Origin of the sequence: Pseudomonas sp. Irchel 3A7 (assembly GCF_900187565.1) — a bacterium.
Classification (GTDB): Bacteria; Pseudomonadota; Gammaproteobacteria; order Pseudomonadales; family Pseudomonadaceae; genus Aquipseudomonas.
This window is the reverse complement of the sequence record NZ_FYED01000019.1, coordinates 56092-112935: the sequence shown is the minus strand read 5'-3', so window position 1 is coordinate 112935 and position 56844 is coordinate 56092. Positions and strand designations below refer to the sequence as shown.

Below are 56844 nucleotides of genomic sequence, written 5' to 3'. Positions count from 1 at the left end.
TAATGGGGTTGTCTGTGTAATCAGTAGTTGAAAACGGAATTTTGTTGTTCATTCCGTAAACAGAGCTGGATGAGGCATAGACTAAGTGTGGTGTATTTTGTGCTCTGCATGCTTCAAGGATATTTATAAAGCCCACAATGTTCGAGTCAATATAGGCTTTTGGGTTTTCTATCGAGTAACGGACTCCCGCTTGAGCTGCAAGATGTATAACTCGATCAAAATTATTATTTGCAAATAATGAGTTGATGGCCGGCGAGTCCACCAGGTCCATTAGTTCAAATTTGAAATTATTGCTTTTTTCAAGCGTTTCGCAGTGCTGTTGTAAGTCAACGAGCCTGTCTTTTTTCAGTTGTGGGTCGTAATAGTCATTGAGGTTGTCAATACCATAGACCACGTGGTTCTGAGCAATCAGTTCTTTCGTAACATGATACCCAATGAAGCCGGCGACACCGGTTACTAGAATTTTCATCAAGCTCGCCCTACGGAATAGTAAGTCAATTCTTTGTTTTTCATTGCTTTAGGGTCGAATAAGTTACGGCCATCAAAAATAACCGGGTTTTTCAATTGAGATTTGATCATGTCAAAATCGGGAGCCCGGAAGTTTTGCCATTCAGTAACGATAATCAGCGCATCTGATTGCTTTAAAGCACTTTCCTTGGTGCCACAAAGTGTCAAGCTATCAACATCACCATAAATCCGTTGTGTTTCTTCCATCGCTTCGGGATCAAAAGCCTGGATCTTTGCGCCCGCAGCCCAGAGTGCTTCCATAATCACTCGGCTCGGTGCTTCACGCATATCATCGGTGTTGGGTTTGAAACTCAGCCCCCACAAGGCAAATGTTTTGCCATACAGATCACCTTTGAAATGCTTATGAATTTTCGAGAATAGAGTGGTTTTCTGTTCGTTGTTTCTATTTTCAACAGCTTTCAAAACCTTTGCGTCGTAGTCAATAGATGTGGCTGTCTTTATCAAAGCCTGAACATCTTTTGGAAAGCAGGAGCCACCATAGCCTACGCCTGGGTAAATGAAGTGATATCCAATTCGTGGATCCGCGCCAATACCTTTGCGGACCATTTCGACATCAGCCCCGAGCATTTCAGCCAAGTTCGCAATTTCGTTCATGAAACTGATTTTCGTTGCAAGCATGCAGTTTGCCGCATACTTTGTCAGTTCTGCGCTACGCACATCCATTACTATTATTTTTTCATGGTTGCGGTTGAAGGGGGCATAAAGCTCGCGCATTAGCTCTTCGGATTTTTCGCTTTCTGTTCCGATAATAATACGGTCAGGGCGCATGCAATCATTTACTGCCGAACCTTCTTTTAGAAATTCCGGATTGGAGATTACATCATATGAAATTTTCACGTCGCGCCGAGCGAGCACTTCCGAGATTCGGTCACTTACGCGTTGTGCAGTGCCTACGGGGACTGTGGATTTATCTACTATGATGCGGTGTTCAACCATGTTCTCGGCAATGGTTTCGGCTACAGCGAGCACATGTTTCAAATCTGCCGATCCATCCTCGTCGGGAGGCGTGCCAACCGCGATGAACTGAATGGTTCCGTGACTTACCCCGAGTGCGGCATCCGTCGAAAATTGGAGGGTACCCGCGTTGAAATTCTTCTTAACTAATTCTTCTAGTCCTGGCTCGAATATTGGGATGATTCCTTGTTTTAAACGTTCAATTTTCTTTGCGTCAACATCAATGCATATGACGTTGTGTCCGGCGTCGGCAAGAACGGCTCCCTGTACTAGTCCGACGTAACCGGTGCCAAAAACAGTAACTTTCATATTATTCACCGTAAGGGGATAAGATTGAGATTTATCAGGCCACAAGCCTTGCGTGGAATACTGTTGTACACCAGAGAATCAAATGGCAGGCGTGGTTCGCCGTACGCCGATTTGGCGTAGCGGCGATTAATGTTTTTTGAGGGATAAGTCAGGTGAAACTGAATTTATTTTTTGTCAGTTACATAGGAATATTGATAGTAGCCATACGAGTTGTAACCAGTTTTTGATGTCGCTCGTTTTTCTACATAGTTAAGAATCGCACCCTTCAAGACGACTCCATTTTGTGCGAATCGCCGGATGGTAAGTTTTATTTCGCCGACCGGATTCATCCCAAATCGTGTAACAATCATCGACGTTCCTGAGTGGCGCCCGACGATAGCGGCGTCCGTCACCGCCAAGATGGGTGGCGTGTCGAGAATGACAAGATCGAATTGTTCACTGGCTTCTTCAAGGAAGTTGGTGAAGTTCTTGTGCATCAGGAGCTCTGCGGGATTCGGTGGGGTTTGCCCGCGGCTAATCAAGAACAGGTTTGGCACTTCGGTCTCATGAAGCGCACTGTTTAAACTGCAACGCGAGGTAAGAATATCGGATAGACCTTTTTCCGCTGGTTTGCCGAAGGACTTGTGGAGATATCCCTTGCGCATATCAACATCAACAATCAACACACGTTTCCCAGACTGTGCGATCAGGGCGGCGAGGTTGGAGGAGACAAAAGTTTTGCCCACAGACGGACTGGGGCCAGAGATCATAAGACGGTTATTTTTGGCCTCCAGCATGGCGAAGTGCAGACTGGTGCGCAGGCTTCGGACCGCCTCAACCGCCAGATCCGTGGGCTGACTTATAGCAAGTATCTGAGCGAATTCTGCCTTTGTCTTTTTAGAGCTGGTCTCTGCTGATTTTTGTAACGTGCTGAAGGGAACAGACGCGTATACAGGCAATCCCAACTGCTCAATCATTTCCGCACTCTCAATCCCTCGGTTGATTGCCCGGCGAAGCATTACGAATATAATCGAAAGGAACCCGCCCAATAGAGTCGCCATGAGTACTACAAGAGCTTTTTTGGGGCGGACAGGCTCTCTCAGATCAACATCTGCATCGTCTACTATATGTACGTTGCCTACGGAGCCGGCACGAACAATATCTAGCTCTTGGGATCGGTTCAGTAATTGGGTATATATTTCCGTACTGACTTGTACATCTCGAGTGAGACTCAACAACTCTTGTTGGGTTGCGGGAAGGCTTTCGACTCTCTTGGAGAGCCCGCTTTGTTTGCTGCTCAACTCATCAATTTTTGAAAGTAACGCTCTATAAGCAGGGTGTTGGGCAGTGAACTTTCTGTCCATCTCCGCTTGTTGAAGCTTCAGTTCCGAAATACTTGTATCAAGCGCAACGATCTGGTCCAGGATGGCTTTGGTTTCCAGACTGATATCAATGGATTTGCTGCGAGTCTGATATTTATTGAGCGCGTCTTCCGCTTCCTCTAGATCTTTACGTACCTGAGGTAGCTGTTGTTTTAGAAAATCAAGACTGGCTGCAGCTTCCGCGGAAGTACGTTCGACATTCTGACGCACATACAGCCGTGCGATCTCGTTCAATGTTTTGACTGCTTTTTTCGGGTCGGTACTTTCCAAGGCTAGCCCTAAAATGCCTGAGTCTTTGCCGCGCTCGCTCACATCTAGAGCTTCCTGATAGTCTTTAATACTGTTCAGGCGCGGTTCACGCATTACAGAGAAAGTAGCACCCGGGTTAGCACGCAACTCAGAAACCAGGATTTCGATCCCATTGCTTTCTGTTTTGGTTCCAACGTGTCCACTCACCAGAAGATTACCATCCTCATCAAATAGATCGTAGTTACCTTTCTCTTTTGATGTCAGTGTAAGTTCTTCTCCAAGCAAGCCCGGGGGCACATCGAGCTTAAAAACTGTTAGCGATTCTCCCCCCCAATTATATCCATTCATACCAAACCAAGGTTTGGCGATAGAATCGGGGGTGTCTCCCGTATATTTTTTTGCAATGAATCTGCCAAAAACAGGGAAGTAGTTAGGTTCACTCAGGATGTCTAGTTTTAAGTTGTCGATTGCTTTTCCCAGAACGGATCGGGATTTGATAAGTTCAATTTCGGTTCCGGAAGGTGACTCTCCACCCAAGAGGCTGCTCATATCATTGAACCCGAGCACATCATTTTTCTTGGGTTCTACCTGGATGATGGCATTTGCCCTGAAAACAGGCGCGGCCAATATTGCATAGGCTAATCCGCCAATCATAAATACACTGGTGATTCCAGCGATAACGAATTTGTAGTCTATCAGGGTGCCTAACAAATCAAGCAAATCAATTTCTTCGCTTTCATTTTGGGTAACGGTATTTATTGGCGGCTGCTGCATGTATGGACTTCTATATGATATTGGTATGGGAAGGAGGACTTCACGGAGTTAATCGTGTGGCCCACGCTTGTACCGCCTCTTTTATCAAGGCATGTGCATGTTCAAATGCAGCCCGTCCCTGGCGATAGGGGTCTGGTATCTCACGTTCATCTTGCCATTTGCCCAGCAGAAAGACCTTTCCGCGAGCTTCGGAAGACAGTTGGAGTACACTGGATAACTGACGTTTTTCCATAACCAGCACAAGATCTGCATCCCCTAACATCGCAGGGGTTAATTGACGCGCTTTATGGACCGGAGGCGTTTTACCGTGTTGCGCCAACACAGCTAACGCAGTTGATTCAAGAGGGTGGTCGACCAGCGCGCCTAAACCGGCAGAACTGATTTTTATATCAGTTTCCTCTAAAAGCTGCGCAAACATTATTTCAGCCATGGGGCTTCGACAAATATTGCCGGTGCAGACGATCAAAATACTTTTAAACAAGGCAGCTTTCGCCTCTCATCCTGGATGGTTATCGGATCGGGTACGCTTAGATGTCGGGTGTGTTCTAAAAACCTTAGATAGATACGCAATCGTGTGAAAGCTAAGCTCTGCCGTACTTATCTTCAAAGCGGACAATGTCGTCCTCCCCAAGATATGAGCCGGACTGTACCTCAATTAACTCGAGCGGAATCACACCTGGATTTTCTAAGGCATGAATTTGGCCGATAGGGATATAGGTTGATTCGTTTTCGGCGACGAGGTAAGTTTTTTCACCGTTTGTAACCTTCGCGGTGCCACTCACAACAATCCAATGTTCTGCCCGATGATGATGCATCTGAACTGAGAGTTTTGCGCCAGGTTGTACGGTAATGCGTTTTACCTGGTAGCGAGGGCCGTTATCTATAGAGTCGTACATTCCCCATGGACGGTAAACTTCTCGATGATTAATGTGTTCATGCCGTCCTGAGTGTTTCAGTTGTTCAACCAGTTTCTTGATGTCCTGCTCGTGGGATTTGTGAGCCACCAACACTGCGTCTTTCGTTTCTACGATGACGAGATCCTGAATGCCTAACGTTGCTACCAGGCGATTACTGGCATGGATGTAGGTATTCAGTGTTCCTTCCATCAATACGTCCCCTTTACGGGTATTGCCTGCCTCATCCTTGGTTGAAACCTTCGACAAAGCGTTCCAGGAGCCCACATCACTCCAACCTGCATCCAATGGGACCAGTACGGCCTCGGTGGTATTTTCCATTACGGCATAATCAATGGATTCATCGGCGCAGTTTGCAAAGATTTCACTATCTACACGAGTGAAATACATATCTTTGGAACCGCGGCTCAGTGCGGATTGGCAGATGGATAAAATTTCAGGACGGTACTTTGCCAGTTCCTCAAGATAACGGCTGGCCTTGAACATAAACATTCCGCTGTTCCAAAGATACCGTTGGCTTTCGATGTAATTTTTGGCGGTGGTCGCGTCCGGCTTTTCAATGAAACGTTTTACTCGATACCCTTTTTCACCAATTTTTTCGCCTATTTCGAGATAACCGTATCCCGTTTCTGGTGTTTTAGGCACCACGCCGAAAGTTACAAGCTTGCCTTCTTCAGCCAGTGGGATAGCTGCCTTCACACTTGCATGGAACTCTGTAATGTCTTCGATCAGGTGGTCCGCTGCAAGTACCAATAAGATGGGGTCGGTGTTCGTAGCGACAGCTTGTATGGCCGCAATCGCTATTGCAGGGGCTGTGTTCCGTCCAACAGGTTCAAGCAAAATGCGAAAGTCTTCTATCCCGAGTTTGAGCAGTTGTTCTGCTGCCAGGAAACGATGTGCTTCATTGCAGATGAGCTGTGGTGCTTGCAGGTCTAATCCGTCAAGTCGTTGGATAGTCGCTTGCAGCATCGAGAATGTTTCATTGGCCAAAGGAAGAAATTGTTTTGGGCGCAGTTGACGAGAGAGGGGCCATAAGCGAGATCCTGTCCCGCCGGATAAAATAATAGGAATCATATCGCTACTCTGCTGAAGTGAGTCATGGTTTGAGTCGGCGCAATCGGCGCAATCGGCGCAGTCACTTAGGTCGCGCTTGGGTATAGGTGGGGCGCGGGCATATGAATAAATTCAAAAAAAGGAATGCTACCGCCCCAGGATCTAGAGTATTAATCCTGAAAACTCTCTGGAGCTGTCGGGTGCTCCAAGCTATTAATCCGATGTTATAGGAAACCCCTACGTCTATTCGGGGCTTCAGTTTCTAACGACGGTTGTTAAAATTACTGCTCACAATGTTATCTTTGCTTTTAACTTGTGTGGCCAAAGATTTTACGTGCCCGGAGGCATTTGTCATGCTCTTTGGAAAGTATTCTTTATATAATTTCGATGCTCTTAATTTCTAACATGTTTTTTTTCGGCATGTCATTATTTTTGCTGACCAAAAATAACAACGACAATATAGATAACTGTTTCTTATCATGAATATAACATTGCTGTTTATCTTTGGAAGTGCTAGCTGATGTCTATAAGATTTATCTCGGCTGTTCGCCGGTCGACCCATTGGAAGGTGGTGTTTTTTTTAGTTTTGCATTTAATGATGATGCTGGGGGTTTTCACGGTTCCTGAATCTGACATTTATTAACATTACGCTCGACACTCGACTGTTATATTCTAGTGAAACGTAACAAAGCCGCTGCTAAATCGCTGAGTTTTATGGAGAAAAGAGAGATAACGTTGGTTTTTGAAACTAACCTTCGCTCTGCGCGACTGATTGAGCTCGACGCGATCACTGGTATCAATGATCTTTCGGTGAGATGATCTACAGAAGGAAAAAAGGAGGGGCGTCGCAGTCGTTCGATGGTTGTATTTGTCGGCGTCTGCTCACTCTTTCGTTTTTGGTACTTAGTATCAAACCCTGTATCTAAAATTAGGAGTCTGATATGAAAAAGCTATTTGCTATCTCGTTGTTGACTATCTTGAGTACCTCAGTAATAGCGGCAGAAGAACCGCTGACACTGAGCACTCCGTTGGTGGGTTCAGTCACTGTCGGTACAAGCTTGCTGGTCGGCGCTGCAGTGGTCGCCGGCGTGGTAGCTGCATCTAACAGTGGCGGAAGTTCCAATGGCGGTACTGGTGGGACTGGTGGTACCACCGGTACTACCGGGACGACTAATTGAAATTGTAGTAGCGTTTTGGACAAGGTCACACAGGGTTGCCTGGGTGGCCTTGTTTTTTTGGGTATGCTCTCAACTAGCGTAGTGTCAATATGATTCGTAATTTTTCTATTGCCATACTGGCAAGTATTACTCTGCAAGGCTGTATGTTTTCCCCCGGTCAACATATGGACACTAGTCAAATCGTTCGTGATGGGACACCTGAGAGCAGTCGTGTTGAGCTGATCCCCATCACGCCTAAGTTGATTGCCATGAACTCGGCCACTCAGGTGGGCGAAACCATTCCCTCAGAGCTTTTGAGCTACTCACCTGGAAGTTACCGGATTGGTGCCAACGACTTGCTGTTTATCACCGTTTGGGACCATCCAGAGTTGACGGCGCCTTCGGGACCACAACAGCAAATCGATGCTAACGGGCGTCTTGTTCGCCCGGACGGCAATCTTTTTTACCCCTACGTTGGCAATATTCCTGCTGCAGGCAAAACGATCGAAGAGCTGCGTGCCTATATTTCAAGTCGTTTGTCGCAGTTTGTTGAAAGCCCTCAGGTAGATGTCAGTGTGTTGCGGTTCGCCAGTCAGAAAATCGTGGTTTCCGGTGCGGTCTTAAGGGCAGGGCAGCAGCCACTCACCACAACGCAACTGAGTGTTGTGGAGGCTGTGGGGGCCGCCGGAATCGATCCTTTGAACGCTGACCTTTCGAACCTGACCCTTACCCGTGATGGTCGCGAATATAAGTTGGATCTGGATGCGCTGAATCGTCAGAACAACTCCCAGTTGCCGAATGTGTATCTCAAGGCGGGTGACCAGTTGTATCTGCCTTACAACGATCGCAAGCGGATCTATGTCATGGGTGAAGTTACCCAGCCCCGGGCCCTGAGCTTCAAAACCAAAACCATGAACCTGTCCGATGTGTTGGGGACGGTGGGTGGCTTGAATCAGGCGACCTCCAATGGCAATGCCGTTTATGTGATCCGGGGTGTTGAAAACCTCGATAAGGAACCGGCGAAGATTTTTCAATTGGAAGCCGAATCACCTTCCGCCATGGCGTTGGCCACGCGTTTTGATGTGCAAGCACAGGATGTGGTCTATGTCGGGCCTGCCAACGTTACCCGCTGGAATCGCTTTATCAGCCAGTTGGTGCCTTCTGCGTCCATCATCGGTATCGGTGCTGCGACACAGAACAACTTGAGCGAAGCCAGCAACAGATAAGGCCCATTTCAGCGTGATAATTATGCGTAAGAGCGCCCTCCTGGCGATGGCTTTCATGCTGTGTGGGTGTAACCCACTGATGAAAGCCTCTTTCGATACCCTTAAAGCGGCCACTGTGGGGCCCGACTCTCTGGAGTTGACCCAGGCTCAAGTGGACGCTGTTCCCTTTCCTCAGATCAAAGTCACCACGTCCTCCAGTGAGGGCGTGATGGCGATGATTCGCCAGCGTGGCGACCTGCAATTCTGGGTTGCATCCGGCAAGCAGGTGTTGTTGATGCGCGATGGTTTGATCGTGCGCAGTGTCGGGCTTGGTATCAATCTCGATGGTACCCGCTGGGAGGGCGAGTCGCCGTTCAAGCGTGGGCTGCACCGGCTGCCCGAGAGCTTTAGCAGCACCCGCTGGATCGATATCTATGACGGCTACCGCGTCGGGATTGCCGTGACCAGCCGGTTTACCCAGGAAGGCATCGAGGACGTCAAAGTGATGGACAAGACGTATGCCTTGCTCCGTGTCGATGAGCGCATTGATGCGCCTCAAATAGATTTCCATGCAGTCAATCGTTACTGGGTCAGGCCACAGGATGGTTTCGTCATTCAGAGCGAGCAGCATATAACGCCGCAAATTTCCCTGAAGGTCATTCAGTTGCGTTCTGAACAGGGAGTTACTCATTGAAGCCTCTGAACATAGTGTTTGCCGGCTTGTTATTAGCGGGCTCAGGTCTGAGCCATGCCGACGTCACGGTCAGTGGTGACGTTCGCACTCCTGGCCAATTCAAGATCCAGCCGGGAGCCCGTTTGCTGGATGTTATTACTGCTGCGCAACCCAATGCTGAAAGTTACTGGTTGGGTGCCGCCTGGTTGCGCCAGCCTTTGCTGGAAGAGCAACGCCGGCTGAAAGTCGGGGTATTGTTTGATCTGAAAGTACTGCAGCGTGGCGCCTTGCTGTTTGGCAAGCCTGCCCGGGCGGCGTTGGCCGACCAGCTCTTTGAAGAGATTGGGCAATTACCGGTTACGGGTCGCCAGGTTGCCGTGCTTGACCCTGTTGCCGTCGAGGTCGGGTTTGCCCTCAACGCTCGTATCGATGACGGCGACCAACTTGTCTATCCATCTCGCCCCGATGCTGTGGAAGTGTTGGGCGCGGTCGCGAAACCTTGCCGGCTGCCTTATCGCGCAATGCAAGAGGCACGTGATTATCTGCAATCCTGCCCACCCTCCACCGAAGCCGAGATGGATTACCTGTGGATTATCCAGCCCGATGGTCACACGCAACGGATAGGCATTGCCTTGTGGAATCGGGAAGAAGGGCACTGGCCCGCCGCCGGCAGCAAAATCCTGGTGCCGATCAAGAGCGATGACCTTGATCCGCCTACACCTGAACTCAATCAGCAGTTGGCCGAATTCCTCGCCACTCAACCTGTGGCTGAGGTGGCCCCTTGAAGTTACGTTTTGCAGCGGTCCTGTTGTTGCCTTGTGGTTTGGCTCATGGAGAACCGCGTTATACCCAGAATGATTTCGGTGGCGTGGGCTTATTACAAACACCCACTGCGCGCATGGCGCCTGCCGGCGAGCTGAGTGTCAATGCCAGTCGTACTGAACCCTATACTCGTTATAGCCTTTCGCTACAGCCCTTTGAATGGCTTGAGGGCTCGTTTCGATATACCGCCATCACCAACCGGCCATACGGCCCCGAGTCACTCAGTGGCGATCAAAGCTACAAGGATAAGGCTGTTGATGCCAAAGTTCGCTTGTGGCAGGAAAGTCATTGGCTTCCTCAGGTGGCTTTAGGATTCCAGGACATCGGTGGTACAGGGTTATTCTCCAGTGAATATTTCGTTGCCAACAAACGCTTTGGCAACTTTGACTTCAGTGGCGGCGTAGCGTGGGGGTACATGGGAAATCGAGGCGATTTCGAAAACCCGCTAGGGTGGGTCGATGACCGCTTTGATACACGTCCACCCGGCGAAGGGACGGGTGACTTCAATGCGAATTATTTTAGAGGAACGCCTTCCTTGTTCGGCGGTGTCGCTTACCAAACACCTTGGGCACCCCTCAGTCTGAAACTCGAATATGAAGGCAATGACTATAAAAACGAGCCGCGTGACAATGACATCAAACAAGACTCCCCCATCAACATCGGTGCCGTGTACAAGCTGACAGACTCGATTGATCTCAGCGCTGCCTGGGAGCGTGGCAATACCGCTATGTTTGGTATCACGCTGCACACCAACTTTGCCAGCCGCAAGTCGCCGGCAAAGACCTACGACCCGCCCGCGGAACCCCTCCCGGCCAAGGCGCCTGTCACCTCGGCGGATCAGGTCAATTGGGCCAATGTGTCCCAACGCCTGCAAAATAATGCCGGCTATAAAGTGGAACGCATCACCCAGCGTGGCTCTGAATTGTTGGTGTATGGCGAGCAGTCCCGTTATTTCTATTCGGCTAAAGCTGTCGGCCGCGCCAGCCGGATTCTCGACAACAGCGTCAACGACGATATCGATTGGTTCACCTTGGTGAACAAGCGATACGACATGCCGTTGGAAGAAACCAGCGTGCCCCGCGATACCTTTCGCGAGGTGGTCAAAAACGAAGAGCCGCTGCAAGACTTGCATCGTGCAACCGAGGTCAACGCCGCCGTACCGCATACCGAGACCACGCTGTACACCGGGGCGCGTGATCCTTTCTCTTATGGACTGGGTCTGGGGTACAAGCAGAACATCGGTGGCCCTGATGGCTTGCTCTACCAGGTCACTGCCGATGCGGACGCGGAGTATCGTTTCACCCGTAATACCTGGTGGAGTGGTTTGCTGAGCGTCAACTTGTTGAATAACTATGACAAGTTTACCTACGACGCTCCGAGCGGTTTACCTCGAGTGCGCACCGACTTGCGTCAGTATCTGACGACCTCTGACGTCACCATGCCAACGTTCCAGCTCAACCACGCCAAGCAGTTGGATAAAGACGTGTATGGCATGGTCTATGGGGGCTATCTGGAGTCCATGTTTGCCGGTGTCGGCGGTGAAGTGCTGTTTCGTCCTGCTGGCCAGCGCTGGTCTGTTGGCGCAGACCTGAACTTCGTTCGCCAGCGAAACTTCGACCAGGGTTTTGGTTTGCGTGACTACTCGACCGTCACGGGGCACATCACTGGCTACACCGACCTGCCTTTCGAAGCCCAGGCGGCCGTCAGTGTTGGTCGGTACTTGGCTCGCGACTGGGGCACCACGATCGATCTGTCCCGTGAGTTCAGTAACGGGGTGCGATTCGGTGGCTGGGTCACGCTGACCACGGCGACGAAAGAAGAGTATGGCGAGGGTAGTTTCGACAAGGGAATCTATATCTCCATCCCTTTCGACGAGTTGATGAGCATGTCGACGATGCGTCGCGCCAATATCGTTTGGGCACCTTTGACCCGGGACGGTGGTGCACGGCTCAATCGTAGTTATTCGCTGCACACAATGACCGATAGCCGTGACAGTGACCTGTTCTATCGCAACTTTGAGAAGATTACTGAATAAAAATCGGCGATCTGCAGGGGAGAGAAACTCTGCAGATCGCTTTTTTTTTCGTCAGTCGGAAGGGAATGCGAAGAGCGAGGCGCTGTGCAGAAGTCGCCTGCGCTCGGCCACTTCCATACAGCGCCTTGATGTTCCTACAGTCTGGTGATGCTCGACAGCGGCAGGTTGATACGCTGCTCGCGCTGCAAAAAGTTCATCAGCAACACAACCCGCTCATCACCATCCATCGCTAGAAACAGCGCTTCCAGCTCTGCAAAACTCCCTTGATTGATCCGCACCAGGTCGCCCTGTGTCAGCAGCGTTTGTGCCGACGGTTCGCGCTCGCGCAGTTGCAGATGATCAATCACGTCATCAGCAATCGCTACAGGCTGGCCGCCGAAACTGACCGTCCTCAATACACCACGCGTCGAGCGCAATGGCGCCCAGTTGTCGTGCAGGCTGAGCTGGATAAACAGGTAACCGGGAAACAGCGACTCGCAGAGGGTCTGTCGCTTGCCCCGAAGGAGACGTTCACGTCGATAGGTCGGGCGATAGCATTGATAACCCTGGCGCTGCAGATTTTCCTCGGCGCGCTCATCCTGCTTGGCTTTGCAGTGAATCAGGTACCAGGCGGGGTTGGCATATTGTTTACTCGCGATCATCCGAGTCTTCCTTACATGGCGAGTTGTTGGTTTTGAGTTACGCCAGATCAAGCGAAAAGGGGACCTTCGTCCCCTGATTAATCTGCTGGCGTACAATCAAATAGTGTTCTGCCGTCAATAAATGTCTTTTGACAGCAAGGTGAAGGGCGTCTTCACCAGGATTTTCAGATCCAGCCACAACGACCAGTTGTTGATGTACTTGAGGTCGATTTCGACGCGCTTCTGCATCTTGTCGAGGGTGTCGGTCTCGCCGCGGAAACCGCTGATTTGAGCCAGCCCGGTGATACCCGGCTTGATTCGATGGCGAGCCATGTAGGCGAGAATCTTGCCGGAGTAGTAATCGTTGTGAGCAATGGCATGTGGACGAGGCCCGACAAGGGCCATGTGGCCTTGCAGGACATTGAACAATTGCGGCAACTCATCGATTGACGTGCGGCGGATAAAACGTCCGACCGGCGTTATCCGCGAGTCGTTACGGCTGGCCTGTTTCACCTCGCGGTCATCGTGTACGCGCATCGAGCGAAACTTCCAGACCTGGATCACCTTGCCGTTCCAGCCATGCCGATCCTGCTTGAAAAACACCGGCCCCTGGGAAGTGAGTTTGACCGCCAGGCCAATCGCCAACAGCAATGGGCTGAGGACGATGATGGCCATCAGCGCCACGCTTTTGTCGAGCAGGCTTTTACTCAGTGCGGCGGTGGGTTGGCTGGTCAGCGGGCTTTCATTCAGGTGGATCGCCGGAAGGCCGTCCACGTCACTGACGGAGTGATTGAGCAGGGTCAGACTGTTCAAGTCCGGCACCCAGACAACATCGACGTGGGCATCCAGCAAGTCGCCATACATGGCTTCGATCTGTGCTGCTTCACTCAGGGGCAGCGTGATGTACAGGCGGCGGATATCGTGGGTCTGGATCAACTCCAGGAGTTCCTCTTGCGGACCTACGACCGGTGGCGCACCCGCCTCCAGCAGGGGAGTGGCCTCCGAACTGACCAGTCCCACCAACGGGAAATGCTCAAGGGAACGAAGTTTGTTGGCCAAGCCCATTGCCAGTTCGCCCGTACCCACGATGAGTGTTTTCCGTTCGCGTTGAAGCGAGCGCTGGTAGTACTTCGAGAAACCCTGCAACGGGACATACAACAGTGCCTGCCCAATGTAGCTGCCGACAGCCCAGACCAGAATGATCTGGCGGGAAAACAGTTCATTGGCCTTGCACAGGAAGGCGACAATAGCCAACGCAGCCAAGGTCATTGCCCAACCCATCAATAGCCTGATCAGCCCTTCAAGGAAGTTGTCTTTTTTGGCGTAAACACCACACCATGTATAAGCTGGCACAGATGCCAGTACTGTAAGTGCTGCACAGACTCGATAATAAAACTCTACTGTTCCCGTCTGGCTATAAACCAATAGAAGTAACAGGGCGACAACAAAGCCCTGACCCAATGCCCACTGTCCCCAGAAGGTCAATCCTTTGAGAGTGGTATTTCGATTGATACGAAGATTGTTAACCATGCGATATCCCCAAAATACGTCCATTTGCGTGTCGACAGACAAGAACCAAAATTGATCTGGCAGCGTTATTGTTCTTATAAGATGGCCATGCGCTGACGAACTGAAGAGCCAGGGCGGCGCTGTCGTCAGTAAATAGATTAAGTTATTGGTTTGAATACTGTCTGACGACTTCTAACGAGGAGATTAGTGTCGCGGGCCAATATATTGGGGCGTTATAAAAAGTCGACAATGTGACTTGGGCTGTAGAGGCGCTTATTAGAAGGAAAGGAAGGCAGGGGGGGAGGGGAACCGGTGTGCGTTATTGTTATTGTAGTGCACGGCCAGTGTGAGCATTTTGTTAGCTCAGGTCAGGCTTTTCCCGCGTACGATCTTTTGTATCAGGCAATAGCCACGATTTCTGACTGCCCGAAATAGTCGTTCGCCATTGCTGGCATTCTTGAACTTCTCCTGCAATCGGCTCAGGCACATTTCGAGGCCTCGATAGTGTTCAGGTTCTCGGCCGATGCTGCGGATAAGATCATCCTTGCTGACTACGCGATCATCATGATGAAGCATTTTCTTGAGCAGCGCGGCTTCCAGGCCAGTCAGGACAATCTCGATATCATCCTTGATCAATGCGCCGTTGCCATTGCTCAAGCGCCAGGTTTCGTCGGCGGAGCGATCCGGGGCGTCATCCTTGGCTTGCTCTGCAATCGAGGTGATGTTGATGCGCTGAGTAGTGGGTTGAACCGCTTGCCACTGGGAATTGAACGTCGAAAGAATGCGCTGTGTATCATGCTTGATAACAGGCGAAACCATTCTTTCCACGTGCGGGTAAATAAACTCCATGAGTTTGGGGGCTGAGGAGGGTGGGGTCACGCCTTCAACGAACATTTTTGCCTGGGAAGTACCAAACGAGTTGTAGCGTTTGCTCGATAACAGTGCCTCCAGCTCAAGTTGCAGTGCGGGGCTATGGGTTACTACGACAAAATATTTTCTCGGGAGGTTTGTACTGCTTTCCATGTCGCTCTCCTGAATTGCACGCCTGATTTATTGGTTAAAGGTTGTCGGCAGGGGAGTAATGGCTCCCTTGAAAGTAATCAAAGGGCAACGCTCGCGCCAGTACATGGCTGGCGGCATGCTCGACTCTGTCCGCTATAAAACAGACTTTGGTGTTATGAGCCTGGGCGGTCATGCGTTCGTAGAGGCGATTGAAAAGTTCCGGGTTGCTCGTGAGCTTCAGACTCAAGTCTAGGGCCGATATGGATATCTTGATATAGTCAAATAGATTCAAGGTTGTAAATATCTCGATACTTTCATCGTAGATATTGTAACCATCGAGCGCGATTTCGATGCCGTGATCTTTTAGTAGATACACGTTGTGGAGAATCTTCTTTTTATCGCTGAAGTTAACCGTTGGCAGGGGGAGTTCATTTAACGCGACCACCAGTGTCTGGCCAAAGCCACGCAGGGCTTCGCTGCACTGGATCAGCTCTTCAGTGAGAGCGGCGTTGGCGAGCGCTGACTGCTCCAGGCAGACAAAGCGGCGACTGAGGTATTTGTTTTGGCTGGAGATATTGCGATCTTTCAGCGAGAAGGCGATCAGACGGGTCTGCATCAGCGCTTCACTGTAGATGGCACTCATCTCATTCGTCGCCGATGCGTAAGAGGCAAGGGCGGACAGGAACTGACTGTCGTCAGATTTTATTCTGATCTCGCTGCCAAAGGGGCAGTCATCGCGTGTAAGAATCAATTGTCGAGACAAATAGTGATTCGCACGCTCAAAGCGAGGCACGCATTCAGTTGCGTTCATAATGCAAAAACTCCGTTGCATAGTCATCAGGTTGTAGAAATCAAGCCCCTGATTAAGCGATATCCATGCCCGCGAATACTCTGAATGGCGTTGGTGCCATACATGCCTTTTATCTTGCCGCGAAGGCGGCTGATCGATTTTTCCAAGGCTCTTGGGTCATAAAAATTTATATTAAGGCCCATGACGTTGGCGATTTCATCATGACTCAAAATGTGGCTTTTCGTTTGAGAGAACGCCTCAAGAATCTGCATTTCCGCAAACGATACATCCAGTTTTTTATCGTCCCCAATGAGGCACATGCGCGTGGGGTCTAAAAGCAGAATGTCTTTTTTCTGCCATTCCGGGCTACTGAAAATTCCGGAAAATACCTCGGTGCTTTCCTCCGGTGTACCGGTGAACTTGATGCAGTAATCGGCGCCTGCAAGATAATATTTCATCTTGTTGTAGGTGCCTGGCCCCGTGATGGCCGCAAAAATGATCGAGCCCATATTGTCGGAGCGCAGATCCTCGATCAGCGCAATGCTGTCGATAATCGCCTGTGGACTATCAATAATCACAAAAATCGCACGGTACAACTCCGGGTGCTGGTATCTATTGAGCAATTTACTGTAGCACGTTGCCACTACGGGTATATTGGAACCTGCGTGCCTGGTGACTAATTCTCTGAACTCGTCCGCCAGCATGTGGGTCCGCCCAATGGTGAGAATCCCTGTCTGCTCCTTTACTCGATTGTGAATTGAGATCGTTTTGGTCCCTGTAAGCATCATGCTATGACTCGGCTGGGTGCTGACGTTTGGATGTTAAAGCACCGATTCTCATTTGTGACTGACAATTGGTAACATTTCATCGAAATTTGATGTGATCGACAGGTTTTTTTAACATCGCAGGTGGATTGGACGTGATCGTTTGCGTTCTTGAGGTTAGGTGTGAAGAACTCACCAGCTCGATCTTCCTGATTCAAGCGGCATATCATTGTGCCATCTTTTTCCCGATATCCCGGTTTACTGGCGCCATAAGCTTGACGCTTGGCTGAGCGCGGGTGTCGATTGTAAATTATTATCGGAAGTGATCAGCCGCTGAAACTTTGATTTTTTTGGCATAAGCTCAGGCTTTTTTTGCTAGAAGTGTTTCGCTCTGATTAGGGATATGTAACTTTTCCTCTGTTAGTTAGGGTGATGGACAATTGATAACAAAGGGTTTTAATGCGCAGCTTAGTGCGTTCTACTCTCGCGTTCGCCAGGTGGTCATTGTCAGGATTGATTTGCGCCCTGTTGCAATGAGTTCAAGGTGTTTGAATAGTCAACAGGCCCTTCATGCGATTATCGTGAGGGTCTAACGGGGGATTGATGGATCTGTGGACCACTGTATCGGTGTTGTTTTTAGGGTTGGTTGAAGGGCTCACCGAGTTTTTGCCCATCTCCAGTACCGGGCACCAGATTATTGTCGCGGACTTGCTCGACTTCGGTGGTGAACGCGCAATGGCGTTCAATATCATTATTCAACTGGGCGCCATCCTGGCGGTTGTCTGGGAGTTCCGAAGCAAGATCCTCGAAGTCGTCAGCGGTTTACCCACCCAACGCAATGCGCAGCGCTTTACCTTGAATCTATTGATCGGCTTCATGCCGGCCGTTGTTCTGGGGGTGCTGTTCGCCGATAAAATTCACGAATACCTGTTCAATCCCATCACCGTGGCGATGGCATTGGTGGTGGGCGGTATCGTCATGTTGTGGGCCGAGGAGCGCAACCATGTGGTGTACGTCGATCATGTCGACGATATGCGCTGGCCTGACGCCCTCAAGGTCGGTTTCGCACAATGCCTGGCGATGATCCCGGGCACCTCCCGCTCAGGATCGACCATCATCGGCGGGCTGCTGTTTGGCCTGTCACGCAAGGCCGCGACCGAGTTCTCGTTCTTCCTGGCCATGCCCACCATGGTGGGGGCCGCCGTCTATTCCGGCTACAAATACCGGGATCTGTTCCAGGCCGACGACCTGCCAGTTTTTGCCCTCGGCTTCGTGACCGCGTTCCTGTTCGCCATGATCGCTGTTCGTGGTTTGCTCAAGTTCATCGCCAACCACAGTTACGCCGCGTTCGCCTGGTACCGGATCGCATTCGGTCTGCTGATCCTGGCGACCTGGATATTCGGTTGGATCAACTGGACTGAAGCAGCGGCGGTCTGAAGATGTGCACCCGGCTGCGAACTCCGCAACCGGGTGCAGATTACTCCCTAACGCCCTTCGAGCAACTGTGCCGCCTGATCCAGCAAGGCCAACGGCTCCTTGGCCTTGTGAATATCCACCGACAACAACTGCCGAAACTTGCGCGCCCCCGGAAAGCCGGTGCCCAGCCCCAACACATGCCGCGTGATGTGGTGCATCGAACCGCCCGCATCGATGTGCGCAGCGATATACGGCCGCAACTGCGCCAGCGCCTCGGCACGCGTGATCACCGGTGCCGTACTGCCAAACAGCTGCTGATCCACTTCAGCCATCACATAAGGATTGTGATACGCCTCGCGACCCAGCATCACCCCATCGAAGGTCTGCAAATGCTCATGGCAGGCCTCCAGCGTCTTGATGCCGCCGTTGAGAATAATCTCCAGCTCTGGAAAGTCCGCCTTCAACCGCGCCGCCACGTCATAACGCAACGGTGGAATATCCCGGTTCTCCTTCGGCGACAACCCCTCCAGAATCGCAATCCGCGCATGCACCGTAAAACTCGTGCACCCGGCCTCGCGAACCGTGCCGACGAAATCGCACAACTCCTCGTAACTGTCTCGCCCGTTAATCCCGATGCGATGCTTCACCGTCACCGGAATCGACACCGCATCGCGCATCGCCTTCACACAATCGGCCACCAACTGCGGATGCCCCATCAGGCACGCGCCGATCATATTGTTCTGCACCCGATCACTCGGGCAGCCGACATTCAGATTCACCTCGTCGTAACCGTGGTCCTGGGCCATGCGCGCACACGCCGCGAGATCCAGCGGCACACTGCCGCCCAACTGCAACGCGAGCGGGTGCTCGGCTTCGTCATGACGCAGGAAACGGTCGTGATCACCGTTGAGGAGCGCGCCGGTGGTGACCATTTCGGTGTAGAGCAGGGCGTTTTTCGACAGCAGGCGCAGGAAGAAACGGCAATGGCGGTCAGTCCAGTCCATCATAGGTGCAACGCTGAACCGCCGAGATAGCGTAGGGCTTGTGTTTACTGGGCTGGAGTGGGGGTTCTGTACCATTTTGCTCTACATATTTTCAGCGGGTTTTGGGGCGTTTTCGCGCGTTTTTTGACTCTCGGTGGTACGATGTACCACTTCAAAACTGACGCGTACCACTTTCGATATGGCGACTATCAGGGCAAGAAAACTGGCGGATGGGACCGTGAGCTACACGGCTCAGATCCGCATCAAGCGCGACGGAGTGCAAGTCTACCAAGAGAGCCAGACCTTCGCCCGGAAACAGGCGGCTCAGGCCTGGGTGCGGCGACGTGAGGCAGACCTGGACCAGCCAGGTGCGATCGAACGTGCGAACCGAAAGGGTGTCACTGTCGAAGACATGATCAAGCAATACCTGGCCGAAATGGAGAAGGTCCGGCCGTTGGGCAAGACCAAGGAAGCCACCCTCAATGCCATTGCAGCTTCGGACTTCGGTCAGACCGTTGACTACGACATCAATAGCCAACGGTTGGTGGACTTTGCGCTCTGGCGTATGAGCAAGGAGGGCGGTGGCGTTCAACCGCAGACTGCTGGCAATGACTTGGCCCATCTAGGGGCTGTTCTGTCGATTGCTCGACCTGCATGGGGATATGAGGTCGACCCGCATGCGATGGCGGATGCTCGAAAAGTGTTGAGGAAGCTGGGCTACAACATGAAAAGTCGAGAGCGCGACCGGCGGCCGACCAAGGACGAACTGAATAAACTGCTAGAGCACTTCGTCGGTATGCAACAGCGTCGGCCCAGTTCTATCAACATGCTTAAGGTCATCGGTTTCGCGTTATTTTCTACCCGTAGGCAGGATGAAATAAGCCGGGTTCTCTGGGAAGACCTCGATGAAGAGCGTCGGCGAGTGATGGTGCGAGATATGAAGAACCCCGGTCAGAAAATCGGCAACGATGTTTGGTGTAGCCTTCCAGACGAAGCCTGGCGCATTCTGAAGAGCATGCCAAAAGAACGTGCGGAGATTTTCCCGTACAACTCGTCATCGATCTCCACCGCTTGGGCGAAGGCATGCAAGTTTTTGGAGATTGAAGATCTTCACTTCCACGACCTGCGACATGACGGCGTGAGTCGGTTATTTGAAATGGACTGGGATATCCCTCGAGTGGCGAGTGTTTCCGGACATCGAGACTGGAACTCATTGCGTAGATACACCCATCTGCGCGGTAGAGGTGACCACTATGCCGAATGGCCGTGGTTGGAGACGATTATTCAGGCGCCCGTGAAGTTGGGCGCCTGGGGTAAGCAATGAGTTAACTAGCTCGGCGGATGCCATTGAGCTGGTTACATTCCTTCACTGCAGCCTCCCGTTGCATGTCTAGGTAGGCCGCTAAGTCTGCAATGTGGATGCCTTTAGCACTCTTCTGGCTTGGCTCAAGCCTGGTAATGGGAATTCGGATTTGGCCGGCCATTACTTTGCGTTGAAACATGTCAGTGGTGAGATGGGTGAAGTAGTCTTTACAGACTTGGCTAAGTGGAATGATTGTTTGCCCATCGTATTGGGCCATAAGCAGAAACAGAGTTTTCATGCTGTCTCACCAATCAAGTCTCGATAGCTTCTCGAATGACCACGGGTTTGATCCGGCAACTGTTCGAGACTGTGAAATCTCTGCGAGTTTTCGGATTGATAAACCGCTTTTGCCTCGTCGGCTCCCTCAAGCCAGCCATCAATCATGTAGCTGCGATAGCCGGCCCAAAAGACTAGCCCGATGAACAGGGTGAGAATAATCAATGCTCCAAACTGTACTGCGGTCATGTGGTGTGCTCCTACTAGTTGCAATTGGCTGGTGGTGTCAGCTGTTTTGGTTTACTCGGTTGTCTCATCTTGTGGTCGCTGCATCTCTGCATCAGCCTTGTAGGCACGGATGTCAATCAATGAGGCGACGTGCCGGATATGCGCGTACTTCAGTGCCTTGCGGCTGGTGTCCAGAGTGGTGATGGGGAGCTGGATCCGGCCGCTGTTTATCTCTGTGACGAACGATTGCTCGTTAAGGTTGCGGAAATACTGTTCGCGTACTTTCTCCAGTGGGATCAGCACGTCGCCGAAGATGCGATAGAGCAGCTCTACAGTCGCCGCCTCGGGCGCGGGTTGGAGTCGGAGCGGTGTTTGGCCTCTGTTAGTCATTGGCTTGCTGAGCCTCCTTGCGTGGTGTTTTTGCCGGGTGGTTCCAGGCGTTCAGGCAGTGGCGTTTGGTTAGCTCGCGCAGATGTTCGGGTACTTCGAGGAGCGCGGCATTGCGCTCCTCGCGTGTACGCATGGCGATGATCTGGCGGGCGTATTCCCTAGGCCACGTCACGGTTGTCTGCCGGAATGGCGGGAAGTTCGAGGCCTAGTTGTTCGGCCAGCCAAAGGATGCCGGACTGACGTACCCGAGTTGACTGGCTGTACTGCATTCCCAGGTCGTGGTGATACCACTTGCTGTCCTTGACTCGCAGGTACTCGCGGTCGCGAACTGGAAATGCCGGTAGTCGGTCGGCTGTCAGAATGCCCTTTTCACGCATCAACTTGATCAGGGCGGGGCGGGTGATACCAAAGTACTTGGCGGTTTTTTCGAGATTGCGCTCCATGTCACCTCCTTTACGCTACGTGCGCGGCGGGCGTCGCCAGCGCAGCCAGGTGGTTGATGGATTCGCAGACCTTTTTATACATCTCCACGTCGCTGCCGCACACGGTGAAACACTTGGTGCGCGGGCTCTTGACGCCAATGCTCATGACTACGGTGATGCCTGTGCGTGTCCGGGTGCGATGCACTGCGATACGTATAGGCAGTTCAAAGCCGAGGTCTAGGTCGAGAAAACCGCCAATGCAGACCAGGCCGAAGACCTGCTCGCGTTGGTATGCGCTGAAAGCACCGTATTCACGCTCAGCATGCAGTTGTGGGGACGGCTCAACAGCGGGGTCAATCGGGCCGTTGGCGATATCTTCAATAAAGTCCGCCAGCTTCAAATGATTTTTTTTGCCGTTGAGCAGGGTCAGCGTGTGGCGTTCGTTGCTCAGTTCAACAGTGAAGGTGGTATCCACCTGGTTGCGTTCAACTTTCAGTCGGAATGCTATCGATTCACGCCGAGGTGCTGATCGAAGGGTGTGATTAAAGGTTTCGCTCAGATTGATCTGGGCGCTGAGCAGGGTCAGGGTGCGGTTGTCGATCTTGAACTTGCTCATGCTGCCCGGCCCCCGTCGTTTGGGTCGAAGGGGGTTGGAGCAGTGCGCCGCGAGACCAGGCGGGGTTTGCCGTGGTGAATGACTACCAGGCAGCCGGACGTGGCTTCCAGTTTTTCAATGCGCTCGCGGTTAGCTGCACATGCCGGATGGATGTGCACCGTTGCTGTGGTGTGCATGGTATTGCCTCGCTCTGTGGTGGAAGAGTGAGGCAAATATCACGTGCCGTGCTTCGCTGTGTCAATACGTAGCGTGATTAAATTATGGCGTACTGTGCAAAAAGCGAGAGGATTTGAGTATGCCGCCTACCAAATGGATTTCCATGACGTCAGATTCGGCAATATGTATTGGTGCGTGTTCAGCGTTGACACTGTCCAGTCGGTACATGCCATCACGCAGATAAATGAACTCTTTGATCATCGTCCGGCCAGCAGCCGTACGTACCATTACCTCGTCGCCGCTGAAAAAGGTTTTGTTCGGTTCAATAAGCACAAACTCTCCATTTTTAATTCGTGGAAGCATGCTATCGCCCGTAACCTTCAGCCCATATGCGTCGGGGTCATCGCTGTGGATGTTTAGATAGCCGTCACCATGCCCCGGTGGAAAATCCAGAGCCTCAAAAAAGCCTTCATTACCTAATTGTGCATTCCCGACCACTGGAACTCTCCCTTCCTTCGCCCGGTGCGCTTTGCTAGGGGAATTGCGTCCTATATCCAGTGCTTTTGATGGTGTCACATCTCTATTGAGGGAGCTGTCCTGGGGGGTGATTTTCTCGGGTATCAAGCTCTCATGCTCTGCTACCAACTCTGTAAAAGGAACCCTCAAAGCATTTGAGAGCTTCTTCAGATCTTGAAGGTTGGGCTGCCTGGTTCCTCTTTCATAGTTACCTATTCGAGACTGTGATTCCCAGCCACAAGCAAATGCGAGTTCTTGCTGACTCATGCCTGTGGCCTTTCTTAATTTTTTTATGCGCATGGCGAGTGTGTTCATGTGCTTTTTTTACCACGCAGTGAAATCTTTTTATCGCACTTTACGTGTTGAAAACTTCACGTATCGTGCTTATTATGGCCGCGAGTCATCGGAGACCATCGTTATGAATCGAATTGCTGAGCATCGAGGGAAAGCGGGTATCAAGCAGCGGGAATTGGTTGCAACGTTGGGTTGGACTCAGACACGCGTAAGCAACTATGAAGCTGGCCGCCGTACGGCGGGTCTTGCGGAGTGTAGAGCGATAACTGCTGCGCTCAACCGATTGGGTGCTGCTTGCTCGCTGGATGACGTTTTCCCTCCTGAGCAGGATGAGCCAAAAGCAGCGTAGAAAAAAGGCGACCCAAAGGTCGCCCAGTTCCTCCCGGCACGCACCACCACAGCGCTGTCGGGTCGCGATAAAGGTAGGCGGGCACACCACATGCTAACCACCTCCCTTTACCGCGCTTTTCCAAGACACGGAATGCCTTGGTGTTGCTGCCTTTTCCACCACAGATTGGGCAGCTGTTGCGCCAGGGGGTGAGCAAAGGATTGCTCGCCCCGGCACGGTACCGGTGTTGGTCTTGCGGACCTCGCCGGCGTTTGGGCACTTTCAAGCCACACGACAAATGTATCACCACTGCATGTCGTGAGGCACTGGCAACTTTCAAGGATTAATGCCATGAGCCGAATCGCTCTGAGTTGTATCGAACGGGCGCAGCGGGAAGTCCTGCCGCTCGATCTCGCACTTTACCATGCTGCTCGGGACTACCCCGGCGGTGCCGCTGCAATCGCCGCTACCACCGGCAGAAATCCCACCACACTGCAGCACAAACTCTCACCCACGCATCCGAGCCATACGGTGAATATTCAGGAGTTTGGCGAGATCCTGGAATTGACCAAGGACCGCCGCATTCTCGATGCGGTGCATGCATTGGTAGGAGATACGGCCTGGCAGGAATTGGCTGAGGCGTACACCAACGACATGCCTGAAACACTAACCACCGGCATTGCTGAATATTTTCGTCAGGTGGCGGACTTGGCTGAGACATGGGCCAAGAGCATCGGTGACGGCGTGGTGACCGACCACGAGCTGGCCGCGATTCGCCTGCAGGTTTTTCGTGGTATTCAGGGATTGCTGGGGATGTTCAACCGTGCCTGCTACGTCAACAAGACAACGCGGGGTGTTGAACATGACTGACCTCGTCGACTTCGCTAACGACCTGGTTCAAGACAGCATCGATCAGGCGCTGGCCGCTCGTGCCGCCGCAAAGCCTGTTATGGCAGCGCATTCCTTCCTGTTCTGCGAAGCCTGCGATGATCCAATCCCTGAGGCTCGTCGACTGGCCCTCCCGGGCTGCAGCCAGTGCGTGATCTGCCAGTCCATTGATGAGTCGTTGGAGGCCCGTCATGCTCGTTGAGGTATTGGGTCAATTCGCGGACTACGGTCTCGAACCCGAACAGCCCCTGATCTTTGGCAAGCTGACTCGGTGCAAAACAACGCAGGACAAAGGTAAGGAAAAGAACGGCTGGTATGTCGTCCACGAATACCGAACAGAAAAGGGCGAAACGCTGATCTTCGGCAGCTTCGGTGACTGGCGTTCGGGCGAGACACAGAAAATCAAGGTCAAGGCCGGACGTATGTCACCTGAAGAGCGCGAGGTCATGCGCGCTCGGCAAGAAGATGCGAAGCGCCGGGCGGCGGAGATTGCCGCCAATGCATCACGTCGAGCGGCGAACCGGGCAGCGGGGCTGTTCAAGCGCATGCCGGAGAAGGGCCGCAGCGACTATCTGGATCGAAAGCAGATCGTCGGATTCGGCGTTCGTTACGCACCGCGCTCCGGCGCGTTTTTGGTGCCCATGTGCAACGTACGGGACCAAATTGTCGGCCTGCAGGTGATCTTTCCGGTGAAGCAGGAAGACACCGGCCGGGATAAATCCTACTGGCCCTACGGTATGTCGAAAGAGGGCGCCTTTCACCTGATTGGCCCGCACCCAGAGCCGGGCGAACCGGTACTGGTGTGTGAGGGCTACGCCACGGGCGCCAGCCTGCACATGGCGACATCGTTGACGGTGGCCATCGCGTTCGACGCGGGCAACCTATTGGTGGTCTGCAAGGCCATGCGCGAACGTTTTCCCGGATGCCCGCTGATCGTCTGCCGCGATGATGACTGGAAGACCAAGCGTCCGAATGGCGACCCTTGGAACCCAGGTGAAGATAAGGCCAACAACGCCGCGTTGGTTGTCGGTGGTCAGGTGGTCGCTCCAATCTTTTCTGGCGAGCGGGAAGACAAGTGGACCGACTTCAATGACCTGCACGTCGCCGAAGGCTTGGACGCGGTCCGTCGCCAGCTGCTGGCGGTGGTCAAACCACCCGCAGCGGGTGGCTGGAAGGATCAGTTGGCGCGCAGTGAAAGTGGAGCATTGATTGCGCACATGCAGAACGTCGAGCTGATCCTCGGCAATGACGAACGCTGGGCCGGCGTTATCGGGTATAGCGTGTTCAGTTCGAAGATCATCAAGCTGCGGGCCGCACCGTATGGCGGCGGTGTCGGCGACTGGGCGGATATTGATGACATGCGGGTGATGAAATGGCTCGCGCAGCAATACAACCTGCGGGTCAAGGCGTCTCATGTGATCGAGGCAGTGAGTGTGGTCGCCCATGACCACACCTTTCACCCGGTGCGCGATTATCTGAGAAAACTTGAATGGGACCGCGTCCCTCGTTTGGAGCGTTGGTTGACCGACGTGCTGGGCGTTCAGTCCAGTGAGTACTCAGCCAAGGTCGGCAAACGCTGGCTGATTTCGGCGGTGGCTCGGGTGATGCAACCGGGTTGCAAGGCCGACTCGGTGATGATCCTCGAAGGCGGGCAGGGTGAAGGTAAATCCACGGCGGTGGGCATTCTCGGCGGCGAGTGGTTCATGGACACGCCATTTGTCCTCGGCGACAAGGACAGTTTTCAGGCGATTCGCGGCAAGTGGCTGGTTGAATTGGGGGAGCTGGACAGCTTCAACAAGGCCGAGAGTACCAAGGCCAAACAGTTCTTTTCGGCTTCCACCGATACCTATCGCGAGAGCTACGGCCGCCGAACAAACGACGTGCCACGCCAGTGTGTGTTCGTGGGCACCACCAACCAAGAAGAGTACCTCAAGGACGCCACCGGTAACCGACGTTACTGGCCGGTGTACTGCAACATGGTTGATCTGGAAAAACTCCGTGAGATTCGCGACCAGCTGTGGGCTGAGGCGGTTGTTTGCTATGAGGCCGGCGATATCTGGTGGGTGACCAAAGACGAGTCGTGGATGTTCACTGAAGCCCAGGACGAGCGCTTTGTGGTGGACGAGTGGGAGGCACCGATCTTGACCTGGTTGGAGGAGTCGCAGATTGGCGAAACCGCGACCGGCAACGACATCTTGAGCCAAGCCCTCAAGCTAGATTACGGACATTGGAGCAAGCCTGAGCAAATGCGCGTCGGGGCGATCATGCATCGCCTTGGGTGGCGTAAGAAGCGCCTGCCTGCCTTGGCCAAAAGCGGGATACGACCGTGGGCCTACCAGAAGCCGGACGGGTGGGGGCGTTCTTCTGCGTTGCCGCAGGCACCGATCGAGGAGCCTTGTTTTGATTAAGCGTATCGATGAAATGCTCAAGCTCTGGGCGCAGGATCTGCACACCCCAATGACCGAAAACTACGGTGGCGCGAGTGGGGGCAACATGATTGCCATGCTGATGGAATGCAAGGGGGAGTTGATCCGTGGCACACGCGGCAGTCGGGTGTTGCTGGACGAGTCGGCGGATATCGAGTTGATCGTCAACAAACACCTGGCGCCGGAGTTGGCCCTGGTAGTGATGGAGCACTACTGCAATCACGACAGCTTTCTCTCGCAAAAGATGTTGCACTGCGGATGTAGTGTGCGGACCTATTACCTACGCCTGCATGAGGCACATGTGTGTATTGAAGGTCTACTGATGGGGAAAGCGGCATGACCTTCGGGGACACTCCGACTAAACCTGTCCTACTGTCTGGCCTTGTCCTGCTGCGATTTTACGTAGTAGGACAAGCGCAGGCCGCGTCGTTGCTGGCGTGTCCTACTGTCCAACCTTTTCACCCCTGTCACGCACACATGAGCGTAGCGCGTGAGCATTCGCGCCTGTGGCGCGCATGCGTGTTTTTAGTTTTTTCTCTATACACGAGAAAGGAGTAAATAAAGTAGGACAGTGGGGCAGAGCCCCGTCGTTCGGGGCTCTCAGCTGTCCTACTTCGACGTAGAATAGTAGGACAGGTAGGACAGTGTAAGAAGAGCAGATAGCCGAGGTGGTGTATTCGCCGACATTCGCTAGGTGTTCACCCTGCGTTACCCACATATTCACCGGGTGGCATTAAAGTGGGGTTGCTGCCAGTAAAATCCACCTGTAAAAAGTAGTCATCTTCGATAGGTGCGACCGCAGAGAGCGGCAGGCATCACACACCAAACCCGGCCATTGCGTCGGGTTTTTGCGTTTATGGGGTAGGGCGATGACGAACGAGCAGCAAGCGCTGGCAGAGATGCCCATCTGGTTAGTGATCGTTCTGGCCCTGGTCGGCGGTGTGTCAGGAGAGATGTGGCGAGCGGACAAGGATGGGGCGCGAGGCTGGGTGTTGTTACGGCGCCTGGCCCTGCGATCTGGTGCCTGTATCGTCTGCGGCGTGTCGGCCATGATGTTGATGATCGGCGCCGGCATGTCGATCTGGACAGCCGGAGCCTTGGGGTGTCTGACCGCCATGGCCGGCGCTGATGTCGCCATCGGGCTGTACGAGCGATGGGCCGCCAAGCGCCTGGGCGTCAGCGAGTCATCGGCGGCTGGCGGCGATCCAGGGCAATGATGCGGCTGGAGATGCGCGACAACATCGACAAGATCGTGAAAGGCCTGCGAGGGCTAAGCCGTAACAAGGTACCCACTGCTGCGGCCAAGGCGCTGACCTTCACCGCCGAGCGAGTGCAGATCGCCGAGAAAGCCGAGATCGCCCGGGTGTTTGATCGTCCCACCCGTTGGACGTTGAACTCGATCTACAAGCGAAGCGCCACAGCCACCCGGTTGTTCGCCCGTGTATGGGTCAAGGATGAGGCCAGCTCAGGTGTGCCAGCCTCGAAGTACTTGCCGGTGCATATCGATGGCGGCAATCGTCCACACAAGCGATTCGAGAAGGCACTGATTCACTACGGCCTGATGCCGGCCGACATGTACGCAGTGCCCGGTCGGCGTGCCCGCATCGATGGCAGCGGCAACCTCAGCCGAGGGCAGATCGTTCAGATACTGTCGGCGCTTGGCGCTGCCGAACGTGTGTCAGGCTTCATGGCCAACCGCACGGCCCGCAGCAAACGACGCAATCGCAACGCCCCTGATTATTTCGCCGGTCGCCCAGGCAACGGCACTGGCCCGTTGGGTATTTGGCAGCGCGTCGGCAACGGTGCGCGGCCCATCCTGATCTTTGTGAAACGCCCGACCTATCGGCGGCGCTTCGACTTCTACGGTGTGGCCAACCGTGTCGCCGCGGCCGAGTTCGAGCCGCTGTTCCGCCGCGCCTTGGCGCGCGAGATGGCTCGCGACTGAGACCTTGGACGCTTCGGGAACGGATCGAGGCCTCATCCCTTTTTTCAATGGGTCCTTCCGGCGATCTGGGGGAATGGGGTAATTCGAACCCCGATCTTTTTGCAGATTCAACCCGACATAGGGGGTTCCGCTTCCTAGTCCAGACCTTGGAGTCGAGCATGCCAACCCAACGTGAAATCGCTGATCACCTGGACATGAGCGAGCGCAATGCCCGTGATGTGCTGAAGGGAATCGGCGTCAGCGATTGGCAGTCGGCCAGCCTGGACGAAATCCGCATCGCTTACATCCGCGACCTGCGCAACAAGGCAGCGGGGCGTGGGGGCAGTCAGTTGGAAGAGCTCAACGCCGTGCGGATCGACGAAGGGCGGGTCAAGGCCGCGAACGGTCGTCTGCTGTATCACGAGAAATTGCGGTCGCTGATCCCCAGCGTGGAAGCGGAACGTGTGCTGGCCGACTGGGCTGGCTTTGCCAACCGGGAGTACCTGGGCGGTGTCGAACGACTTATTCAGGAAATCGAGAACGTGCAGAAACTCACGGTAGATCGATCAGTGGTGGCCAAAGTTGCTGGACCTACAACCGAGCGAATTGCAGGCTACGCGCGAAAACTTGGCGCGGAGCTTGTTGGCAGCCGCGGGGAAGTTCAACCCGCCGCGTGACGTGCCGACAGCGGAGTACTTGAGCACCAAGTTTTACCTGCCCGCCGAAAGCGGCGTGTTGCACGGCCTCTACGACTTCCACTACACGCCGTATTTCCTCGGTGTCGCCGCCGCGCTGGACGATCCGCGTGTCAGCGAAGTCGACCTGATGAAGGCCGCTCAGATCGGCTGGACCTGGTTCCTGATCGGTTACCTGTTCAAGTTCGTCCAGTTCCTGCCTCGGCCAATCATGATCCTGTTTGCCAAGGAGAAAGACGGGAAGAACTTCCACGATGAGAAGCTTAAGCACGGAGTGACTGCGAACACCGAGGTCAACAAGTTGATGCCGGTCGATACCAGCCGGACCTCCGGCAACCGCTGGGATCACAAAAGCTTCCCGGGTGGCTTCCTCAAGTTGGTGGCGTCGAACTCGCCGGGCAACGTCAAGTCGACGTCGTCCGTGGGGTTGTCGGTGGTCGAGGAACCCGACGACACCAGCGACGACGTGAAGGGACAGGGCGATGCGATCGCCCTGCTCGAAGAACGCGGCAAACGCTACCCGGGCTCGAAAATGCTGGTGGGTGGAACACCGGCAATCAAGGGCGCGAGCAAGACCGAAGCGCGTTTGGCGCAGACCGATTGCCGGGTGCTGCCGATCACCTGCCACAGCTGCGGCCAGGCTCATGTGCTGGACTTCGCGCACATCAAGTACCTCGACATTGCCGAGGGAACAGAGCCACACGAAATCTATGGCCGTGCGGATCCCGAAACTGCCGGCTACGCCTGTCCGCACTGCGGGGAAATTTGGGACGACTACCAGCGCAAAGAGAACATCCGCAATACGGTGTTTAACGCGATCGAGGCCGGTGATTCGTACTGCGGCTGGGTGCCGACCAAACCCTTTGCCGGGCGTGCCGGTTTCATCGAACTGAACGAACTCTATGCCTGCCTGCCCGGTACCAGCCTGGCGGACATTGTGCGCGAGCAACTGAATGCCGAGCACCGGGCTGAAATGGGCGACCTGTCCCTGTTGATCAAGTTCGTCAACCAGAAGCAGGGTCGGGCTTACGAGTACAAATCGGATCTGCCAGAAGCTGACAAACTGGCGGAGCGGGCTGAAGACTATTCCGAGCTGTTCGTCCCCATGGGCGGGCTGGTCCTAACGGCCGGCGTCGATGTCCAGCATGACCGGCTTGCAATCATCATCCGCGCCTGGGGCCGGGGCGAGGAGTCCTGGTTGGTCTATTGGGGAGAGATCCACGGTCAAGTGGTGTTGCCGGATGAGGGCGTCTGGCTTGACCTGGAGAAGTTGTTGTTTTCGCCGATTCCCCACGCCTGCGGCGCCAAGTTGAAGGTGCTGGCCGTTTCGCTGGACACCTCCGATGGCACCACCACCCAGGATGCGGCGTATGCGTTTTGTCGAAAGCATCAGCAACGTGGGGTGATGGCGATCAAGGGGGCGAGTGAGCGCGGCAACACCCGTGATGATGAGCGCAAGGAAATCTTCAGTGCGCCCCGGCAGGGCGTGGACACCGACAAAGAGCAAAAGGCCTCGAAGTACGGCCTGCGGCCTTACATCGTCGGCACGTCTCGGGCCAAGGATCTGTGGATCGAAGGTCGGCTGCCGCTGACCGGCGATGGTCCTGGCCGGATGCACTTTTACAAGACGGTGCGGCCGGACTACTTCCGGCAGATCACCGCCGAAGTGAAGGCACCCAGTCGGCGGTATCACTACCGCAAGGTCTGGCAGAAGAAGGCCGGCGAGCCGAACGAGGGGACGGACTGCGAAACCTACGCGCTGCATGCAGCCCGGTCGTTGAAAACGCATCTGCTGAATGAACACGACTGGGCAGCATTGGACGCGCAGATCCGACAGGGCGGGTTGTTCGATTCGCCGCCGGTGGAGCCTGAGGCCGAGCAGGGTCCGGAGCCCGCAACGGCGCCGGAAAAACCTCCAACACCACCATCCGCTGAACCTACCGATCTCCCGTCTGCTGGCGGGAGAGTTGTTTCTGGGCGCCGCAGCGCAATGCGCGTGCTCTCCCAACGCAGGAACTAAATATGGCCATCACACTGGAACAAGCGCAGAACCAGCTGCAGGCCTGGCTCGATGCGAGCATCAAAGTCAGCCAGAAGCAGAGTTACCGCATTGGCACCCGCCAACTGAACTATGCCGACGCGGCGGAGATCACCCGGATGATCGATTATTGGCAAGGGCAGGTTGATCGTCTGACCAGCGGTCGGCCTCGCGGCATCATCCTGCGCGGGATCACACCGTTATGAGCCGCGCGCCGAAGGTTCCTGAGCCCTCGCTGCTGGACAAAGCGATCAGTTGGCTCAGCCCCGAGCGCGGTGCCAAGCGCATGCACGCGCGCATGACGATGACGGCACTGGGCGGTTACAGCGGGGCCTCCAAGGGCAAGCGCTCGCTCAGTGCCTGGCGTACTACGGCGGGCAGCGCTGCTACTGATCTGCTGCCCGACCTGCCCATCCTGCGGGAGCGCTGCCGCGACTTGGAGCGCAACAACCCCATCGGCGGCGGGGCGATCAATACGGTGGTGACCAAAACGGTCGGTACCGGGCTAGCACTCAAGTCGATGGTAAACCGCCAGATCCTGGGCTGGGATGAAGAGCGGGCGCGTGAGTGGCAGCGCAACACCGAATCGCTGTTTCGATCGTGGGCAGAAACCACGGCCTGCGACATCACCCGGGAGCAAAACTTTTACGGCCTGCAGGATCTGGCCTGGCGTTCGGTGTTGAGCAGTGGCGATGTGTTCACGCTGCTGACGCACAAGGAGCGGCCCGGTCAGCACTACTCGGCGTGCTTGCAGTTGATTGAAGGCGATCGCGTCTGCAACCCGGACAACAAAGCGGACACCGAGACGCTGACCTCCGGCATTGAGCGTGATGCCGATGGCGAGCCATTGAAGGCGCACATCATGCGCAGCCACCCAGGTGCGTTGGGCGTCAAAGAACGCAAGTGGGATGATCGGCCGTTCTTCGACGAACGTGGCAGTCGGGTGTTGCTGCACCTGTACCGGCGGCGCCGTGTGGGCCAACCGCGCGGCGTACCGTATCTGACGCCGGTGATCGAGAAACTCAAGCAACTCGATCGTTACACCGATGCGGAGCTGGAAGCCGCTGTAGTGTCGGCATTCTTCGCGGTGTTCATCAAGCCCGGGACAGGCGGCAATCTCAGCCCGCTGGCGTCGGCCGCGACCGGTAATACGCCGGTGGGCGGTGATCGTCCGGCCGGTCGTGAGTCGGGCGGCTGGGACGGTTCGCTCAGCGGCGGCATCGTCGCCGAGCTGGACGACGGCGCCTCAATCGATACCGCCGCGCCGGGTCGTCCCAATCTGGCGTTCGACCCGTTCGTGTTGGCGATGCTCCGGCAGATCGGCATGGCCCTGGAGCTGCCGTATGAGGTGCTGATCAAGCACTTCACTGCCAGCTACACCGCCGCGCGCGCGGCAGTGATGGAGGCTTGGCAGTTTATCCGTGGGTGCCGCGACTTCCTCGGCAACGACTTCTGCCAGCCGGTGTATGAGCACTGGCTGGAGGAAGCGGTCGCCCATGGCGATGTCGATGCCCCAGGTTTCTTTGATCACCCGCTGTTGCGATATGCCTACTGCGGCTCGCTGTGGGTCGGCGACGGACCGGGCACGGTGGACCCGCTCAAAGACATCAATGCGGCAGAAAAGCGGATCAATATCGGCGTCAGCACGCTGGCCAAGGAGTCGATGCTGTACGACGGCAGCGACTGGGAAGAAAACCACGAACAGCGTGCCGTGGAAGTCAAACGGCGCCAAGCCGATGGATTGACGGCAGCACCTGCTGAACCACCCGGCGATGGCCCGCCACAAAACCCCGATTTACCTGAACGGACTTAATCATGAGCGACAACCCAACCGATCCACCTACGGGGCACCGGGTGACGGCGTTCGACTTGGTGTCGCGTGAGCCCTGGGCCATCACCCCGGACATGCTCCACACCATCGCCGCTATCGCCCGCCGCGAACATGAACGGCCAGAGGCCGTCGAGGCACGCCAGGGGCGACCGCTGCAGAACAGTCGCACGGTCACCCAGCGCGGCAATGTGGCGCTAGTCCCGGTCACCGGGCCGGTCTTTCGTTACGCGAACTTGTTCACCGCGCTGTCCGGTGCGACTTCGCTGGACGTGCTGGCGAAGGACTTCACCGCCGCTGTGGATGACCCGCGCACCGACAGCATCATCCTGGTGATGGACACGCCGGGCGGCCAGGCCAGCGGCATCGCCGAATTTGCCCAGATGATTCGGGCCTCTCCCAAACGGGTGGTGGCTTACGTGTCGGGCAACGCGGCCAGCGCCGGCTATTGGATGGCCGCCGCCGCTCACGAAATCGTCATGAGCCGCACTGGCGCGGTGGGCTCGATCGGAACGGTGCTCACCGTACGCACCAACAAGGATGACGGCAGCGTCGAAATTGTCAGCAGCCAGAGCCCGAATAAGCGGCCTGACTTTGCCACCGAACAGGGTAGGGTCTTGGCCCAAAACCACGTTGACCGCCTGACCAGCATCTTCATCGAAGACGTTGCGAATTATCGCGGCGTGAGCGTCGACAACGTCCTGGCCGACTTCGGCCAGGGCGACATGCGCATTGGCGCTGACGCCGTTGACCTGGGCATGGCCGACCGTGAATCCACGCTTGAATCCCTTATCGCTGAACTGAACAGCACCTCATCAGGAGATCGATCAATGTCTACCACCGCGACGAAGCCAGGCACCGAGCCAGGCGACAAGCCCGTCATCAACCGTGAATACCTGGCCGCTAACCATGCGGAGCTGTTGGCCACCCTGGAGCACGATGCACACGCTGCTGGCGCCCGCGCCGAATGCGACCGCATCAAGGCCGTCGAGGCGGCGGCCTTGCCGGGTCATGAAGAGCTGATCGCCAGCCTCAAGTTCGATGGCAAGACCAGCGGTGCCGAAGCGGCAGCCCAGGTGATTGGCGCCGAAAAAACCAAACGTACCGAAGCCCTGGCGAACATTCGCAGTAACGCAGCGGCACCGGTACCCGGAACTCCCGAGCCGCCGAAAACCCCTGAATCCAAGGGAGAGGATGCGGATGCGCCGCTTGAGGAACGCGCCAAGGCGACATGGGACGGCGATAAGGATCTACGCGCCGAGTTCGGCACCTTCGAGGCCTATCACGCGTACCGCAAGGCCGAGGACAAGGGGCTGATCAAAGTCCTGAAGAAGTAACCCCGCGCACCTAACCCCCCAACTTTTCGGCTCTGGAGAACACCCATGCCTCTGCTCCTCGATACCCCGCGCTCGTATGAGACCGGGGACATCAATGAACTGCCCGTCGCCGGCTCCGTCCAGATTTTTGAAGGCTCGGCGGTGGGGATCAATTCGGTCAATGGTATGGCCCGGCCGCTCGCCGCCGGTGACCTGTTTGTCGGCTTTGCTGACCGCAATGCCGACAACCGCCTTGGCGCTGCCGGTGCGCTGCGTGTGCGTCTGCGTGAGGCCGGCAAAATCGAGGTGCCGATCGCGGGCCTCGCAGTGACCGACATCGGCAAGCTGGTGTATGCCAGCGACAGCGGCGCATTCACCCTGACCGCCCTCAACAACAGCCTGGTCGGGCATATCCACCGATTTACCAGCAGCGGGCTCGGCATCGTCAAGTATGCCGCGCAGGCCATTCCGGCCGCGTAATCAAACATTCGATCGCCACCTTCATCAGGAGAATCACCCATGGGTGCTGAAGTACTTTCCAGCCGTGCCGTCATCGGCACGTTCTACGAACTGCTCGAGCAGAACACCGGGGCCACCTGGATCGATCTGCTGTCGAACTTGTTCGATTCCGATCAGGCGAAGGAAACCTATCCTTGGATCGGCAGCGTGCCGACCCTGCGTGAGTGGATCGGCGGGCGTCACGCCAAAGGCTTTATTTCGGCTGACCTCGAAATCGAGAACCTGCACTTCGAGGCCACCATCGAAGTCCTGGTCAAAGAGTTGCGCCGTGACAAAACCGGCCAACTACGTATCCGCCTCGGTGAACTGGCCGACCGCACCAACTCGCACTGGGCGCGCCTGTTGTCCGCGTTGGTGCTCAACGGCGAAAGCCAGGTCTGCTACGACGGCCAGTACTTCTTCGACACTGACCACGAGGAAGGCAAAAGCGGCGTGCAGTCGAACAGGATCACCACCGACATCAGCGAACTGAGTGCCACCCTGCATGGCACCCCGAGCCGGCCAAGCCCTGAAGAGTTCCAGCAGGCAGTGGCCAAGTCGGTGACTCAGCTCACCAGCCTGAAGGACGACCAGGGTGAGCCGATCAACGAACTGGCGCGCGAATTTCTGGTGATGGTGCCTTTCAGCCTGTTGAGCGTCGCCCAGTCGGCCTTGACCGTGCCGCGCGGTACCAACATCAGCGAAATCGTCATGCCGGACAATGTCACCGTGCGGGTGATCGGCAACGTGCGTCTCAATGCCTGGACCGACAAGTTTGTCACCTTCCGTACTGACGGACGCCTGAAAGCGTTCATCCGTCAGCAGGAAACGGACGTGGTGATGAAAGCCAAGGCCGAGGGATCGGAATTCGAGTTCGACAACGATGCGCACCAATACGGCGTCGATACCTGGCGCAACGTCGGGTTCGGTCGCTGGCAGTACGGCGTCCTGAACCAGCTGGTGTAAGCCTCCGGCGTTCATCTCACAGAGGACAACACCATGCCGAAATACCGTGTGGATCAACCCATCACCCTGTATGGGGGTGAACTGATCCTGACCGATGCGCAGGCCAGTGCTCGAGCACACAGCCTGGAGCAGATCAAAAAAGGGCGCTACACCATCATCCAGCCCGTGCAATTCAAGGTCGGGGAGGAAATCGTGATCCCCGGCGAACCGGACAAGGCCCTGGCGCAGCGAGTGACCAAGCTCGAACGAAAGGCGGGGGCGTCCAATGACGAATAAATCCTACACCGTGCTGTCGGGTTCCTTTCGCGACCACAACGACGCAGTGATCGGCGTCGGTGGCACTGTCGAATTGCCCGATGATGTGGCAGTCCGTTTTCGCAACCAGTTGTTGGAGATCAAACAGAAAGGGGCACCGACCAAGTCCAGCGGAGCGGCCAAGGAAGGCCCTGATGTTTGACGAAGATCTCGCGGGCTTCCTCGAAGACTTCGATGCCGGCGGGCTGGTCGATGGCCAGCCGTTTCTGGCGGTTCGGGATATGCCGGATGAGATCCGGGCCATGGCCGGCATCAACAGCCAGTCGACCTTTTACGAGATCCTGGTCATCACCGCCGAGGCTCAGCGGCTGGCTATCGACAACGGAAAACTGATCAAGGTCGGCGGCGTTGCTTACAGGGTGCGCGACCGCCTGATGATCGATGACGGGGCATTCAGTCTCGTTTCACTCACCGAGATTTAATCATGCCTTCGATACAGGACCGCATCGTCCAGCGGGCGCAGGCGCTGATTCTGGCCGCCGGTACGTTGGCCGAAGATCGGGTGTTTCGCAGCCGCACCGAGGCTTTCACGCGCAAGCAGACCCCGGCGATCGTGATCCGCCCGGATCTTGAAACCACCGAGCGTGAGAGCCACACGGTGGATCGCAATCAGTTCGAGCTGTCGGTGGAAATTCTTGCCCGTGAAGACACCGTGACCAGGGAGGCGTGGGATCAAGTCGCTGACCTGGTTAAGGTCGCTGTGCATGCGGTGCTGATGGCAGAAGACGCGTTTCCCGAAGCGGATCGCGTACAGCGCTTTTACATCGACTGGATAGAAGAGGAGGGCGACAACACCGCAGGCAACTGCATGGTGCGTTACCGCTTCACCTACCTGTGCAACGCCGGCGATCTGACCTCCGGCCCCACCTTTTACTGAGGAACACAACCATGCAAATCGCATTCGGCAGCGGGCTGTTTTATGCCACCCCGCTGATGGACGCCTTCGGCAACGCCATCTCCGCACCGACACCCATCCTGCTGGGCATCATGCAGGAAGCATCGGTCGATCTGTCCTTCGACTCCAAGGAGCTGTTTGGCAGTGAGCAGTTCGCGGTCGATGCGGCACGCGGCCAAGGTAAGCTCACCGGCAAAGCGAAATCGGCGCAGATCAGCTTGTTGCAGTGGAACCAGCTGGTGTTCGGTCAGACCCTGACGACTGGCCAGGTGCTGGTCCATCACGCAACGACCCCGACCGCTATTCCGGTCGGCGCCGAGATCATCGTGACCCCACCGGCAGGGGGCTCGCTCTCGGGTGATCTGGGCGTGCGTGGCGCGGGCGCGGTGCCGCTTGTGCGCGTGCTGAGTGCGCCGACCGCTGGGCAGTACACCTTTGATGTGGCGACCGGCGAATACGGTTTCGCTGCGGCTGATGTCGCCACGCCGGTGTTCATCGACTATCGCTACACTGTGCAGACCGGCAAGAGCCTGTCGGTGCGCAATTTGCCGATGGGTGACATGCCGGTTTTCCAGGGTGAGTTGATCCTGAAATACAAGGGCAAAAGCATTTATGTGCGGGTGCCCAATTTTGTCAGCAACAAGCTGGGCATCGCTACCAAGCAGGACGATTACACCATTCCGGACTTTGAGTTCACCGGCTATGCCGATGAGTTCGGTGAGGTGTGTTACTGGAGTGCAAACGAATGAGCACCGTGAACATCCCGGGCATCAGCTACCCGTTCCCGGGTCAGACGTTGGTTATTCCGCCGCTGTCGTTGGGTGACCTGGAGCAGTTGTTGGATCGGATCAATGCGATCGTCGCCGGTGGCATGGACCGGGGCAGTATTGCGACGGTGATCGATGCCACGCACGCGGCGCTGCGCCGCAATTACCCGGACATGCCGCGAGAGGAGGTGGCCGGCTTGCTGGACCTACGCAACATGCGCGAGGTACTGAACGCCGTGATGAGTGCATCCGGCATGGAGGCGCAGCCAGTGAATGAACAGGGGGAAGTGCTGGCCCCTTTGACTGGGGCCAACTCTACGCTCACCTGATTGCCAGTACCGGCCAAAGTCCGGTCACGCTGCGGCGTGATTGGGATATGACGATGGTGGGGCACATGACCGACTACTGGCGTCACCATCCGCCGGTTCATGTACTTGTCGCGGGTTACATGGGCTACAAACCGGAAACGCAGGTCGCTGATGCCCCTGATCTTGCCACCAACCTTGTCAGCTTGGCGGCGGACCTACGAGACGAATTGCCGGAACACTTACGGGGAGCCTTGGATAGTTTTATCAAAGGCTCTTGACTACCTTTTTTTGGCCGATCGTCTGGGGGGGATTGGGTGAGTGACCACCAACGATGCTTTCCAGAAGTCGCTTAGTCTTGTTTTGTCTTCAAGATCGTAGAAGTGAATCAGTTGATTGATTACTTCCTTGTTGTGTTTTGCAATGTTGAGGGCGATGGTAGGGAGGATGACTTCGTGCTCTTCTCCGGATTTTTTGTCTTGATAGGTTCTCATTGCGAACCAATATAGGTGGTCTGCGAATGATGATACCCACTCCAGAGCGTGTAGGCCCGGAGTGTTAGAGGTGAATTCCGGGTACGATATTTTTTCCAATGTTTGCCGGCATAGGTTTTTTAATATTCTCCTAGGGGTGTTGTGAGTTATTGTTTGCTTGTTTATGAGGTCTATAGTTTCGTTGTTGAATTTTTCAAACCAGGGAGTTGTGGGTAATAAATTGGTTGGTGTTGAACTTCTCATTGATTTGAAGTCTGGGTCGTGAGGGAATTCTATTTTAATAAGCCAGTTTTGGAACTTTTTAAAGTCATAAGGGTTTGTGTGTAAAAAACCACCTCGTTGTAGATATAGCCGGTTGGCAAAAGGCGGTGGCATTACGATGGCGGCACCATCATGTATGAAGTCTTGAAGGTCGAACATGAAAACAGCCGATGTTTCAGGTCTTTTCTTTGAGGTGGAGGAGCAAGCAAAATGTATGGCTACCGCAGGATCGGCGGTGATATCAACAAAATCTGTTAGAGAAACCTGATAATGCTGAGCTGTTGCTTTTATGTCAAATTCTGAAAGAAGTATACCTATTGAATTTTGTATTTCTTTTGTCTTCATCAGTAGTGTGAAGTATTCGAGTTTCTTTTTCTCGAGCTTCTGATTTGTATCTGTCCTATGAAATGAGGGTATCACACCATAGGATGAGTTTGCTTGGCCTCGAAACACTGGTGAAGGAATGTCTATTGGGTGTTCGATAGAGCTTACATTAATGGCTTTTTGCTGCCAGAAGTATAGGAAAACCCACGCATGCCAGGGTGATTCCATTTTTATAATCGAACTACCTTGAGGTTTAGAGTGCTCTAATAAGTTATTAATATTTTCTTTGTGATTATCTATTAGGTTTTGTAATGGTTTGCTTGTGGCTTTTGTAATGCGCACCACAGGCCCAAGTTGTTTTAAGTTGAGCTTGTGGAAATCGATGTACAGGTCTTTTGCCCAGTTTTGACTTTCCATGACTGAATGCTCAGTGGCGTTGGTTGTTTTGAACATTCATGCAGTTTAGATGGGTTTTTTAGGTACGGCGGGTCAATGCAGGTTATGAGGTTAACGTGGCATGGATAGAAATATCGCGTACCAGTTCACTGCCGGTACCCAGGGTTTTGATCGGGCGGTGGATAGCATTGAGCGCAACATGCGTGACGCTCGAAGCACCTTCAATCGCGAGCTCAAGGCGATCAACACCGACATGGTCGGCAGCCAGGTGCAGATCAGCCGTCTGGGTACGGCTGCCAATGATGCTTTCGCCTGGGTGGGTTCCAAACTCAAAGGTGACCTGTTGGCGTTGGGCGCTTCAATGGCGGCGGTTTTTTCCGCAGTGGCGATCAAGGATTTTGTGGCCGATAGCAAAGCGGCCGCCATCCAGCAAGAAGCCGCTTACCGTGGCCTGGAGGCAGTGGCCAATCACGCCGGCGTCGGCATCGGTCGGGCCATGCAAGAAGCGCAGAAGTTGTCCGCTGACGGCTTGCTCAGCGTAGGGGATGCCGCCAAAGCTCTGCAAAACTTGCTGAGCCGGGGGTACAACCTGGATCAGTCGATCGCGGTGATCAATCGTCTGAAAGACGCGGCGGCCTTCAACCGTCAAGCCAATTTAGGATTGTCCGAAGCAGTGTTAACCGCCACCGAGGGTCTGAAGAGCGAAAACTCGGTGCTGGTCGACAACGCTGGCGTGACAAAAAACGTCGCCAAAATGTGGGACGAATACGCCAAAAGCATTGGCACCACGCGCGACAAGTTGACCGAGTCCCAGAAGGTCCAGGCCGAATACACCGGCATCCTCAAGGAAACCGAAGCGCAGGTCGGCAATGCGGAGAAAGCGGCGAAGGGGCTCACCGGTAGCCAGGCCGAACTGGACGCCAAAAGCAACGAGCTGAAGGTCACGGTTGGCACCATCCTTGAACCTGCTTTCATCAGCCTGAACAAAACCTTGGCCGAGACAGCGAGCTGGTTCAACGGCTTGCTCAAGAGCATGACCGGCGTAGGTTTAACGGTCGATGACGTCGCCGGCAACATCGCCCGCCTTGAAGCTTCTTTGGCGAACCTCAAGGAAGGCCCACGAGGCGGCGGTGCCCGGGGGCCACTGGAAGGCACACTGCAAGAGCAGCGTTTGCTCCTGGAACAGCTGCAGTTGTCATCGGACAAGATCGACGAAGTCGACGCGGGCATGAAGACGCGCCTGGCTCGCATTGAAGAGCAGCGGCGTAAAGTTGCGGCGATGGCCGCCACGGGCGATACCGCCTTATCCACCAAGCAGCAGGCGCAGTTGCGTCCCACGGCCTATGGTCTTGAAGTCAGCCGTCTGACCAAGCTCGAAGAGTCGTATGCCGCCGCCATTAAGCGGCGCCAGGAACTGCAAAAGGGTACCGAACCACCGGCCAAGCCCGCGCCCGAAGACAGCGGCGGCGGTGCCACCAAATCCCGGGTCAGTCAGTGGTCCGAGGTGTTGGACGCGCAGAAGGTCGCCCACGCCCAGCAGCAGACAGAGCAAGGCACCTACTACCAGTTTTCGCTTCAGCAAGAAGTCGAATACTGGCAGGGGATTCTCAAACGCACCGACCTGAGTGCCTCCGAACGTCTCGGCGTTCAGCGCAATTACCTGGCCGCACTGACGGCCATGCGGCGTCAGGACGAAGGTAAAGCGTTCGCGGATCTGCAGGCTCAGGCGCAGCAGTATCGCAACAACATGGATGCGCGGTTGCAGATCGCCCAGCAAGCCTTGGAGCGCAGCCAGCAGTTGTACGGCCAGGATAGTCAGGAGTATCGCCAGGCAGCGGCGGAAGTGGTCGCGATCGAGCGGGAGAAGCAACAGCAGATCGCGACGATGAAACAGCAGCAGCTGGCCGCCGATCAACAAGCCCGATTGGGCAACATTGCCCATGCCGAACAGATGGCGCAGTTGAACCTGCAAGCCAACCTGATCACCCAGGGGCAATTGCTGCAGGCGCAGGCCGAGTTTGAGCAGCAGCGCTACGCGATTGAGGTGGCGGCGTTACAGCAGCGCAAAGCCTTGCTCGATCAAGACCCGGACCGCAACCCGGTCGCCCTGCAGCAGGTTCAGCTACAGATCCTGGCGCTGGAACAAACGCACCGCAACAGCATGGCGGTCATCGGCCGGCAGCAAACTCTGGAGTCGCAGAATAATTGGAGCGGCATGCTGAGCAGCATTCAGTCGAGCTGGAGCAGCGGCCTCTCCGGCATTCTCACCGGAACGATGAGCACTCAAGGCTTGCTGCAAGGCATCTTCGGCAGCATCGGCACCGCGTTTATCGAGAACATGGTCACCAAGCCGTTGATGGCCTGGATGTTCGGTGAAACCGCCAAGACCGGCGCGACCGTGGCCGGTGTTGGGGTGCGTACCGCAGCGGAGGCGGGTGGTGCGGCCATGTCCGTGGCGATCTGGGGGGCGGCCACGATCAAGAACATTATCGCCAGTGCCTGGCAAGCGATGGCCGGTGCCTTCGCCGCCATGTCGGCGATTCCCATCATCGGTCCCGTGCTGGGTGTCGCGGCTGCTGCGGCAGCCGGCGCCTTCGTGTTTGGCCTGGTGAAAAACGTCGCGTCGGCCGAAGGCGGCTACGACATTCCGGCGGGCACCAACCCGATGACCCAGCTTCACGAACAGGAAATGGTTCTGCCCAAACAGTACGCCAACGTCATCCGCCAGGCGGCGAATGGCGACGGGCAACTGGGTGGCGGTGGCACCTACCACTACAACGATTACAGCGGCCGGATGACGCCGGCGGACATCCGGCGTAATGCCCGTGTATTTGCCGAGGAGATGCAAAAATTAAGGCGCAATGGCGCGATTAAAACTTAGCTGTTTATTTCAAAATGGCTTTTATTTGCGCATGTTTAGACTTTTTCTGAGAACTGGTTGATGTCTGTTTGTCTGCTAGATTTAACTTGTTGTCGGAGCAGGCTTCTAGGCTAAGGCTCGGCGGGCTTGGTTAGCAGTTTCCAATGCCCGTGATGAATTGGCATTATGCCTTTTAAGTTTTAGGCATCATTCGGGTCGAGCTTACTGTCTTCAGGTTTCCTTGGACTGAATAGTGATCACTTGATAGAGGTCTTTCAATATGAAAAAGGCTAATGTGTTTCCAAGTTCTTCGCGTTGGGCGGCATTTGATAATGTAGAGAAGGTTACCAGTGACTTGAGTGAAACAGATGTTGAGTTCTTTCGGGCACTTGGCCGCTTGCTCATTGATAATAATCAGACGGGTAGGTTTTCTGTGACGCTATTGCATTCACATTTTGACGTGGCGAATGATGAGTTTTTGGGTGAGGTCGTCGAGCCTTGTGGAAAAAAAATAGAGACCCGCGTTTATCACCAAAGCATGGCGGAGAAAGAATTTCCCCAGTTGGTACCAAGGTCATGGTGTGTAAGGGACGGTGAGATTCACCCGTTAACCTATATCGATAGGCCTCAGTTGAAGCAACACCCACTAGAAGAAATTGATTCTGAACTCGTAGATCAGATAGTGGAAATTTATGATCGGTATGGTGTCTGTAAACGGTTTGGTTTGGCACATCCAGGGATTCAGCAGGAGCCAGGCATTGCCTGGGTGGAAAGTGAAAGTGTAGGTGAGCGTCGCCTATCGCAAGATCGTGTTCCTTTTGAACAAATTAATAGTGCTGATGTATTAAATACTATGTGGGTGTTTGATGATGTCGGTCGGCATGTCATCGTTTTGGGGTGCTGCTATAGAGACAAGAATGGACATCAGTGGCGGCATGCTTCTGGCCGGTGTTAGGCATGCCGTGTAGATCTTTAGAGGGATGAGTGCTGTGGGCGAAGTATAAATACTTGGCCCGCAGTACTTTATTTGCTCTGGTGTTTTTGTTGCTGGTTTGTTTTGGTGCCTGTTATTGATGTCCTTTCGAGTGGCTTATTAAGTTGGTGTTCTTCGTACGTACTCTGCTTTAGATTCTTAATATTGAAGGGTCAGCTGAGTGTCTCGTTAAATTGGTTGTCAAACCTTGCTTGTTAACTCTTAATCGAGTACAGGCGGCGATTTCTATTGTGTTTGTTTAAGTGTGCAGGAGATCAACATGCCGTTAGGTCCATTCTGGCCTCCGCGCTGGGTCGCCAGTTATCCCGACGTGGGCGTAGTAAAAGACGGTGTTTTGCCGCGCATGCCGGGGCAAACCTTGCTGTCGAAAAAGGCGCCGGAGTGGAGCACGGGAGTGCAGAAAGCGGCCAGCGGCCGGCGCCGTACCACGGCGTATTACTCGGCGCCGTTGTGGTCGTTCCAGATCAGCTACAACGCAGTGCGCAAACGGCCGGGGTTGGATGAATGGTCGCGGCTGGTGGACTTCTTCAACAGCCGCAAAGGGCAGTTCGGTGAACTCTTGTATTTCGATCGCTCCGACCACCTGGTGAAACTCCACCGGTTCGGTACCGGCGACGGCACCACCGTTAGGTTCCAGCTTTCCCGGGCCATTGGCAGTTGGGTCGAGCCGGTGTATGGCGTGGTTAACATTGATGTCCTGACGGTGGGTGGCGTTCGGACGCTGGCGTACAGCGTTGACGAACTCGGCCTGGTCACCTTTGCCGTGCCGCCGCCCAACGGTGCCGCGCTGGTCTGGAGCGGTGCGTTTTACTTCCGCTGCGCCTTCGATGCCGATTCGCTGGATGGTGCCCAACCTTTCCGGTCGATCTGGGAAATGAAAAACGTCGCCTTTACGAGTATCAAACCATGATCGATGCCAGCCCAGAGTTGAAGCAATTCCTGGCCACGGCACGCAGCTTCGTGATGGCCGACCTGTACACCATTGCCTTGGCCAGCGGCCAGGTGCTGCGCTACACCGATGCCGGCTTGCAGATTTACTACGGCGGACAGAACTACTCGGCCAGCGGCCCACTGATCAAACGCACCGGCGTGCGTGCTGTGCGCGGCATCGAGGTCGATACCCTGAACGTCACCTTTACCGCCGGCCTGAACGACACGGTGCTGGGGGAGTCGGTGCTGCCGTTTATTGCCGGCGGTGGCTTCGATGGTGCGACGTTGAATCTGGCCCGGGCCTTCATGGCGGACTGGGGCCGGCCGGTGGTGGGCGCGGTGACACGTTTTATCGGTCGAGTGGCCGAGGTCGATCCCGTCGATCGCGAGCAGGCGACCGTCACCGTCAAGTCGCCGATGGAATTGCTGGACACCAAAGTCCCTCGGGGCGTGTATCAGCCCTCATGTCTGCGCACGGTGTACAGCGCCGATTGCGGGGTTAATCGGGCATTGTTCCAGACCGCGGGCACCGTCCAGGCCGGCAGCAATACCGCCTTGCGGATCAACTCCAACGTGATGGCGGATCAGGGCTGGTTTGACCAGGGCGTGATTCGCTTCGTCAATGGGGCGAACGCCGGCGTGGCCCGCACGGTGCGTCGGCAGACCGCCGACGGCGCGGTCACCATGATCCTCGGCGTGCCCGCGGTGCCGGTCCCGGGTGACCAGTTCCTGATTTATCCGGGTTGTCCGCGCACGCTGGATGCCTGCACCAATAAGTTCGGCAACCGCATCCGTTATCGCGGCATGCCCTTCATCCCGGTTGCGGAGACGTCGATATGAACGCGCTAGAAATGCAGCAGCGGGCCGCCGTGGTGGCCGAGGCCGAACGCTGGCTGCGCACACCGTATCAGCACCGTCAGCACTTGCTCGGCGTCGGTGTCGACTGTGCCTGGCTGCTGATCGAGGTCTACAACGCTGTCGGGCTGATGCCCTTGATCGACCCCGGACCGTATGCCCAGGACTGGCACCTGCATCGCAGCGAGGAGCGCTACCTGGACTGGCTCGACCGCTACGGCTACCCGGTGGAAATACCCCAGCCCGGAGACATGGCGGTGTGGCGGTTCGGCCGCACGTACAGTCACGGCGCGGTGGTGATCGATGAACACCGGGTCATCCATGCCTACCGCGATATAGGCGTGGAGTACGCAGACATGCGCGAGGAACGGCTGGCCAGCCAGTCGGTGCGTTATTACACACTCAATCTATATGGAGTCAGCGATGGGGGGCAGCAGCACCACGATCTCTACTAGCGCCACGCGCATCAATGCGCTGCAAGTCCAGAGCAGCGCCAGCGGCAAACCGATCGCCTGGCTCGCCGGCCGCAATCGCATCAGCCCCAACCTGATTTATTACAGCGACTTCGAAGCCGTCGCGCACACCACCAAGAAAAAGTCGGGCGGCAAGGGTGGCGGCGGGGCGACGCAAAAAGACACCACCTACACCTACTACGCGGCGCTGATCCTGGCGATCGGTCGCGGACCGATGGGGGCGATTCACCGCATTTTTCGCGACAAGGAAGTGTTTGCCGAAGCGGTCATCGACGGAGTGCCCCAATCGGCCTTGGCGCAGGCCGGATTCAGTTTCGCGCAAGGTGCCCGGGATCAACTGGTGTGGGGCTTTCTGCAAACCAATCATCCCGCCGAGGCCATTGCCTACTCGGATACCGCTTATGTGTATTCCAGTCGGTACCTGCTGAACGACAGCGCCGGGGTGCAGAATCACACCTTCGAAGTCGATGGTCCCTATCAGGTGCCGGGGCTGCCGGACGCCAATCCCGGCGACTTCTTGCCGGGACTGTTGCTCGATCCGCTGGACGGCATCGGCTTCAACCCGGCGTGGATTGCCGACCTGAGCAATTATCGCAATTACTGCCTGGCAGAAAACCTGCTGTTGAGTCCGGTGCTCGATGAGCAGTCGCCGGCCAGTGAAGCGATCGCCCGCTGGCTGCAACTGACCAACAGCGAGCTGGTGTGGTCGGCGGGCAAACTTAAGGTCATTCCTTATGGTGATCAGGCTGTCACCGGCAACGGCGTGTCCTGGTTCCCGGATATCGCGCCGGTGGCGGATCTGACCGATGACGATTTTCTGGCCGAGGAGGGGGAGCCACCGGTTTCGCTGAAGATCAAGAGTCAGGCCGACAGCTACAACGAAGTCTCGTTGGAGATTCTCGATCGCGCTCACGAATACAACACCGATGTGGTGCGTGGCACCGATCAGGCGGCCATCGAGCAGTTCGGCTCGCGACCGATGGAAACGATCAAGGCCTATGAGATCTGCGACGTGGCGATCGGCGCACATGCCGCGCAGTTGCTGGTGCAGCGCAAGCTCTACGTGCGCAATGAATACCAGTTCTCCCTCGGCTGGCAGCATGTGCTGCTGGAACCGATGGACCTGGTCACCATCACCGAGCCGGGGTTGAAGCTGCAGCAGCGTTTGGTCCGTTTGATCTCGGTGGAGGAGGACGAAGACGGCAAGTTGGCGGTGGTGGCCGAGGATGCGTTGCTGGGTGTCGGCAGTGCGCCGAATTACCCGGTGCAAAGCAAGAGCGGTTTTCAGAGCAATCAAAACGTCGCACCGGGTCCGGTGTTGGCACCGATCATGTTCAACCCACCGGAAAGCCTGTTGCTTGCCAGTCAGTTGCAGGTATGGGGCGCCGTGACCGGGGCCAGTCCGAATTGGGGCGGCTGTGAGGTCTGGATCAGTGCCGACGGCGACAGCTATCGGATGGCTGAAACCATCTATGGTCGGGCACGCATGGGTCAGCTCTCGGCGACGCTGGCCGACGGCAGCGATCCGGACACAGTCAATGTCTTGTCCGTGCAACTGGCGGGCACCAACGAGCTGGCGGCCGCGACCACCGCCGAAGCGGACAGCGGCGCCACCCTGTGCTGGGTCGACGGGGAACTGCTCAGTTACCGCGATGCAACGCTGACCGGCATCGGGGCCTATCAGCTGGGTTACCTGCGACGTGGCCGACTCAGCTCGCCGGTAGCCAGCCATCCGCCCGGGTCACCGTTTGTGCGCCTGGATGATGCCGTGTGGAAATACAGCTACACCCGGGATCAGATCGGCCGAACCGTGTGGGTCAAGTTTCGCTCGTTCAACGTGTATGGCCGGGCGCTGGAAGATTTGGCGAGTGTTACGGCGCACAGCGTCACCTTGTCGCCTGCGCGGGTGGTACCGGCACCGGCGCAGAACCTGGCGTTGGTTGGCTCGTTCGAAGCGCCTTACTTCACCGTCAGTTGGACGGCGGGGGCTCGCGCCGAGGATCGGCTGGTGCGGATCCGCAACGCCGGCAGCAATACCTTGCTGCGTCAGGTGTCGACCACCAGCACGGCGTTCACCTACCAGCGGGCTGACGCCTTGGTCGACGGCGCGCTGCTGCGCAGTTATCGCGTCGAGATCATCGAGCGAAACGCAGCCGGCAGCGCGCCGTTGACCTCCGTGCTGGTGACCAATACCGCACCACCAGCGGTGATCGGCACAGCGGCGACGGTCAGCGGCACCGCAGCTGATGTGAACTGTGATGCCAGTCCTGCAGCAGACGCCGCCGGCTACCTGTTCGTGTACTCCACAGACGCTGATTTCGATCCGACCGTTGCAGGCACCGTTGGCTATCAGGGCACCTCCCGTTCGGGAGAGATCACCGGCTTGATGGCGGACACCACGTATTACCTCTGCGCCGCCGCTTACGACACCTGGAGCAGCACGCGCAGCCAGCTCAACTTCGCTCCGGCGATCACCTTCAACACCTGATAGAGAACTCACATGCAGCCCATTCAATTCTTCGCCGCGAGGGCCGAGGACGGCGTCCTGCTGCCCGGTGCAACGGTAGACGTGTTTGTGAGCGGTACCCAAACCCGGGCAGCATTGTTCAGTGATGCGAACGCTTTAGTGCCATTGGAAAACCCCACCAGCGCCGACAATGGCGCGCGGGTGTTCTTTTTCACCACGGCAGGGCGGATCGATATCCAGATTCGCTACGGGGGCTATCTGGCGCCTCTGCTGCGCGAGGTGAGCACGGTCGATCCGGCGGATGTGGTCAATACCGAAGTGGAGCGTCTGCGGCTCGAAGTCACGGACGGCAGGATTTACCCAACCAAGGAAGCTGGGCTGGCCAGCGGGACTGTCGCCAATGGCGCGTTCTTCTGGGCGGCCGGTTCCGATGCCGCGATTCTGCGCACCCTCTGGTTCAAGGTAGATGCTGTCACCGCGCAGCACATCGCGGATGACCCGGGACTGAATGCACTGGCGGAGTTGGTGGGCGGTTTCGCCGAACTGTTTAATGCCCCCAACCAGTGGCCGGACCATACCTATACCTTGTCGCAAGGCGCGGCGAACGTCGTGACCCCAGAGGGCCGGTTTGCCAAGACCGTCAATGCGACGCTGACCAAGGGGCTGGTCGGTGGTCGGCCAGCGTTGACGGTGGCCAGCACCGATGCCAGTGAAGGGAGTTACACCTGGAGGCAGCCGATCGGCCAGCTCGGCATGGCGGTGGGTGATGTGTTCTCCGCCTCGATTCGGGTGTTCAATCGCGTCGGGACCCAGGCCGCGCGAGTGCTGGTGCGGCAGTTGGACAGTGCCGGCGAAGAGCTGGTCGCTGCCCGCCAGACCTTCACCGTACCGAGCGTGATGTATTCGGAGCTGGTGGCCAAGTTCCCCGGGGTGACCCTGGTGGCCGGGGCGGTGTCGATCAGTTTTCTGGTGGGAGTGACCGGGACGTCCACCCGCCTTTCGGTCGGTGAATTCCTGATCGCCAAGGGGTCCCAGGCCCAGTATCGACCGAACTACACCCAGACCATCAACGCGACGATTGCGGCCGCCACCGCAGGCTTGCAAGTGCAGATCAGCGCGAACACCAGCGCGACCAACCTGCTCGAAGGGCGCGTCGAGGGGATCACCGAGGTTTTCGACAACCCCAACCTGTTCACCGATAAGGATTACGTCAAGACCGTCGCTACTGCCGGTCTGGATCCGGCGGGGAGTGGTACCTACACCAAGACTACCAACACGGTGCTGGCACAGATCACCACCGGCGATGGCCGCAAGGGTTTTACCTTCTCGGTCAGTGCCGCCTCGAGCAACAGCTTTCGTTGGTTGCAAACCTTGGCGGCGGCGGGTCTGGTCGCGGGTGACAAGTTTTCCGCTTCCGTGCGTATCCTCGGCGGCGCGTCGCTGGGGCTGAGCCGCATCCTGGTGCGGCAGTTCAACAACAGTTCGGGCGAGATCGCCGAGGCTCGGCAAACCTACATCATCGCCAATGGTGTTGTGCCGGAAACGGTGGTCAGGTTCGCCGGGATTACCCTCGACGCGGCAGCGGTGTCGATCGATATCTACCTCGAAGCCAACAGTCTGTCGACATCGCTGCAGATGACCGACTACATGCTGGCCAAGGGTTCAGTGGCTGAATATCGCCCGGCCACCAAAGGACGCCTGGCAACGAGCGAGGACTTGAGCACGGTCTCCTCGATCGACGCCGAGCGGGAGAAGTGGCGCTGGTCGCCGAACATCTTCCCTGATCCTCGCTTCACCAGCAGTGGCACCAGCTACACTTGGGCCACCGGCGCCGCCACGCCGATCGTGGGCAAGAACGGCCAGGCCTGTATCGAGACCCCGGCCAGTGCCTCGGCGGTGAACCGGCGCACGGCCAAGTTGAGCGTTTCCAACTTCAAAAGCGGCAAGATTTCGGCGTCCCTGGTGATCCAGGAAAAGATCGGCGATCAGGGGCTGGCCGGTATCCAGTTGCGGCTGGTGGCGTTCGACGCGGCGGGCACCCAGCTAAACTGGACGTCGGTGGGGGATGACGCGGGCAACACCTCCTATTACTCACGCTACGTGCCGCAGGCAAGTATCACTTCGGCCAGGACACTGATCATTGCGGATAACGTGCCGTTGCCCGCTGGCACCACCGATATCGCTTTCGACATCCGGATTGCAACCGTGGTCCAGGCCTACCTGAGCATGGTGGCGATTCGTGAAGGTGCCGATACCAGCTTCAAGGATACGGCCGGTTCCTCGGGGATGAAGGTCGCCTACGTCACCCCCACCGGCAACGACGTGTCGGGGGATGGCTCGGCGGGTGCGCCGTTCGCGTCGACCAACGCCGCGCTGATTGCGCTGGGAGGCCGTGGCACGGTGATCCTGCGCGGCGCGGAGTTCGGCAAGATCGTGCAGATCAACCCGCAGTTGGTCACCGAGCGGGTGGAGATCGTCGGGGAGTGGACGGGCAGCGCCAATCCGGTGATTCGCCTGAGCGACAAATTGACTGGCATTAGCAAAACCGCCGGGCAGATCAAGATCTACCAAGCGGCCGTGGCCGGACTCACGCTGACACCGAACTGGCTCTACCAGGACGGCGTGGCCGATGCGCGTACCCTGATCGAGGCGGGACGGCATCAACCCGAGCACAACGGGCGTACCCATCGCTTGCCCTTTACCCGGATCATCAAGGCGACGGCCACCACCCTGGAGACCGCGCTGGCCGAGCTGGACGCCGCCAACGACCCGCGCTGTTTTTACGATGGCGGGGTGCTGTACTTCACGGTGGACTCCGGCGGGGATGGCACTGTGGCGAACCTGTACCTGGATGCGCTCACCGGCTTCATTGCCGGGGGCGTGACCGAAAGTTGTGGGCAGATCACCCTGCAGAACCTCGATATCCGATACGGCGGGGTGAACACGCGCCCGTTTCGCAAATCGCTGCTGGATGTGGTGGCGATTCATGGCTCGCGCAGCAACTGTTGGTCGCACGCGGGACTCTCGCGGTTCGGCTTGATTGAGGTGTCGTGCGCCGGATCATTCGCCACGGACGGTACCGGCGATGGCGTGAATGGCCATTTCCACGCCAACCTGACAGGCGACAGCCTGTACGCGCATGACTGCAATGATGATGGGGAATCCAACCATGAGTGGGGCAGGACGCGGATCCACGACCATTACTGCGAGTACAACGGCGGCACGGCGGTGGCGCCGACCTATGGCTGCGATGCGATCTACAGCAATGGACGCAGCTTTCGAAACCAACGGATCGCCGGACGCAAGGCGGCGGCCTATTACGTGTCCGGCGCACCTGGCGATGGGGGTAGTGAATCGATAGCGATCTTCCGCAAGTGTAGGTCGGAGGAGGACACCGTCAGCTTCTGCGACAACTCGCCGTCGGTCGACGCCTATGCCATCTGTGAAGACTGTGAGTCGATCAACCCGACCACCACTGCTTATGACGTTTACCTGATCAGGAACTGCCGGCACACCGGCACGGGTACCGCCAAAACGGCCAAGGTCATCGTCCGCAACACCGCCTTGGTGGCCTGACCCTCCACCCCATATGCCCGCCCCGGCGGGCTTTTTTTCGTCCGGAGAAAAGTATGTCTATCACTGCAAAGCAGTTGTTACAGATCCTTCCCAGTGCCGGCAGCAAAGCCGGCGTTTTTACACCTGTGCTCAACACGGCCATGGGCAAGTACGGGATTGTCACCCCGGCTCGCATCGCTGCGTTCATCGCGCAGATCGGCCATGAGTCCGGTCAACTGGCCTACGTCCGGGAGCTGGGTAGTAGTGACTACCTGGCCAAGTACGACACCGGCACCTTGGCTACTCGCTTGGGCAATACGCCTGAGCCCGATGGCGACGGCCAGAAGTATCGGGGCAGGGGGTTGATACAGATCACGGGTTGCGACAACTACCGTCAGTGCAGCCTCGGCCTGTTTGGTGATGAACGTCTGCTCACCACGCCTGAGTTACTGGAGCAGCCCCAGTGGGCCGCCGAGTCAGCCGCCTGGTTCTGGAAACAGAACGGCCTGAACACTCTGGCCGACCGCAGCCAATTCAACAGCATCACCCGCCGCATCAATGGCGGACTGAACGGATTGCAGGATCGTTTGGAACTGTGGGCGCGGGCGAGGGCGGTGCTATGTCAGCCATCGATCTGATCCCGACGCCGTATCGCGTCATCGGCAGGACGGTGTTGCTGGCTGTATTGACTGGTAGCGCGACCGCATTGGCCTGGCAGTTTCAGGATTGGCGGTACGGCCAGCAACTGGCGAAACAGGCCAAGGCGCACGCTGAGATGCTGAATCAACTGACGCTGGCCGCTGCCACGCAACAGCAGATCGAACAGGAAAAACGTCGGGTGCTGGAACAGCGACTGTCGGCCAGTGAACAAACCCATTATCGAGTGCTTAGCGATGCCCAACGTGATCAAGGTCGTCTGCGCGATCGTCTGGCCACTGCTGATCTGCGGTTGTCAGTCCTACTCGACGCCACCGATGCAGCCAATGGCTGCCCAGTGTCAGCCACCACCGCAACCGGCAGCGTGGTTCATGGCGCCACAAGAGCCCAACTTGACCCAACGCATGCTCAACGAATTATCGGCATCACTGATGCCGGCGACCAAGGATTGATCGCCCTGGCGGCCTGTCAGGCCTACGCCAAAGAAATCTCAACACCGAAGTGAAAAAAGAGCGACCGGGGTGGATGCGTCAACATCCCACCCGGCCGCCGTCCCTGCAGACTGTCCCTGCAAGTCCAGCCAAGGCTCTTACCTCGTGCACGAAGCGCGGCGAGCCTAGCACCTGTTTATCCATACAGTAAAGGTCTTGCTCTCAATGTCTACACCTATCATCCCTTGGATGGGCGGCAAACGTCGCCTGGCCGACCGCCTCATCCCGCTTTTTCCTCCACACGAATGCTACGTTGAAGTCTTTGCCGGCGGTGCCGCGCTCTACTTCATGCGACCCCAGGCCGCGCCCGTGGAAGTCCTCAACGACATCAACGGCGAACTGGTGACGCTGTACCGCGTCGTGCAGAACCACCTCGAAGAGTTCGTGCGCCAATTCAAATGGGCGCTCAGTTCGAGGCAGGTGTTCGAGTGGCAGAAAATGACCCGCCCTGAAACTCTCACCGACATCCAACGCGCCGCCCGTTTTTTCTACCTGCAGCACCATGCCTTCGCTGGCAAGGTCACGAGGCAGACGTTCGGTACCGCGACCACCGGCCCGGCCATCAATCTGCTGCGGATCGAGGAAAACCTCTCGGCCGCCTGGCAGCGCCTGTGCGGCACTTACGTCGAAAACCTCCCCTGGCTGGAATGCGCCGAACGCTACGACCGTGCCCATACCTTTCATTACATGGATCCGCCTTACTGGCAGACCGCCGGTTATGGCGTGGACTTCCCGTTCGAGAACTACGAGCGTATGGCTGACTTCATGCGCCGCTGCAAGGGCAAAGTCATGGTCAGCATCAACGATCACCCGGATATACGTCGTGTGTTCGATGGCTTCCATTTAGAGACGCTGGACATCCGCTATAGCAACACCAATCAACGCCAGGGAAAAGCCGAATTGAGCGGCGAGTTAGTAATTATGAACTGGACGCCTTCGGAATTAGGTGGGCTGTTTTAAGCGCAAAGTGAGGACGCGCTACGAGCCAAAGCAGCCCTTCATTAGCGGCTGCTTGCGACCCGTTGCGGTCATACAGGACGACAAAGCTGAACGTCCAGAGTTCATGCCACTCTTCCCTCACACCGACAACTATGCGTCAACGTCCGCTCGGGTGTTCATAGTTACGTACCCCGCTCAACGAAGTACCGAAGACTGCCTACGCTGCGTTTGTTTTCTACGATGGATTTATGATAGTGCCGTCCGCGGAGCGCGCTACCCACATGTTGTTCTCAACGGTGAAATTGAGAGTCTCTTCGGCATTTAAAGTCCATTGCATCGGGCGGCCCAGCCATTTTATATGTTCATCCTCAAAGGTGGTACTGAAATCGATCTCTCGCACGGTTAGTGACTCAGCTTGCCGTTCCGTAATCTCAATTGCACGGACATTGGAAAGCCGCAGGCATGACTGTGCTACCACCGTTTGAATTGCAATATTATCGGAGCGTGTGGTGTGTGCAACCGATGGGTATACAACAGCTCCTAGGGTCCGCCCTTTCAACCATTCAGGAGGGCCGGAGACGCTACCAGTGGATAACTTCTCGGTTATAGCGGAAGTCAGTTTGTACTGTGCTGAAAACGTCTCATGAATAGGTTGAGCGAACCGCGTCTCAAAAAATGTTTCGATTTTTGAGAAAGCGGCATCCTCCTCCATTCCCTCGCCTGCTCCGGGTGGAATTCGGAAGTAAAAAAATTCTCGTTCAACAGTCCAGCTTGATAGATAAACTATATTGCCAATATTCGCATTCAGTTCGGAAAATACTGCAGCGGTATCGACACTTGCATAGAACATTGGTTTGCCTGGACCATTGCAACGTTGAAAATTGGTCACTAGCTCGGCGGGTGGACTACCTAGGTAACTCACTTTACTTGGCCTCTCGGGGTGAATTACCCCCCGATACAGCGTGGTTCCTACAGGCACAGATTGCGCCATCATGGGAATGCCCTTGATCAAGACACCCACTTGAGTCAGGAGATATTCGTAATCGATAGCAGTCAGGTCGGCACGGTTTAGTGCTGTGACTATCTCACGTACTTTGGTTCTACTCGTGCGTTCAACAGTCATAGATCAGCATCATAGAAAAGGCGAAGTAGCGATTTTAGTCGGTTTGGCGATATCAATGTCAAGATTACTAGTCAGACTGTAATTCACTCGTAACTCCCTGCAACGAACGTTCGCGAACCGTCATCCCATCACCTGCGCCATCGTCCGAAAACAATATTGGCGATCATCTGTTCATCGCCGGTAGTCGTCCCTGGTGGATGTCCGCTTTTGGCCGATTCTGTTGAAAAAGTCGGCCGTGGTTTGCGCATCAGAAAAGTACGCGTCCGAGATTAAAATCTTTACTTTTGGCAGAGGCTTCCGAACTCGGATTTCACGTAGCAGCGTGCAAAAAAGGCGTTTTCACTAGGCAATGATCAGGCAGTTTGGGTAGACCGACTTTTTCAACAGAATCGGCCGGTAGCTGCCTGTCGCGTGGCCCCTACCCTCTGGCGTCCAGCCGGCGCAAAAAAGCCCACCGAAGTGGGCTGGGATGACGGGTGGCATTTAACGAATGCCCCGTTATGCGTAGCAGCGGACAGGTCTTTGAGCGGCAGATCCCTGCCGATAAGCAGGTCTAGGGGGGTAGCAAAATTCGCTAGACACCCTTAGATTTTCCAAGATTTCAGGCGAGCTCAGTCAGAGGCCTACCCACCGAGCTTTATGGCCAGCCCATCAAGAAGGTGTTTGCGACAGACAAAAGTCGGCCAAGAGAAGCCACTGTCAGGTGACCGCTCGTGCTCGCTCGCTCACTCATTCAGTCCAGCCCGTTTAGAAAAATCGCACCAGGTGCACCAAAGCCCCGCAGTCAAACGTGGGGTCTGCCTTGATCGCAGGTCATTCAAACCATTGCGGACCCCAAGGGTATCTCTGAGCATGAAAGATGAAGCGCAATCAGGCTACAAATCTAAACAGGACGATGTATTGAAGACACTGGGTCTTGCGGTGATCGCCGGGCAGGCTGTTGAGCACCTGCTGAGCAGTTGTCTTACTTTTCCTTTGCACGGCGAGCCACTACAAACTGCGGAACAGCTTCAGCTGCTGCTTGAGCGACACTCAAAAGCCACTTTGGGACGACTGCTCAAAACGCTGCGGAAGCAAGTTGATCTGCACCCTACCTTCGACGACAAGTTGGATCGCTTCCTCCAGCATCGCAACATCATTGCGCACCGGCTACGAGATGTGCCAGGCGGTTTTGACCTGCATTCCGATAAAGGGCGAGGGAAGCTGAAGGCTTTCCTGCTCCAGCACATGGAGGATGGTCACACCGTTAGCATGGTATTCCTGGGCATTTTGCGGGGATGGGCGAGCCAAGTGGACATTGATATCCCCAATGAGCACCATCTGAGCCAGCGAATGCAGGATCACCTTGACGCCAATGTTATGCCAAGTTTGGACTTTTTGATCAGATATAAAGAACACCCCTGAGTCCAGGGAAAGAATGCGAAGGAGCCGGTAATGGCATTGAGTAGTTGGATACCTCTGTTGGTAGCGGCCTGTACTGCTGTAATGGCGTTCGCTTTCGGCACGCTGACTGAACG

The 56844-nt window shown here is 55.8% G+C and carries 60 protein-coding genes (2 of these 60 cut by a window edge); 40 read left to right on the top strand and 20 right to left on the bottom strand.

Going from position 1 to position 56844, the window contains the following annotated elements:
* The 5 genes from CKW21_RS27300 to CKW21_RS27280 all read right to left on the bottom strand — a co-directional run.
* Positions 1–469: the start of an NAD-dependent epimerase gene (locus CKW21_RS27300; protein ID WP_170948750.1), read on the bottom strand. Its footprint begins 566 nt before the window's first position; 469 of the gene's 1035 nt are visible here — the first part of the coding sequence; it begins with the start codon at positions 467–469; its stop codon lies beyond the left edge, outside the window.
* A complete protein-coding gene (locus CKW21_RS27295) occupies positions 469–1791 on the bottom strand; it encodes a UDP-glucose/GDP-mannose dehydrogenase family protein (protein ID WP_095196966.1) in 1323 nt (440 codons plus the stop codon). The genes CKW21_RS27300 and CKW21_RS27295 overlap by 1 nt, the downstream gene beginning before the upstream one ends.
* Positions 1792–1955: 164 nt before the next feature.
* Entirely contained in the window at positions 1956–4175 is a 2220-nt protein-coding gene (locus CKW21_RS27290) for a polysaccharide biosynthesis tyrosine autokinase (protein ID WP_095196965.1), read from the bottom strand.
* Positions 4176–4215: 40 nt separating this feature from the next.
* Entirely contained in the window at positions 4216–4656 is a 441-nt protein-coding gene (locus CKW21_RS27285; protein ID WP_095196964.1) for a low molecular weight protein-tyrosine-phosphatase, read from the bottom strand.
* Between the two features lie 100 nt (positions 4657–4756).
* The gene (locus CKW21_RS27280; RefSeq protein WP_095196963.1) at positions 4757–6163 is read right to left on the bottom strand and encodes a mannose-1-phosphate guanylyltransferase/mannose-6-phosphate isomerase; all 1407 of its coding nucleotides are present in this window, start codon (positions 6161–6163) and stop codon (positions 4757–4759) included.
* Between the two features lie 920 nt (positions 6164–7083).
* Here CKW21_RS27280 and CKW21_RS32025 point away from each other — a divergent pair.
* The 5 genes from CKW21_RS32025 (at position 7084) to CKW21_RS27255 (ending at position 12034) form a co-directional block, all read left to right on the top strand.
* Positions 7084–7320, top strand: a complete 237-nt coding sequence (locus CKW21_RS32025) for a hypothetical protein (RefSeq protein ID WP_095196962.1) — start codon at positions 7084–7086, stop codon at positions 7318–7320.
* Between the two features lie 89 nt (positions 7321–7409).
* Positions 7410–8525 carry a polysaccharide biosynthesis/export family protein gene (locus CKW21_RS27270; RefSeq protein WP_095196961.1) on the top strand — a complete coding sequence of 372 codons (1116 nt, stop codon included), beginning with the start codon at positions 7410–7412 and terminating at the stop codon, positions 8523–8525.
* Positions 8526–8538: 13 nt separating this feature from the next.
* Positions 8539–9198: a YjbF family lipoprotein gene (locus CKW21_RS27265; protein WP_371917553.1), complete on the top strand. Its 660-nt coding sequence runs from the start codon at positions 8539–8541 to the stop codon at positions 9196–9198.
* Positions 9195–9962, top strand: coding sequence for a capsule biosynthesis GfcC family protein (locus CKW21_RS27260; RefSeq protein WP_095196960.1), 768 nt, complete (start codon positions 9195–9197; stop codon positions 9960–9962). The genes CKW21_RS27265 and CKW21_RS27260 overlap by 4 nt, the downstream gene beginning before the upstream one ends.
* The gene (locus CKW21_RS27255) at positions 9959–12034 is read left to right on the top strand and encodes a YjbH domain-containing protein (protein WP_095196959.1); all 2076 of its coding nucleotides are present in this window, start codon (positions 9959–9961) and stop codon (positions 12032–12034) included. Before CKW21_RS27260 ends, CKW21_RS27255 begins: the two co-directional genes overlap by 4 nt.
* Before the next feature lie 134 nt (positions 12035–12168).
* Here CKW21_RS27255 and rfaH read toward each other — a convergent pair whose 3' ends face one another.
* From rfaH to CKW21_RS27230, 5 genes are all read right to left on the bottom strand, one after another.
* Positions 12169–12675, bottom strand: coding sequence for a transcription/translation regulatory transformer protein RfaH (gene rfaH, locus CKW21_RS27250; RefSeq protein WP_095196958.1), 507 nt, complete (start codon positions 12673–12675; stop codon positions 12169–12171).
* 114 nt (positions 12676–12789) lie between these two features.
* The gene (locus tag CKW21_RS27245) at positions 12790–14184 is read right to left on the bottom strand and encodes an undecaprenyl-phosphate glucose phosphotransferase (RefSeq protein ID WP_095196957.1); all 1395 of its coding nucleotides are present in this window, start codon (positions 14182–14184) and stop codon (positions 12790–12792) included.
* Between the two features lie 342 nt (positions 14185–14526).
* Complete coding sequence (locus CKW21_RS27240) at positions 14527–15186, bottom strand: helix-turn-helix domain-containing protein (RefSeq protein WP_095196956.1); 660 nt, start codon at positions 15184–15186, stop codon at positions 14527–14529.
* Between the two features lie 34 nt (positions 15187–15220).
* Positions 15221–15976 carry an EAL domain-containing protein gene (locus CKW21_RS27235; protein WP_095197016.1) on the bottom strand — a complete coding sequence of 252 codons (756 nt, stop codon included), beginning with the start codon at positions 15974–15976 and terminating at the stop codon, positions 15221–15223.
* A gap of 26 nt (positions 15977–16002) precedes the next feature.
* Positions 16003–16743 (bottom strand): winged helix-turn-helix domain-containing protein, encoded by a 741-nt coding sequence (locus tag CKW21_RS27230; protein WP_371917552.1) that lies wholly within the window; start codon positions 16741–16743, stop codon positions 16003–16005.
* A 579-nt stretch (positions 16744–17322) separates the two neighbouring features.
* Here CKW21_RS27230 and CKW21_RS27225 point away from each other — a divergent pair.
* Positions 17323–18156, top strand: a complete 834-nt coding sequence (locus CKW21_RS27225) for an undecaprenyl-diphosphate phosphatase (protein ID WP_095196955.1) — start codon at positions 17323–17325, stop codon at positions 18154–18156.
* A 47-nt stretch (positions 18157–18203) separates the two neighbouring features.
* Here CKW21_RS27225 and dusA read toward each other — a convergent pair whose 3' ends face one another.
* Complete coding sequence (gene dusA, locus CKW21_RS27220; RefSeq protein ID WP_095196954.1) at positions 18204–19214, bottom strand: tRNA dihydrouridine(20/20a) synthase DusA; 1011 nt, start codon at positions 19212–19214, stop codon at positions 18204–18206.
* Positions 19215–19317: 103 nt separating this feature from the next.
* On the opposite strand from dusA, the gene CKW21_RS27215 reads away from it, so the two are divergent.
* The gene (locus CKW21_RS27215) at positions 19318–20442 is read left to right on the top strand and encodes a site-specific integrase (protein ID WP_095196953.1); all 1125 of its coding nucleotides are present in this window, start codon (positions 19318–19320) and stop codon (positions 20440–20442) included.
* Position 20443: 1 nt separating this feature from the next.
* Here CKW21_RS27215 and CKW21_RS27210 read toward each other — a convergent pair whose 3' ends face one another.
* The 7 genes from CKW21_RS27210 to CKW21_RS27180 all read right to left on the bottom strand — a co-directional run bounded on the left by CKW21_RS27210 (position 20444) and on the right by CKW21_RS27180 (position 23340).
* Positions 20444–20719 (bottom strand): pyocin activator PrtN family protein, encoded by a 276-nt coding sequence (locus tag CKW21_RS27210; protein WP_095196952.1) that lies wholly within the window; start codon positions 20717–20719, stop codon positions 20444–20446.
* Positions 20716–20946, bottom strand: coding sequence for a hypothetical protein (locus CKW21_RS27205; protein WP_095196951.1), 231 nt, complete (start codon positions 20944–20946; stop codon positions 20716–20718). Before CKW21_RS27205 ends, CKW21_RS27210 begins: the two co-directional genes overlap by 4 nt.
* 51 nt (positions 20947–20997) lie before the next feature.
* Positions 20998–21315, bottom strand: coding sequence for a pyocin activator PrtN family protein (locus CKW21_RS27200; RefSeq protein ID WP_095196950.1), 318 nt, complete (start codon positions 21313–21315; stop codon positions 20998–21000).
* The gene (locus CKW21_RS31585) at positions 21308–21448 is read right to left on the bottom strand and encodes a hypothetical protein (protein WP_170948748.1); all 141 of its coding nucleotides are present in this window, start codon (positions 21446–21448) and stop codon (positions 21308–21310) included. The genes CKW21_RS27200 and CKW21_RS31585 overlap by 8 nt, the downstream gene beginning before the upstream one ends.
* A gap of 25 nt (positions 21449–21473) precedes the next feature.
* Positions 21474–21758, bottom strand: coding sequence for a phage antirepressor KilAC domain-containing protein (locus CKW21_RS27195; RefSeq protein WP_095196949.1), 285 nt, complete (start codon positions 21756–21758; stop codon positions 21474–21476).
* A gap of 10 nt (positions 21759–21768) precedes the next feature.
* Complete coding sequence (locus CKW21_RS27190) at positions 21769–22353, bottom strand: hypothetical protein (RefSeq protein WP_095196948.1); 585 nt, start codon at positions 22351–22353, stop codon at positions 21769–21771.
* 258 nt (positions 22354–22611) lie between these two features.
* Complete coding sequence (locus CKW21_RS27180; protein WP_095196946.1) at positions 22612–23340, bottom strand: XRE family transcriptional regulator; 729 nt, start codon at positions 23338–23340, stop codon at positions 22612–22614.
* Here CKW21_RS27180 and CKW21_RS32390 point away from each other — a divergent pair.
* The 21 genes from CKW21_RS32390 to CKW21_RS27080 all read left to right on the top strand — a co-directional run bounded on the left by CKW21_RS32390 (position 23291) and on the right by CKW21_RS27080 (position 38789).
* Positions 23291–23668, top strand: a complete 378-nt coding sequence (locus CKW21_RS32390) for a helix-turn-helix transcriptional regulator (RefSeq protein WP_371917551.1) — start codon at positions 23291–23293, stop codon at positions 23666–23668. The genes CKW21_RS27180 and CKW21_RS32390 overlap by 50 nt on opposite strands.
* 330 nt (positions 23669–23998) lie before the next feature.
* A complete protein-coding gene (locus CKW21_RS27170; RefSeq protein WP_170948747.1) occupies positions 23999–24517 on the top strand; it encodes a phage regulatory CII family protein in 519 nt (172 codons plus the stop codon).
* Complete coding sequence (locus CKW21_RS27165; protein WP_095196944.1) at positions 24510–24737, top strand: TraR/DksA family transcriptional regulator; 228 nt, start codon at positions 24510–24512, stop codon at positions 24735–24737. The genes CKW21_RS27170 and CKW21_RS27165 overlap by 8 nt, the downstream gene beginning before the upstream one ends.
* Positions 24727–26943, top strand: coding sequence for a VapE domain-containing protein (locus CKW21_RS27160; protein WP_095196943.1), 2217 nt, complete (start codon positions 24727–24729; stop codon positions 26941–26943). The genes CKW21_RS27165 and CKW21_RS27160 overlap by 11 nt, the downstream gene beginning before the upstream one ends.
* Entirely contained in the window at positions 26936–27301 is a 366-nt protein-coding gene (locus CKW21_RS27155) for a hypothetical protein (protein ID WP_095196942.1), read from the top strand. Before CKW21_RS27160 ends, CKW21_RS27155 begins: the two co-directional genes overlap by 8 nt.
* A gap of 529 nt (positions 27302–27830) precedes the next feature.
* A complete protein-coding gene (locus CKW21_RS27150; protein ID WP_095196941.1) occupies positions 27831–28178 on the top strand; it encodes a phage holin family protein in 348 nt (115 codons plus the stop codon).
* Complete coding sequence (locus CKW21_RS27145) at positions 28175–28906, top strand: hypothetical protein (RefSeq protein ID WP_095196940.1); 732 nt, start codon at positions 28175–28177, stop codon at positions 28904–28906. Before CKW21_RS27150 ends, CKW21_RS27145 begins: the two co-directional genes overlap by 4 nt.
* Before the next feature lie 158 nt (positions 28907–29064).
* On the top strand, positions 29065–29562 hold the full coding sequence (locus CKW21_RS31320; RefSeq protein WP_141233036.1) for a hypothetical protein: 498 nt from the start codon (positions 29065–29067) through the stop codon (positions 29560–29562).
* A gap of 19 nt (positions 29563–29581) precedes the next feature.
* The gene (locus CKW21_RS27140; RefSeq protein WP_170948746.1) at positions 29582–31600 is read left to right on the top strand and encodes a phage terminase large subunit family protein; all 2019 of its coding nucleotides are present in this window, start codon (positions 29582–29584) and stop codon (positions 31598–31600) included.
* Positions 31601–31602: 2 nt separating this feature from the next.
* Positions 31603–31824: a DUF6148 family protein gene (locus tag CKW21_RS27135; protein WP_095196938.1), complete on the top strand. Its 222-nt coding sequence runs from the start codon at positions 31603–31605 to the stop codon at positions 31822–31824.
* On the top strand, positions 31821–33431 hold the full coding sequence (locus CKW21_RS27130) for a phage portal protein (RefSeq protein ID WP_095196937.1): 1611 nt from the start codon (positions 31821–31823) through the stop codon (positions 33429–33431). Before CKW21_RS27135 ends, CKW21_RS27130 begins: the two co-directional genes overlap by 4 nt.
* Before the next feature lie 2 nt (positions 33432–33433).
* Positions 33434–34783 (top strand): S49 family peptidase, encoded by a 1350-nt coding sequence (locus tag CKW21_RS27125; protein ID WP_095196936.1) that lies wholly within the window; start codon positions 33434–33436, stop codon positions 34781–34783.
* A gap of 45 nt (positions 34784–34828) precedes the next feature.
* The gene (locus CKW21_RS27120; protein WP_095196935.1) at positions 34829–35242 is read left to right on the top strand and encodes a cytoplasmic protein; all 414 of its coding nucleotides are present in this window, start codon (positions 34829–34831) and stop codon (positions 35240–35242) included.
* Between the two features lie 39 nt (positions 35243–35281).
* Positions 35282–36226 carry a Mu-like prophage major head subunit gpT family protein gene (locus CKW21_RS27115; RefSeq protein ID WP_095196934.1) on the top strand — a complete coding sequence of 315 codons (945 nt, stop codon included), beginning with the start codon at positions 35282–35284 and terminating at the stop codon, positions 36224–36226.
* A gap of 33 nt (positions 36227–36259) precedes the next feature.
* Positions 36260–36502, top strand: a complete 243-nt coding sequence (locus CKW21_RS27110; protein WP_095196933.1) for a hypothetical protein — start codon at positions 36260–36262, stop codon at positions 36500–36502.
* Positions 36492–36683, top strand: coding sequence for a hypothetical protein (locus CKW21_RS27105; RefSeq protein WP_095196932.1), 192 nt, complete (start codon positions 36492–36494; stop codon positions 36681–36683). The genes CKW21_RS27110 and CKW21_RS27105 overlap by 11 nt, the downstream gene beginning before the upstream one ends.
* Complete coding sequence (locus CKW21_RS27100; protein ID WP_095196931.1) at positions 36676–36963, top strand: hypothetical protein; 288 nt, start codon at positions 36676–36678, stop codon at positions 36961–36963. The genes CKW21_RS27105 and CKW21_RS27100 overlap by 8 nt, the downstream gene beginning before the upstream one ends.
* A 2-nt stretch (positions 36964–36965) precedes the next feature.
* Entirely contained in the window at positions 36966–37418 is a 453-nt protein-coding gene (locus CKW21_RS27095; RefSeq protein ID WP_095196930.1) for a hypothetical protein, read from the top strand.
* Positions 37419–37429: 11 nt separating this feature from the next.
* Positions 37430–38185 (top strand): hypothetical protein, encoded by a 756-nt coding sequence (locus CKW21_RS27090; RefSeq protein ID WP_095196929.1) that lies wholly within the window; start codon positions 37430–37432, stop codon positions 38183–38185.
* The gene (locus tag CKW21_RS27085) at positions 38182–38532 is read left to right on the top strand and encodes a hypothetical protein (protein WP_095196928.1); all 351 of its coding nucleotides are present in this window, start codon (positions 38182–38184) and stop codon (positions 38530–38532) included. The genes CKW21_RS27090 and CKW21_RS27085 overlap by 4 nt, the downstream gene beginning before the upstream one ends.
* Before the next feature lie 65 nt (positions 38533–38597).
* Positions 38598–38789, top strand: a complete 192-nt coding sequence (locus CKW21_RS27080) for a hypothetical protein (protein ID WP_141233035.1) — start codon at positions 38598–38600, stop codon at positions 38787–38789.
* On the opposite strand, the gene CKW21_RS27075 is transcribed toward CKW21_RS27080, so the two are convergent.
* On the bottom strand, positions 38790–40004 hold the full coding sequence (locus CKW21_RS27075; RefSeq protein ID WP_170948745.1) for an FRG domain-containing protein: 1215 nt from the start codon (positions 40002–40004) through the stop codon (positions 38790–38792).
* Between the two features lie 100 nt (positions 40005–40104).
* Between CKW21_RS27075 and CKW21_RS27070 the strand changes: the two genes are divergently transcribed.
* From CKW21_RS27070 to CKW21_RS27030, 10 genes are all read left to right on the top strand, one after another.
* A complete protein-coding gene (locus tag CKW21_RS27070; protein WP_095196925.1) occupies positions 40105–42864 on the top strand; it encodes a hypothetical protein in 2760 nt (919 codons plus the stop codon).
* A 259-nt stretch (positions 42865–43123) separates the two neighbouring features.
* Positions 43124–43798, top strand: coding sequence for a hypothetical protein (locus CKW21_RS31315; RefSeq protein ID WP_141233034.1), 675 nt, complete (start codon positions 43124–43126; stop codon positions 43796–43798).
* A 298-nt stretch (positions 43799–44096) separates the two neighbouring features.
* Complete coding sequence (locus tag CKW21_RS27065; RefSeq protein WP_095196924.1) at positions 44097–44747, top strand: DUF2460 domain-containing protein; 651 nt, start codon at positions 44097–44099, stop codon at positions 44745–44747.
* The gene (locus CKW21_RS27060) at positions 44744–45607 is read left to right on the top strand and encodes a DUF2163 domain-containing protein (protein ID WP_095196923.1); all 864 of its coding nucleotides are present in this window, start codon (positions 44744–44746) and stop codon (positions 45605–45607) included. The genes CKW21_RS27065 and CKW21_RS27060 overlap by 4 nt, the downstream gene beginning before the upstream one ends.
* The gene (locus CKW21_RS27055; protein WP_177437277.1) at positions 45604–46077 is read left to right on the top strand and encodes a hypothetical protein; all 474 of its coding nucleotides are present in this window, start codon (positions 45604–45606) and stop codon (positions 46075–46077) included. The genes CKW21_RS27060 and CKW21_RS27055 overlap by 4 nt, the downstream gene beginning before the upstream one ends.
* A complete protein-coding gene (locus CKW21_RS27050; RefSeq protein WP_170948744.1) occupies positions 46046–48583 on the top strand; it encodes a phage tail protein in 2538 nt (845 codons plus the stop codon). The genes CKW21_RS27055 and CKW21_RS27050 overlap by 32 nt, the downstream gene beginning before the upstream one ends.
* 12 nt (positions 48584–48595) lie before the next feature.
* Positions 48596–52138 (top strand): hypothetical protein, encoded by a 3543-nt coding sequence (locus CKW21_RS27045; RefSeq protein ID WP_095196921.1) that lies wholly within the window; start codon positions 48596–48598, stop codon positions 52136–52138.
* A gap of 53 nt (positions 52139–52191) precedes the next feature.
* Positions 52192–52755 carry a glycoside hydrolase family 19 protein gene (locus CKW21_RS27040; protein ID WP_095196920.1) on the top strand — a complete coding sequence of 188 codons (564 nt, stop codon included), beginning with the start codon at positions 52192–52194 and terminating at the stop codon, positions 52753–52755.
* Complete coding sequence (locus tag CKW21_RS31655) at positions 52737–53279, top strand: lysis system i-spanin subunit Rz (protein ID WP_095196919.1); 543 nt, start codon at positions 52737–52739, stop codon at positions 53277–53279. The genes CKW21_RS27040 and CKW21_RS31655 overlap by 19 nt, the downstream gene beginning before the upstream one ends.
* A 151-nt stretch (positions 53280–53430) precedes the next feature.
* Positions 53431–54225, top strand: coding sequence for a DNA adenine methylase (locus CKW21_RS27030; protein ID WP_095196918.1), 795 nt, complete (start codon positions 53431–53433; stop codon positions 54223–54225).
* Between the two features lie 214 nt (positions 54226–54439).
* Here CKW21_RS27030 and CKW21_RS31310 read toward each other — a convergent pair whose 3' ends face one another.
* Positions 54440–55327 (bottom strand): hypothetical protein, encoded by an 888-nt coding sequence (locus CKW21_RS31310; protein WP_141233033.1) that lies wholly within the window; start codon positions 55325–55327, stop codon positions 54440–54442.
* Positions 55328–56179: 852 nt separating this feature from the next.
* Between CKW21_RS31310 and CKW21_RS27020 the strand changes: the two genes are divergently transcribed.
* Together CKW21_RS27020 and CKW21_RS27015 are read left to right on the top strand one after the other, a co-directional pair.
* Complete coding sequence (locus CKW21_RS27020; protein WP_095196916.1) at positions 56180–56731, top strand: hypothetical protein; 552 nt, start codon at positions 56180–56182, stop codon at positions 56729–56731.
* A gap of 30 nt (positions 56732–56761) precedes the next feature.
* A protein-coding gene (locus CKW21_RS27015) for a hypothetical protein (RefSeq protein ID WP_095196915.1) crosses the window boundary here: on the top strand, positions 56762–56844 show its start. Its footprint extends 319 nt past the window's final position; 83 of the gene's 402 nt are visible here — the first part of the coding sequence; its start codon is at positions 56762–56764; its stop codon lies beyond the right edge, outside the window.

Coding starts and splice junctions, on each gene's coding strand:
- CKW21_RS31310 (WP_141233033.1), bottom strand. CDS start 55,327: ATGACTGTTGAACGCACGAGTAGAACCAAAGTACGTGAGATAGTCACA.
- CKW21_RS27055 (WP_177437277.1), top strand. CDS start 45,604: ATGAACGCGCTAGAAATGCAGCAGCGGGCCGCCGTGGTGGCCGAGGCC.
- CKW21_RS27075 (WP_170948745.1), bottom strand. CDS start 40,004: ATGGAAAGTCAAAACTGGGCAAAAGACCTGTACATCGATTTCCACAAG.
- CKW21_RS27070 (WP_095196925.1), top strand. CDS start 40,105: ATGGATAGAAATATCGCGTACCAGTTCACTGCCGGTACCCAGGGTTTT.
- CKW21_RS27095 (WP_095196930.1), top strand. CDS start 36,966: ATGCCTTCGATACAGGACCGCATCGTCCAGCGGGCGCAGGCGCTGATT.
- CKW21_RS27065 (WP_095196924.1), top strand. CDS start 44,097: ATGCCGTTAGGTCCATTCTGGCCTCCGCGCTGGGTCGCCAGTTATCCC.
- CKW21_RS27225 (WP_095196955.1), top strand. CDS start 17,323: ATGGATCTGTGGACCACTGTATCGGTGTTGTTTTTAGGGTTGGTTGAA.
- CKW21_RS27020 (WP_095196916.1), top strand. CDS start 56,180: ATGAAAGATGAAGCGCAATCAGGCTACAAATCTAAACAGGACGATGTA.
- CKW21_RS32390 (WP_371917551.1), top strand. CDS start 23,291: ATGCCTGTGGCCTTTCTTAATTTTTTTATGCGCATGGCGAGTGTGTTC.
- CKW21_RS27050 (WP_170948744.1), top strand. CDS start 46,046: ATGGGGGGCAGCAGCACCACGATCTCTACTAGCGCCACGCGCATCAAT.
- CKW21_RS27235 (WP_095197016.1), bottom strand. CDS start 15,976: ATGAACGCAACTGAATGCGTGCCTCGCTTTGAGCGTGCGAATCACTAT.
- CKW21_RS27100 (WP_095196931.1), top strand. CDS start 36,676: ATGTTTGACGAAGATCTCGCGGGCTTCCTCGAAGACTTCGATGCCGGC.
- CKW21_RS27040 (WP_095196920.1), top strand. CDS start 52,192: ATGTCTATCACTGCAAAGCAGTTGTTACAGATCCTTCCCAGTGCCGGC.
- CKW21_RS27230 (WP_371917552.1), bottom strand. CDS start 16,743: ATGATGCTTACAGGGACCAAAACGATCTCAATTCACAATCGAGTAAAG.
- rfaH (WP_095196958.1), bottom strand. CDS start 12,675: ATGATCGCGAGTAAACAATATGCCAACCCCGCCTGGTACCTGATTCAC.
- CKW21_RS27085 (WP_095196928.1), top strand. CDS start 38,182: ATGAGCACCGTGAACATCCCGGGCATCAGCTACCCGTTCCCGGGTCAG.
- CKW21_RS27295 (WP_095196966.1), bottom strand. CDS start 1,791: ATGAAAGTTACTGTTTTTGGCACCGGTTACGTCGGACTAGTACAGGGA.
- CKW21_RS27110 (WP_095196933.1), top strand. CDS start 36,260: ATGCCGAAATACCGTGTGGATCAACCCATCACCCTGTATGGGGGTGAA.
- CKW21_RS27240 (WP_095196956.1), bottom strand. CDS start 15,186: ATGGAAAGCAGTACAAACCTCCCGAGAAAATATTTTGTCGTAGTAACC.
- CKW21_RS27200 (WP_095196950.1), bottom strand. CDS start 21,315: ATGACTAACAGAGGCCAAACACCGCTCCGACTCCAACCCGCGCCCGAG.
- CKW21_RS27290 (WP_095196965.1), bottom strand. CDS start 4,175: ATGCAGCAGCCGCCAATAAATACCGTTACCCAAAATGAAAGCGAAGAA.
- CKW21_RS31315 (WP_141233034.1), top strand. CDS start 43,124: ATGAAAAAGGCTAATGTGTTTCCAAGTTCTTCGCGTTGGGCGGCATTT.
- CKW21_RS27145 (WP_095196940.1), top strand. CDS start 28,175: ATGATGCGGCTGGAGATGCGCGACAACATCGACAAGATCGTGAAAGGC.
- CKW21_RS27120 (WP_095196935.1), top strand. CDS start 34,829: ATGCCTCTGCTCCTCGATACCCCGCGCTCGTATGAGACCGGGGACATC.
- CKW21_RS27045 (WP_095196921.1), top strand. CDS start 48,596: ATGCAGCCCATTCAATTCTTCGCCGCGAGGGCCGAGGACGGCGTCCTG.
- CKW21_RS27030 (WP_095196918.1), top strand. CDS start 53,431: ATGTCTACACCTATCATCCCTTGGATGGGCGGCAAACGTCGCCTGGCC.
- dusA (WP_095196954.1), bottom strand. CDS start 19,214: ATGGTACAGAACCCCCACTCCAGCCCAGTAAACACAAGCCCTACGCTA.
- CKW21_RS27190 (WP_095196948.1), bottom strand. CDS start 22,353: ATGAGCAAGTTCAAGATCGACAACCGCACCCTGACCCTGCTCAGCGCC.
- CKW21_RS27160 (WP_095196943.1), top strand. CDS start 24,727: ATGCTCGTTGAGGTATTGGGTCAATTCGCGGACTACGGTCTCGAACCC.
- CKW21_RS27210 (WP_095196952.1), bottom strand. CDS start 20,719: ATGAAAACTCTGTTTCTGCTTATGGCCCAATACGATGGGCAAACAATC.
- CKW21_RS27060 (WP_095196923.1), top strand. CDS start 44,744: ATGATCGATGCCAGCCCAGAGTTGAAGCAATTCCTGGCCACGGCACGC.
- CKW21_RS27080 (WP_141233035.1), top strand. CDS start 38,598: ATGACCGACTACTGGCGTCACCATCCGCCGGTTCATGTACTTGTCGCG.
- CKW21_RS27150 (WP_095196941.1), top strand. CDS start 27,831: ATGACGAACGAGCAGCAAGCGCTGGCAGAGATGCCCATCTGGTTAGTG.
- CKW21_RS27130 (WP_095196937.1), top strand. CDS start 31,821: ATGAGCCGCGCGCCGAAGGTTCCTGAGCCCTCGCTGCTGGACAAAGCG.
- CKW21_RS31655 (WP_095196919.1), top strand. CDS start 52,737: ATGTCAGCCATCGATCTGATCCCGACGCCGTATCGCGTCATCGGCAGG.
- CKW21_RS27195 (WP_095196949.1), bottom strand. CDS start 21,758: ATGGAGCGCAATCTCGAAAAAACCGCCAAGTACTTTGGTATCACCCGC.
- CKW21_RS27135 (WP_095196938.1), top strand. CDS start 31,603: ATGGCCATCACACTGGAACAAGCGCAGAACCAGCTGCAGGCCTGGCTC.
- CKW21_RS27165 (WP_095196944.1), top strand. CDS start 24,510: ATGACTGACCTCGTCGACTTCGCTAACGACCTGGTTCAAGACAGCATC.
- CKW21_RS27180 (WP_095196946.1), bottom strand. CDS start 23,340: ATGAACACACTCGCCATGCGCATAAAAAAATTAAGAAAGGCCACAGGC.
- CKW21_RS27280 (WP_095196963.1), bottom strand. CDS start 6,163: ATGATTCCTATTATTTTATCCGGCGGGACAGGATCTCGCTTATGGCCC.
- CKW21_RS27215 (WP_095196953.1), top strand. CDS start 19,318: ATGGCGACTATCAGGGCAAGAAAACTGGCGGATGGGACCGTGAGCTAC.
- CKW21_RS27125 (WP_095196936.1), top strand. CDS start 33,434: ATGAGCGACAACCCAACCGATCCACCTACGGGGCACCGGGTGACGGCG.
- CKW21_RS27090 (WP_095196929.1), top strand. CDS start 37,430: ATGCAAATCGCATTCGGCAGCGGGCTGTTTTATGCCACCCCGCTGATG.
- CKW21_RS27115 (WP_095196934.1), top strand. CDS start 35,282: ATGGGTGCTGAAGTACTTTCCAGCCGTGCCGTCATCGGCACGTTCTAC.
- CKW21_RS27170 (WP_170948747.1), top strand. CDS start 23,999: ATGAGCCGAATCGCTCTGAGTTGTATCGAACGGGCGCAGCGGGAAGTC.
- CKW21_RS32025 (WP_095196962.1), top strand. CDS start 7,084: ATGAAAAAGCTATTTGCTATCTCGTTGTTGACTATCTTGAGTACCTCA.
- CKW21_RS31585 (WP_170948748.1), bottom strand. CDS start 21,448: ATGCGTACACGCGAGGAGCGCAATGCCGCGCTCCTCGAAGTACCCGAA.
- CKW21_RS27205 (WP_095196951.1), bottom strand. CDS start 20,946: ATGACCGCAGTACAGTTTGGAGCATTGATTATTCTCACCCTGTTCATC.
- CKW21_RS31320 (WP_141233036.1), top strand. CDS start 29,065: ATGCCAACCCAACGTGAAATCGCTGATCACCTGGACATGAGCGAGCGC.
- CKW21_RS27270 (WP_095196961.1), top strand. CDS start 7,410: ATGATTCGTAATTTTTCTATTGCCATACTGGCAAGTATTACTCTGCAA.
- CKW21_RS27245 (WP_095196957.1), bottom strand. CDS start 14,184: ATGGTTAACAATCTTCGTATCAATCGAAATACCACTCTCAAAGGATTG.
- CKW21_RS27105 (WP_095196932.1), top strand. CDS start 36,492: ATGACGAATAAATCCTACACCGTGCTGTCGGGTTCCTTTCGCGACCAC.